The sequence below is a fragment of the Lachnospira pectinoschiza genome, from assembly GCF_020564355.1.
Classification (GTDB): Bacteria; Bacillota; Clostridia; order Lachnospirales; family Lachnospiraceae; genus Lachnospira; species Lachnospira intestinalis.
In genome coordinates, this window is sequence record NZ_JAJCRR010000001.1 from 1 (window position 1) to 57,671 (window position 57,671).

Annotated in this window: 55 protein-coding genes, 15 tRNA genes, 1 rRNA gene and 3 pseudogenes (1 of these 74 running past the window's edge); 69 read left to right on the plus strand and 5 right to left on the minus strand. The window is 42.1% G+C overall.

Features of this window, described 5'->3' with window-relative positions:
• From LI288_RS00005 to lepB, 10 genes are all read left to right on the plus strand, one after another.
• A 23S ribosomal RNA gene (locus LI288_RS00005) occupies positions 1 to 129 on the plus strand; the annotation flags it as partial.
• A 123-nt stretch (positions 130 to 252) separates the two neighbouring features.
• A tRNA-Asn gene (locus LI288_RS00010) sits at positions 253 to 324 on the plus strand.
• Positions 325 to 355: 31 nt separating this feature from the next.
• Positions 356 to 427 (plus strand) — tRNA-Glu (locus LI288_RS00015).
• Between the two features lie 29 nt (positions 428 to 456).
• Positions 457 to 528: transfer RNA gene (locus tag LI288_RS00020), tRNA-Thr, on the plus strand.
• A gap of 5 nt (positions 529 to 533) precedes the next feature.
• Positions 534 to 607, plus strand: a tRNA-Ile gene (locus LI288_RS00025).
• Positions 608 to 627: 20 nt separating this feature from the next.
• Positions 628 to 701 (plus strand) — tRNA-Asp (locus LI288_RS00030).
• 34 nt (positions 702 to 735) lie between these two features.
• Positions 736 to 808, plus strand: a tRNA-Val gene (locus tag LI288_RS00035).
• Between the two features lie 7 nt (positions 809 to 815).
• Positions 816 to 902, plus strand: a tRNA-Leu gene (locus LI288_RS00040).
• Positions 903 to 945: 43 nt separating this feature from the next.
• Positions 946 to 1,019 (plus strand) — tRNA-Arg (locus LI288_RS00045).
• Positions 1,020 to 1,214: 195 nt separating this feature from the next.
• Positions 1,215 to 1,781: a signal peptidase I gene (gene lepB / locus LI288_RS00050; protein WP_227089043.1), complete on the plus strand. Its 567-nt coding sequence runs from the start codon at positions 1,215 to 1,217 to the stop codon at positions 1,779 to 1,781.
• Positions 1,782 to 2,004: 223 nt separating this feature from the next.
• Here the strand turns inward: lepB and LI288_RS14270 are convergent, their stop codons facing one another.
• Positions 2,005 to 2,139 (minus strand): hypothetical protein, encoded by a 135-nt coding sequence (locus LI288_RS14270; RefSeq protein ID WP_264473872.1) that lies wholly within the window; start codon positions 2,137 to 2,139, stop codon positions 2,005 to 2,007.
• A gap of 309 nt (positions 2,140 to 2,448) precedes the next feature.
• Here LI288_RS14270 and LI288_RS00055 point away from each other — a divergent pair, with 309 nt between their 5' ends.
• The 13 genes from LI288_RS00055 (at position 2,449) to LI288_RS14550 (ending at position 6,958) form a co-directional block, all read left to right on the plus strand.
• Positions 2,449 to 2,862: a rhodanese-like domain-containing protein gene (locus tag LI288_RS00055; RefSeq protein WP_022431221.1), complete on the plus strand. Its 414-nt coding sequence runs from the start codon at positions 2,449 to 2,451 to the stop codon at positions 2,860 to 2,862.
• A 169-nt stretch (positions 2,863 to 3,031) separates the two neighbouring features.
• Positions 3,032 to 4,180: a THUMP domain-containing class I SAM-dependent RNA methyltransferase gene (locus LI288_RS00060; RefSeq protein WP_227089044.1), complete on the plus strand. Its 1,149-nt coding sequence runs from the start codon at positions 3,032 to 3,034 to the stop codon at positions 4,178 to 4,180.
• Positions 4,181 to 4,209: 29 nt separating this feature from the next.
• Entirely contained in the window at positions 4,210 to 4,806 is a 597-nt protein-coding gene (locus LI288_RS00065) for an XTP/dITP diphosphatase (protein WP_022431223.1), read from the plus strand.
• Positions 4,807 to 4,827: 21 nt separating this feature from the next.
• Entirely contained in the window at positions 4,828 to 5,310 is a 483-nt protein-coding gene (locus tag LI288_RS00070) for a metallophosphoesterase family protein (protein ID WP_022431224.1), read from the plus strand.
• Positions 5,311 to 5,461: 151 nt separating this feature from the next.
• Positions 5,462 to 5,536 (plus strand) — tRNA-Pro (locus tag LI288_RS00075).
• 17 nt (positions 5,537 to 5,553) lie between these two features.
• Positions 5,554 to 5,624 (plus strand) — tRNA-Gly (locus tag LI288_RS00080).
• A 4-nt stretch (positions 5,625 to 5,628) separates the two neighbouring features.
• Positions 5,629 to 5,702, plus strand: a tRNA-Arg gene (locus tag LI288_RS00085).
• A gap of 14 nt (positions 5,703 to 5,716) precedes the next feature.
• Positions 5,717 to 5,790: transfer RNA gene (locus tag LI288_RS00090), tRNA-His, on the plus strand.
• An 11-nt stretch (positions 5,791 to 5,801) separates the two neighbouring features.
• A tRNA-Gln gene (locus LI288_RS00095) sits at positions 5,802 to 5,874 on the plus strand.
• 47 nt (positions 5,875 to 5,921) lie between these two features.
• A tRNA-Lys gene (locus tag LI288_RS00100) sits at positions 5,922 to 5,994 on the plus strand.
• A 420-nt stretch (positions 5,995 to 6,414) separates the two neighbouring features.
• Complete coding sequence (locus tag LI288_RS00105; RefSeq protein ID WP_227089045.1) at positions 6,415 to 6,612, plus strand: hypothetical protein; 198 nt, start codon at positions 6,415 to 6,417, stop codon at positions 6,610 to 6,612.
• Positions 6,609 to 6,839, plus strand: coding sequence for a hypothetical protein (locus LI288_RS00110; protein WP_227089046.1), 231 nt, complete (start codon positions 6,609 to 6,611; stop codon positions 6,837 to 6,839). The genes LI288_RS00105 and LI288_RS00110 overlap by 4 nt, the downstream gene beginning before the upstream one ends.
• Positions 6,788 to 6,958: a hypothetical protein gene (locus LI288_RS14550; protein ID WP_264473874.1), complete on the plus strand. Its 171-nt coding sequence runs from the start codon at positions 6,788 to 6,790 to the stop codon at positions 6,956 to 6,958. The genes LI288_RS00110 and LI288_RS14550 overlap by 52 nt, the downstream gene beginning before the upstream one ends.
• 80 nt (positions 6,959 to 7,038) lie before the next feature.
• Here LI288_RS14550 and LI288_RS00120 read toward each other — a convergent pair whose 3' ends face one another.
• Positions 7,039 to 7,446, minus strand: a complete 408-nt coding sequence (locus LI288_RS00120; protein WP_012740519.1) for a hypothetical protein — start codon at positions 7,444 to 7,446, stop codon at positions 7,039 to 7,041.
• Positions 7,447 to 7,574: 128 nt separating this feature from the next.
• On the opposite strand from LI288_RS00120, the gene LI288_RS00125 reads away from it, so the two are divergent.
• The 10 genes and pseudogenes from LI288_RS00125 (at position 7,575) to LI288_RS00170 (ending at position 18,319) form a co-directional block, all read left to right on the plus strand.
• Entirely contained in the window at positions 7,575 to 8,330 is a 756-nt protein-coding gene (locus tag LI288_RS00125; protein WP_171029228.1) for a DUF6033 family protein, read from the plus strand.
• A 47-nt stretch (positions 8,331 to 8,377) separates the two neighbouring features.
• A complete protein-coding gene (locus LI288_RS00130; RefSeq protein ID WP_008116573.1) occupies positions 8,378 to 8,920 on the plus strand; it encodes a hypothetical protein in 543 nt (180 codons plus the stop codon).
• A 412-nt stretch (positions 8,921 to 9,332) separates the two neighbouring features.
• Positions 9,333 to 10,547 (plus strand): ATP-binding protein, encoded by a 1,215-nt coding sequence (locus tag LI288_RS00135; protein WP_008116575.1) that lies wholly within the window; start codon positions 9,333 to 9,335, stop codon positions 10,545 to 10,547.
• A 78-nt stretch (positions 10,548 to 10,625) separates the two neighbouring features.
• A pseudogene (locus LI288_RS14555) lies at positions 10,626 to 10,820 on the plus strand (LysR family transcriptional regulator); the annotation flags it as partial.
• 648 nt (positions 10,821 to 11,468) lie between these two features.
• Complete coding sequence (locus LI288_RS00145) at positions 11,469 to 12,071, plus strand: Type 1 glutamine amidotransferase-like domain-containing protein (RefSeq protein WP_227089047.1); 603 nt, start codon at positions 11,469 to 11,471, stop codon at positions 12,069 to 12,071.
• A 285-nt stretch (positions 12,072 to 12,356) separates the two neighbouring features.
• Positions 12,357 to 13,580: a hypothetical protein gene (locus tag LI288_RS00150; protein WP_227089048.1), complete on the plus strand. Its 1,224-nt coding sequence runs from the start codon at positions 12,357 to 12,359 to the stop codon at positions 13,578 to 13,580.
• A gap of 40 nt (positions 13,581 to 13,620) precedes the next feature.
• Positions 13,621 to 15,111: a sensor histidine kinase gene (locus tag LI288_RS00155; RefSeq protein ID WP_227089049.1), complete on the plus strand. Its 1,491-nt coding sequence runs from the start codon at positions 13,621 to 13,623 to the stop codon at positions 15,109 to 15,111.
• 41 nt (positions 15,112 to 15,152) lie between these two features.
• On the plus strand, positions 15,153 to 15,836 hold the full coding sequence (locus LI288_RS00160) for a response regulator transcription factor (RefSeq protein ID WP_227089050.1): 684 nt from the start codon (positions 15,153 to 15,155) through the stop codon (positions 15,834 to 15,836).
• 82 nt (positions 15,837 to 15,918) lie between these two features.
• Positions 15,919 to 17,406 (plus strand): sodium-dependent transporter, encoded by a 1,488-nt coding sequence (locus LI288_RS00165; RefSeq protein ID WP_227089051.1) that lies wholly within the window; start codon positions 15,919 to 15,921, stop codon positions 17,404 to 17,406.
• A gap of 79 nt (positions 17,407 to 17,485) precedes the next feature.
• Entirely contained in the window at positions 17,486 to 18,319 is an 834-nt protein-coding gene (locus tag LI288_RS00170; RefSeq protein ID WP_227089052.1) for an Mrp/NBP35 family ATP-binding protein, read from the plus strand.
• Between the two features lie 271 nt (positions 18,320 to 18,590).
• Here LI288_RS00170 and LI288_RS00175 read toward each other — a convergent pair.
• From LI288_RS00175 to LI288_RS00185, 3 genes and pseudogenes are all read right to left on the minus strand, one after another.
• A pseudogene (locus LI288_RS00175) lies at positions 18,591 to 18,836 on the minus strand (site-specific integrase); the annotation flags it as partial.
• A 17-nt stretch (positions 18,837 to 18,853) separates the two neighbouring features.
• The gene (locus LI288_RS00180; RefSeq protein WP_227089053.1) at positions 18,854 to 20,011 is read right to left on the minus strand and encodes a sensor histidine kinase; all 1,158 of its coding nucleotides are present in this window, start codon (positions 20,009 to 20,011) and stop codon (positions 18,854 to 18,856) included.
• Entirely contained in the window at positions 20,008 to 20,727 is a 720-nt protein-coding gene (locus tag LI288_RS00185; RefSeq protein ID WP_227089054.1) for a response regulator transcription factor, read from the minus strand. Before LI288_RS00185 ends, LI288_RS00180 begins: the two co-directional genes overlap by 4 nt.
• 54 nt (positions 20,728 to 20,781) lie before the next feature.
• Between LI288_RS00185 and LI288_RS14560 the strand changes: the two genes are divergently transcribed.
• The 36 genes and pseudogenes from LI288_RS14560 to purB all read left to right on the plus strand — a co-directional run.
• Complete coding sequence (locus tag LI288_RS14560) at positions 20,782 to 20,925, plus strand: CD1871A family CXXC motif-containing protein (protein ID WP_009263530.1); 144 nt, start codon at positions 20,782 to 20,784, stop codon at positions 20,923 to 20,925.
• A complete protein-coding gene (locus LI288_RS00195) occupies positions 20,918 to 21,805 on the plus strand; it encodes a 4Fe-4S binding protein (RefSeq protein ID WP_227089055.1) in 888 nt (295 codons plus the stop codon). The genes LI288_RS14560 and LI288_RS00195 overlap by 8 nt, the downstream gene beginning before the upstream one ends.
• Before the next feature lie 41 nt (positions 21,806 to 21,846).
• Positions 21,847 to 22,749, plus strand: a complete 903-nt coding sequence (locus LI288_RS00200; protein WP_227089056.1) for a TlpA disulfide reductase family protein — start codon at positions 21,847 to 21,849, stop codon at positions 22,747 to 22,749.
• A 63-nt stretch (positions 22,750 to 22,812) separates the two neighbouring features.
• Positions 22,813 to 22,974: pseudogene (locus tag LI288_RS00205) on the plus strand (radical SAM mobile pair protein B); the annotation flags it as partial.
• Positions 22,975 to 23,236: 262 nt separating this feature from the next.
• A complete protein-coding gene (locus LI288_RS00210; protein ID WP_227089427.1) occupies positions 23,237 to 23,554 on the plus strand; it encodes an ArsR/SmtB family transcription factor in 318 nt (105 codons plus the stop codon).
• A 26-nt stretch (positions 23,555 to 23,580) separates the two neighbouring features.
• Positions 23,581 to 23,799 carry a cation transporter gene (locus LI288_RS00215; RefSeq protein WP_022431448.1) on the plus strand — a complete coding sequence of 73 codons (219 nt, stop codon included), beginning with the start codon at positions 23,581 to 23,583 and terminating at the stop codon, positions 23,797 to 23,799.
• A gap of 9 nt (positions 23,800 to 23,808) precedes the next feature.
• Positions 23,809 to 25,692, plus strand: a complete 1,884-nt coding sequence (locus LI288_RS00220; protein ID WP_227089057.1) for a heavy metal translocating P-type ATPase — start codon at positions 23,809 to 23,811, stop codon at positions 25,690 to 25,692.
• A gap of 123 nt (positions 25,693 to 25,815) precedes the next feature.
• Positions 25,816 to 26,049 (plus strand): hypothetical protein, encoded by a 234-nt coding sequence (locus tag LI288_RS00225; protein ID WP_227089058.1) that lies wholly within the window; start codon positions 25,816 to 25,818, stop codon positions 26,047 to 26,049.
• Positions 26,050 to 26,428: 379 nt separating this feature from the next.
• Positions 26,429 to 27,211: a hypothetical protein gene (locus LI288_RS00230; protein ID WP_227089059.1), complete on the plus strand. Its 783-nt coding sequence runs from the start codon at positions 26,429 to 26,431 to the stop codon at positions 27,209 to 27,211.
• 102 nt (positions 27,212 to 27,313) lie between these two features.
• The gene (locus LI288_RS00235; RefSeq protein ID WP_227089060.1) at positions 27,314 to 27,916 is read left to right on the plus strand and encodes a hypothetical protein; all 603 of its coding nucleotides are present in this window, start codon (positions 27,314 to 27,316) and stop codon (positions 27,914 to 27,916) included.
• An 88-nt stretch (positions 27,917 to 28,004) separates the two neighbouring features.
• Positions 28,005 to 28,084 (plus strand) — tRNA-Leu (locus LI288_RS00240).
• A 225-nt stretch (positions 28,085 to 28,309) separates the two neighbouring features.
• Positions 28,310 to 29,203, plus strand: coding sequence for a DegV family protein (locus LI288_RS00245; RefSeq protein ID WP_227089061.1), 894 nt, complete (start codon positions 28,310 to 28,312; stop codon positions 29,201 to 29,203).
• A gap of 203 nt (positions 29,204 to 29,406) precedes the next feature.
• Positions 29,407 to 30,327, plus strand: a complete 921-nt coding sequence (locus tag LI288_RS00250; protein WP_022431452.1) for an AEC family transporter — start codon at positions 29,407 to 29,409, stop codon at positions 30,325 to 30,327.
• A gap of 29 nt (positions 30,328 to 30,356) precedes the next feature.
• Positions 30,357 to 31,532 (plus strand): MFS transporter, encoded by a 1,176-nt coding sequence (locus tag LI288_RS00255; protein ID WP_022431453.1) that lies wholly within the window; start codon positions 30,357 to 30,359, stop codon positions 31,530 to 31,532.
• 75 nt (positions 31,533 to 31,607) lie between these two features.
• Complete coding sequence (locus tag LI288_RS00260) at positions 31,608 to 32,474, plus strand: aldose 1-epimerase family protein (protein ID WP_227089062.1); 867 nt, start codon at positions 31,608 to 31,610, stop codon at positions 32,472 to 32,474.
• A gap of 213 nt (positions 32,475 to 32,687) precedes the next feature.
• Positions 32,688 to 33,629, plus strand: a complete 942-nt coding sequence (gene pfkB / locus LI288_RS00265) for a 1-phosphofructokinase (protein ID WP_227089063.1) — start codon at positions 32,688 to 32,690, stop codon at positions 33,627 to 33,629.
• Complete coding sequence (locus LI288_RS00270) at positions 33,626 to 35,542, plus strand: PTS fructose transporter subunit IIABC (protein ID WP_227089064.1); 1,917 nt, start codon at positions 33,626 to 33,628, stop codon at positions 35,540 to 35,542. The genes pfkB and LI288_RS00270 overlap by 4 nt, the downstream gene beginning before the upstream one ends.
• Positions 35,543 to 35,573: 31 nt before the next feature.
• Positions 35,574 to 35,831 carry an HPr family phosphocarrier protein gene (locus LI288_RS00275; protein ID WP_227089065.1) on the plus strand — a complete coding sequence of 86 codons (258 nt, stop codon included), beginning with the start codon at positions 35,574 to 35,576 and terminating at the stop codon, positions 35,829 to 35,831.
• Positions 35,832 to 35,862: 31 nt separating this feature from the next.
• A complete protein-coding gene (gene ptsP, locus LI288_RS00280; protein WP_022431458.1) occupies positions 35,863 to 37,512 on the plus strand; it encodes a phosphoenolpyruvate--protein phosphotransferase in 1,650 nt (549 codons plus the stop codon).
• A gap of 2 nt (positions 37,513 to 37,514) precedes the next feature.
• On the plus strand, positions 37,515 to 38,258 hold the full coding sequence (locus tag LI288_RS00285; protein WP_022431459.1) for a DeoR/GlpR family DNA-binding transcription regulator: 744 nt from the start codon (positions 37,515 to 37,517) through the stop codon (positions 38,256 to 38,258).
• A gap of 182 nt (positions 38,259 to 38,440) precedes the next feature.
• Positions 38,441 to 39,775, plus strand: a complete 1,335-nt coding sequence (locus LI288_RS00290; protein WP_227089066.1) for a glutamine synthetase family protein — start codon at positions 38,441 to 38,443, stop codon at positions 39,773 to 39,775.
• 45 nt (positions 39,776 to 39,820) lie between these two features.
• Positions 39,821 to 40,372: an ANTAR domain-containing response regulator gene (locus tag LI288_RS00295; protein ID WP_227089067.1), complete on the plus strand. Its 552-nt coding sequence runs from the start codon at positions 39,821 to 39,823 to the stop codon at positions 40,370 to 40,372.
• Between the two features lie 167 nt (positions 40,373 to 40,539).
• On the plus strand, positions 40,540 to 41,427 hold the full coding sequence (gene dapF / locus LI288_RS00300) for a diaminopimelate epimerase (RefSeq protein ID WP_227089068.1): 888 nt from the start codon (positions 40,540 to 40,542) through the stop codon (positions 41,425 to 41,427).
• A 1-nt stretch (position 41,428) separates the two neighbouring features.
• Complete coding sequence (locus tag LI288_RS00305) at positions 41,429 to 42,055, plus strand: cyclodeaminase/cyclohydrolase family protein (RefSeq protein ID WP_227089069.1); 627 nt, start codon at positions 41,429 to 41,431, stop codon at positions 42,053 to 42,055.
• Positions 42,056 to 42,143: 88 nt separating this feature from the next.
• On the plus strand, positions 42,144 to 42,983 hold the full coding sequence (locus tag LI288_RS00310) for a bifunctional 5,10-methylenetetrahydrofolate dehydrogenase/5,10-methenyltetrahydrofolate cyclohydrolase (protein WP_227089070.1): 840 nt from the start codon (positions 42,144 to 42,146) through the stop codon (positions 42,981 to 42,983).
• 27 nt (positions 42,984 to 43,010) lie between these two features.
• Positions 43,011 to 43,724 carry a LytR/AlgR family response regulator transcription factor gene (locus tag LI288_RS00315; protein WP_227089071.1) on the plus strand — a complete coding sequence of 238 codons (714 nt, stop codon included), beginning with the start codon at positions 43,011 to 43,013 and terminating at the stop codon, positions 43,722 to 43,724.
• A gap of 13 nt (positions 43,725 to 43,737) precedes the next feature.
• Positions 43,738 to 45,030, plus strand: coding sequence for a GHKL domain-containing protein (locus tag LI288_RS00320; protein WP_022431466.1), 1,293 nt, complete (start codon positions 43,738 to 43,740; stop codon positions 45,028 to 45,030).
• Positions 45,031 to 45,503: 473 nt separating this feature from the next.
• Positions 45,504 to 46,871 carry a methyl-accepting chemotaxis protein gene (locus LI288_RS00325; protein WP_227089072.1) on the plus strand — a complete coding sequence of 456 codons (1,368 nt, stop codon included), beginning with the start codon at positions 45,504 to 45,506 and terminating at the stop codon, positions 46,869 to 46,871.
• A 495-nt stretch (positions 46,872 to 47,366) separates the two neighbouring features.
• Entirely contained in the window at positions 47,367 to 49,112 is a 1,746-nt protein-coding gene (gene aspS, locus LI288_RS00330) for an aspartate--tRNA ligase (RefSeq protein WP_022431470.1), read from the plus strand.
• Between the two features lie 325 nt (positions 49,113 to 49,437).
• Entirely contained in the window at positions 49,438 to 49,731 is a 294-nt protein-coding gene (gene gatC / locus LI288_RS00335) for an Asp-tRNA(Asn)/Glu-tRNA(Gln) amidotransferase subunit GatC (protein WP_022431471.1), read from the plus strand.
• Positions 49,732 to 49,771: 40 nt separating this feature from the next.
• Positions 49,772 to 51,214 carry an Asp-tRNA(Asn)/Glu-tRNA(Gln) amidotransferase subunit GatA gene (gatA, locus tag LI288_RS00340; RefSeq protein ID WP_022431472.1) on the plus strand — a complete coding sequence of 481 codons (1,443 nt, stop codon included), beginning with the start codon at positions 49,772 to 49,774 and terminating at the stop codon, positions 51,212 to 51,214.
• A 4-nt stretch (positions 51,215 to 51,218) separates the two neighbouring features.
• A complete protein-coding gene (gatB, locus tag LI288_RS00345; protein WP_227089073.1) occupies positions 51,219 to 52,652 on the plus strand; it encodes an Asp-tRNA(Asn)/Glu-tRNA(Gln) amidotransferase subunit GatB in 1,434 nt (477 codons plus the stop codon).
• Positions 52,653 to 52,730: 78 nt separating this feature from the next.
• The gene (locus tag LI288_RS00350; RefSeq protein WP_227089074.1) at positions 52,731 to 54,089 is read left to right on the plus strand and encodes a glycoside hydrolase family 28 protein; all 1,359 of its coding nucleotides are present in this window, start codon (positions 52,731 to 52,733) and stop codon (positions 54,087 to 54,089) included.
• 157 nt (positions 54,090 to 54,246) lie between these two features.
• Positions 54,247 to 54,960, plus strand: coding sequence for an ATP-binding protein (locus LI288_RS00355; RefSeq protein ID WP_227089075.1), 714 nt, complete (start codon positions 54,247 to 54,249; stop codon positions 54,958 to 54,960).
• Between the two features lie 83 nt (positions 54,961 to 55,043).
• Complete coding sequence (gene purF, locus LI288_RS00360; RefSeq protein WP_227089076.1) at positions 55,044 to 56,486, plus strand: amidophosphoribosyltransferase; 1,443 nt, start codon at positions 55,044 to 55,046, stop codon at positions 56,484 to 56,486.
• A 182-nt stretch (positions 56,487 to 56,668) separates the two neighbouring features.
• Positions 56,669 to 57,671, plus strand: partial view of an adenylosuccinate lyase gene (purB, locus tag LI288_RS00365; RefSeq protein WP_022431478.1) — the 5' portion only. The gene runs 428 nt beyond the window's last position; only the first 1,003 of its 1,431 coding nucleotides appear in the window; the start codon lies at positions 56,669 to 56,671; the stop codon falls past the right edge of the window.

Below are 57,671 nucleotides of genomic sequence, written 5' to 3' on the forward strand. Positions count from 1 at the left end.
CCTCAAGATGAGATATCCCATAGAGTAATCTAGTAAGACCCCTTGAAGACGACGAGGTAGATAGGTGAAAGGTGGAAGCGTGGTGACATGTGGAGCTGATTCATACTAATAGGTCGAGGGCTTAACCGAAGAAGGTTAGGTTTGCAGAAAGAAACGGATAGAACGAGAGTTATCCAGAGGATAATCGGATGAAAAAGAATTTTAATGTGCAGTTTTGAAGGAACAATCCTTCACTAGGAATGGAATTCCTATTCCTCGATAGCTCAATGGTAGAGCACTCGGCTGTTAACCGAGTTGTTGTAGGTTCGAGCCCTACTCGGGGAGTTTATAAGAAATTTTATATTCTTATAAGTCTGGCTCCATGGTCAAGCGGTTAAGACACCGCCCTTTCACGGCGGTAACAGGGGTTCAAATCCCCTTGGAGTCATAAGTAGATTTTAGATTTAGGTACCATATGCCGACATGGCTCAATGGCAGAGCAGCTGATTTGTAATCAGCAGGTTGTTGGTTCGACTCCGACTGTCGGCTTCTTTGGACCTTTAGCTCAGTTGGTTAGAGCAACCGGCTCATAACCGGTCGGTCCTGGGTTCGAGTCCCCGAAGGTCCACTAAAATCTACTATATATATGGCCTGGTGGCTCAGCTGGTTAGAGCGCCGCCCTGTCACGGCGGAGGTCGTGGGTTCGAACCCCATCCGGGTCGTTTTATTTGTAAATAATTTGTAGATTAGAATTTTGGGATCATAGCTCAGCTGGGAGAGCATCTGCCTTACAAGCAGAGGGTCATAGGTTCGAGCCCTATTGGTCCCACTTATTTGCCGGCGTGGCGGAATTGGCAGACGCACAGGACTTAAAATCCTGCGGGACTTATACTCCCGTACCGGTTCGACCCCGGTCGCCGGCATTTATCACAACAGCAGTTGTGATTATTATGGAATATTCCATACGTACGTGTAGCTCAGCTGGATAGAGCGTCTGGCTACGGACCAGAAGGTCGCGAGTTCGAATCTTGTCACGTACATGAGTCCTATCTAAAGTAATTTAGGTAGGGCTTTTTTGTTATATATTTTGTTATATAAAAAGGGGATATTTGTCAAAAACAGAGTAAAAAAGAGGCTCTTTGTTAAGAATGGGGGTAAAAAATGGTGTTTTTTCAAGAGTGGTTCTAAAACTTACCCCCAAGTAAAGCATAGAATTGGAAATGGAGGGAAAAGCTATGGGGAAATTTTTTAAAGAATTGAAAAATCAAAGCCGCCCAAAGACAGTATTTATGGAAATGTTTTCCTATATTAAAATTTTTAGTGCTGCGATTCTCATTGCATTTGTGCTTACAAGATGTGTAATTGTCAATGCAGAAACGCCGACAAGTTCAATGGAAAATACGATTATGACCGGAGACAGATATTTTGGATTGAGAATCTCGTATCTTTTTGAAGAACCACAAAGACAGGATATTATTGTTTTTAAATTTCCGGACGATGAAAGCCACGTATTTGTAAAGCGGATTATCGGTATACCGGGAGATATTGTTGAAATAAAAAATGATACTGTATATGTAAACGGAGAGCGGTTAGAGGAACCATACTTAAAAGAGCCGATGGCTTTGGGGCAGAACATGGTATTTGAAGTGCCTGCAGATTCTTATTTTGTTATGGGGGATAACAGAAACATTTCAAATGATGCACGGTATTGGAATAATACTTATGTAAAAAAAGAACAGATAATAGGCAAGGCGATGGTAAAATATTATAGCGGAAAAGTTACATTTCAAGTGCTGAAGTGATATTGCGGTAAAAGATATTAAACGATATTTTAGTTTTAGTGTTATATCCAACAATTCTGAAAAGGTACATTTGGGTTTTAAGTGATTTTTGAAAGAATGTCAGGAATTTTTTTATGATAACACCATATTGTTGTCATTCTGTTTATGAATAATTTCAAAAAAATAAGAGATACTATGCAATGTAATCTAATATAAAAGGAGGACATTTCAGTATGTCTAAGAATTATTCTAACAGCACAAATTCATCAAATGCATCAAACAGTTCAAAGAATTCAAGTAACGCATCTAACATGAGCAATGCTTCAAATTCAAGCAACGCATCAAATGCATCAAACAGCTCAAAGAACGCATCTAACAAGAATTCTTCAAAGAATTCCTACAGCAATGCTTCTGATGAAAGCAACATGTCTGATACAACAGACTGCCACAGATAATTCGTAAAAGTAATGCAAAGGCCGGCGGAAACAAATCTGCCGGTCTTTTGTCATTTATATAATAGCAGATTTTGTATCGGAAATATAATCACCTTAATATAATCAGAAGGCAATTTTGAAAATTCAGACAGGAAAGACCAAAGTCAGCAGGCTTAAAATTCACATCAGACAGGCACGGGACACGCATCATCGAATATACTAGAGTAAGCACTTGATTAAAGGTTTAAGAAAATATGAGATGTGAAAATATCAGTACCGGGCGGCTGGATTACTATGTGGAAAATTCAGGAGCCGTTTTTATAGATTTAAGAAGCAGACAGGAATATGAAAAAATGCACATTAAAGATGCAGTCAATATTCCGTTCGAGGAAATGGAGCGGCAGCTCCAGAATAATTACAGCAACAGGAATGCAGGTTTTTATGACAACAGTAATGACCGCAGTCGTGCAGGCGGAATTGTTTTAAATAATATATTTTACGACAGAAATACGGTTTTTATCGTGTATTGTGACAGGGGTTCCAAAAGTATGATGATTTGTCCGAAGCTGGCGGCAAGAGGATTTCAGGTGAAGACAGTTGTCGGCGGGATTCATCAGTATCACGGAAAATATCTTGTCTATCATACAGATTTTTATAAGGATTTTTAAAAGGGTTGTGAAAGACTGTTATAAAGATTAAAAAAATTTCAGGAGAGGCTTTTCAAAGATTTCAGAAGAAAGGAAAGGGGTTCTGAAAGCTGTAATATTATTGTAAAGCACCGGAATATATGGTATATTGAAGAAAACAGGTAAATGATTATCGGAAATGAGGAACAGTATGAATACATATGAGTTAATTGCACCGTGCCATTTTGGACTGGAGGCAGTTTTAAAGAGAGAAATTTACGATCTGGGATATGAAATCGTTTCAGTAGAAAATGGTAAAGTGACCTTTACAGGTGATGCAGAAGCCATATGCAGAGCCAATATTAATTTAAGAACAGCAGAGAGAGTTCTTTTAAAGGTAGGGCAGTTTAAAGCGGTGACATTTACAGAACTTTTTGATCATGTTGCAGAACTGCCGTGGGAAGAATTTATACCGGAGGACGGAAAGTTTTGGGTTACGAAAGCAAATTCTGTAAACAGTAAGCTGTTTAGCAGTTCCGATATTCAGTCCATTGTCAAGAAAGCGATTGTAGAGCGGTTAAAGAAGAAATACCAGACGGGCTGGTTTAAGGAGAATGGCAGTGCCTATCCTCTGCGTGTCACGATTATGAAGGATATTGTTACGATTAGTCTGGATACGACAGGGGATTCACTGCATAAGCGCGGATACCGTCCGGCATCAGGCAAAGCACCGATTTCAGAAACGCTGGCGGCGGCGCTGATTATGCTGACACCGTGGCATAAAGACCGCATTTTTGTGGACCCGTTCTGCGGAAGCGGTACATTTCCAATAGAGGCGGCCATGATGGCGGCGAATATTGCACCGGGCATGAACCGGGAGTTTACGGCAGAGCAGTGGGAAAATCTGATACCGAAAAAAGAGTGGTATATGGCGATAGAAGAAGCAAATGACAATATCTGCATGGATATTGAAACAGATATTCAGGGTTTTGATTTAGATGAAAATGTGATTAAAATTGCAAGGCAGAATGCGGCCAATGCGGGTGTAGACAAGCTGATTCATTTTCAGGCACGAGATGTACGCCAGTTAAGCCATGCGAAAAAATACGGCTTTGTGATTACCAATCCGCCATACGGTGAGCGTCTAGAGGAAAAAGAAGCGCTTCCAGCATTATATACGGCGCTGGGACAGCAGTTTGCAAAATTAGATTCATGGTCGGCGTATGTGATTACTTCCTATACGGATATTGAAAAATATTTCGGCAGAAAAGCGGACAAAAACAGAAAGATTTATAACGGTATGTTAAAAACGTACTTTTACTCATTTTTAGGCCCGAAGCCGCCGAAAAAGAATGTATAATGCAGTGTGCCTGCGGAATGGAGATTAAAATGACAAAGATTATTCTTGCATCGAATAATAAGGGGAAAATTAAAGAAGTGAAAGAAATCTGCAAAGATATGCAGGTTGAGATTGTATCCATGAAAGAAGCCGGAATTGACATTGATATTGAAGAAAATGGTACGACATTTGAAGAAAACGCACTGATTAAAGCGGAAGCGGTCATGAAATTGACAGGGGAACTTACGATTGCAGATGATTCGGGACTGGAAGTAGATTATCTGAATAAAGAGCCGGGTGTATATTCTGCAAGATACATGGGACATGATACATCGTATGATATCAAAAATCAGGCGATTATTGACCGCCTTGCGGGGGTAGAAGACAAAGACAGAACGGCTCGTTTTGTATGTGCAATGGCGGCTGTATTTCCGGACGGAAGACATTTTACCACAAGAGGAACAATGGAAGGGATTATCGCTCATGAAATCAAAGGGGCAAACGGCTTCGGTTATGATCCGATTGTGTATCTGCCACAGTACGGAAAGACTTCGGCAGAACTGACGCCGGAGGAGAAGAACAAAATCAGCCACCGCGGAGAGGCATTGGAAAAATTGAAGGCACAGCTTGCACAATATTTAAATTAGCGTGAAATATGGAGGTCAGATATGCAGAGAATTCTGATTGTAAGTGATACGCATAAGCGCCTTGGCAATCTTTATGAGGCATTGGAAAAAGAGGGCAGCGTAGATGCAATGATTCATCTTGGGGATTTGGAAGGTGATGAAGATATTGTCAATGAGATGATACCGGGACCGGTCTATATGGTGCCCGGCAATAACGATTACTATTCGCAGGCACCGCGCGAACTGGAAATACAGATTGCCGGAAAAAATGTACTGCTCACGCACGGACATTATTATTATGTATCGCTGGATTTGCAGACCATCCGTCAGGAAGGAATTGCAAGGGGGATGGATATTGTGATGTTTGGACATACCCACCGTCCGGTGATTCAGGTGGAAGATGAGATTACATTAATTAATCCGGGAAGCATTTCTTATCCGCGCCAGCAGGATGGAAAATGTACGTATATTATAATGGAAATTTCAGATTCCGGGGAATTTACATTTGAGTTAAAAAGAGTGTAAGGCCGTATTTATGCGGCTTTGCGCACTTTGAAACTACGTGTCGAAAAAAAATGAAAAAAATTCAAAAAAAGTGTTGACATTATGCAGATCATATAATATAATAATCCATGTCGTTGCGGAACAGACAACAAACGGCAACACAAAACACCAACGGGGTGTGGCTCAGCTTGGCTAGAGCGCTTGATTTGGGATCAAGAGGTCGCAGGTTCGAATCCTGTCACCCCGACTTTCAATTGAATATCTGCGGGTGTAGTTCAATGGTAGAACACTAGCCTTCCAAGCTAGATACGTGGGTTCGATTCCCATCACCCGCTTCGTGTGTTCGTAGCTCAGCTGGATAGAGCAACGGCCTTCTAAGCCGTGGGTCGAGGGTTCGAATCCCCCCGGGCACACTTCTTTTTATATGGTGGGTATAGCGCAGCTGGTTAGCGCGTCAGATTGTGGCTCTGAAGGCCCAGGGTTCGAATCCCTGTACCCACCCTGGCTATTATTGGGCTATCGCCAAGCGGTAAGGCACAGGGTTTTGATCCCTGCATCACGCTGGTTCGAATCCAGCTAGCCCAGCTGGATTCCAAAAGTAATCCAAAGTAGACTTACAATTTATTCAATGAGGGCTCATAGCTCAGTTGGTAGAGCACTGGACTTTTAATCCAGGTGTCCCGGGTTCGAACCCCGGTGGGCTCATTAAGATGGGAATGGTTGGAAAGGCCATTCCTTTTTTTCTTTTCGTGCCTAGTGACTAGGAGGGGAACGGTCGTCTTGTGAAGAAATTCATTCTTTATTATTTCCATGCATTAATTATTGTGATTTTGAAAACCCGCATAAACACTGGGAATGTTTGTGGGCAAGTTGGGCACTTTTGTGGCACTTGGTGTCAGAGGGAGAGGGATGATTGAGAATAGGAGTTTTAACTTGGTTGAGTTTTGTGTTATAATGGGTAAAACAAATCGCGATTTGTCGTTTTATTAATTTACATATATGCCTTTTACATAAAAAAGTGTTATTTTAGTTCCGCAACCGTTCGCAACCAAAGAAATATCGTGATAGTTGGTGGTAGCAACCATGAAATTTCGCTATTATGAAGTCACGAAAGGAGGTAATTAAGTGAAATATGATTTTTTAGGAGTTATTGTTTTTGGTATTGTACTGCTAATCGGGGTGGCTGTGATAGCGGCATTTATCACTGTGGGAATTTTCCTCATAAGAGCATTGAGTAGATATGTCAAATCAGGCAATGTCAGAAAAGAAAAGTCCAGCATCAAGAAATCTCTCGGTGAGGTTTTGAAGGACTATAATTCATGAGCAGAATACTTTTGTTGGAAGATGACACAATGATTGCTTCGGGGATTCTGTATGCACTTGAGTCAGAAGGTTATGAAACAAATCATGCCACACGTATAAAAGATGCCAGAAGTTTAATTGAATTCTTAGAACTGATAGGGTATCTCCAGAAACTGCAAATCATGATGCATGCCGGATGGAACATACAATCAGCGAAGAATCTTTCCAGAAGATTCAGGAACTGGTGAAGAAGATAAAAAGAAGATTCATCAAAGGAACAAATGGAAAAACAATGGCAATGCCATTAAGTCAGTTGTTCGAAGTTTTGTTCGATAGCTCAGTTGTTGTCAAATATCCGATATTTTGAACTCAAAAAGCCAAAAACAGGTATGCCAAAAAGACAGATGCTGTCCATCTGCCAAAAAGAAGGATATTCAGTTGCAGAACTTACCGATATCCAAAATGAATTGCGCTGATTCCACGGAGAGGCCGTTGAAACTGCCGGAACCTGTCTTTCACTGCGTGGACATATTTCATCATCAGCCGGATAATATCGATGTGCCTTCCAGAATCCCTGCGCATGAAGAACTTTCTGGCTGTTTTTAATGCTGAAGAAAAGTCAAGTTCATAGAGATACTTGTTGCTGCCATCCCGTTTCTTTTTCAGGTTTTCTTCTGCCGCTTCGTTTGCGATAAAAATGCCGAAATTGCATTGGAACAATTGGTGCCTGACACAATAAACTTGCAATAGGCTGCTTTTTTCTGTTGAGCAAGAAGTATCTTTTAATTCATATTTAGGTGGTTTGTCAATAGCAATAATATTTAATGCATAATCTGATTTAAGAGTGAATTTCAAATTTTAGATTTTCAATAATCATGGGATAAAAATAACAGGGAGGATTATAGTTTTCGGAATAAAGCCGATATATAATATTAGAAACAATAAATAATAAAGAACGGATTCAGAGAAGGAGGACAAAGGATATGTCAATGAATGTGAATACAACGGGTACTGTTTATGGAAGTTATCAGAATACCTACAAGGCAGGTACAGTAGATAAGAAAAAAGAAACAGCGAAAACAACAGAAAATGATAAGGTCAAGAAAAATGTGACAGAAAGTATAGCCGAAAAAAATCTAAGTAAAGAGGCACAAAAAATGCTTAAAGATATGCGTGGCTCAAGAACAGATATGGACTTTATGGTTGCAGATTTTGAAAATGGTGATAATGCTAAAGATATTTTAGCACAAAGTGATAAAGAGTTTACGGTTATTTTCTCAAAGGAAGAAATGGAGAAGATGGCATCCGATCCCAAATATTATGCTGAAAAGATGCATAGTATTGAAGGTGCTTTGCGTATGTCGGATGAAATCAATGCTCAGTTTGGATTTGAAAGAGCATTTGGTAAGACAAACGGAATAGAAAACAGTGCAGATACTGATACAAAAATAACAAAGTTTGGTATTTCTTTTAATAGTGATGGAACTACAACATTCTTTGCTCAATTAGAAAAAACATCAGCTAGTCAGAAAGAATATCTTGAAAAAATTCAGGAAAAGAAAGCTGCGGAGAAGAAAGAGGCGAAGAAAAAGGAACAATTAAAGCAAATTGAAGTAAAAAAAGCTACTGTTCAAGCAAATTCAAAAGATGAACTTTTGGATAAAATTAAAAATATTGAATGGAATTCTATCAAACCAGAGGATAATAAAATCGGTGGAAGATTTGATTTTTCAATTTAGTATATTTAGATGGGGATGATTACATACAGTATGGAGGTAGATTCATTATGAGAAAACGTTTTTTTTCTATTATTGTATGTGTTGTCATGCTTTTTACAATGAATGTCACAGCTTTTGCGGCAGAAACTCAGGAAAATTATTCGGAGACGGAGAAAACAATGACATTTGAAATAACTCCGACAGCATTAACTTCTGGATCATCACGACATTCTGTTGGAATGTTAAATTCCTTTTTTGGAACAAATGATACAGTGGCAACTTCCGCTCTTGGTTCTTTTACAATCAGCAGCACATCTGTTCCGTCAGGCTCCACAATCAGTAAAATAGTGGTTACATCCACAAAAAGTAGTGGAAGTAGTGGAAACATCGAATTATTTGTTGCTAAAGATGAGGATAATGGAGATGGCACATTTGACAGATATACAGACAGCAAAAGTTGGAATAGTTCTCTTACTTTTGCAGATTTTGGCAATTATAATTTAAGCCCTGTTGGAAATTATTATGTTCAATTTGAATCTACAAGGTATTCAACGGGAACTGTTGCAGCAGCAACATTAAAAAATATTTATGTCACAGTATACTATCATTAAAATTTTATAATCCCCATTCTAAACAAGCAAAGATGTTGTTATTCAGTTAGCAGCATCTTTGCTTTTAATTGTATAATTGATATGACTATTGAGTTAGAATGGCATTGATAGCGATAGAAAGCTATATATTACAGAAGCAGACTTTGATAAAAAAGCATTTGAGAGATTATATAAATTGAATATTATATAATCAGAGGTATATAGAACATGCACAGAGACACTATATTTCAATATGAAACAATGGTGCCTGACACAATAAAAACGCATAGCCAAACTTCGCTCGGTATAACTGCCTGATTGTGTCGAAATTCGTATTTTATCAATTATATCTGATAAAACTGGATTTGCGGTATTGAAAATCAGTTATAGCCGTGGTACCATATAGACAGTTTCAGAAGGGAGGCTGGTCTACATGATTAAACGAGAAATTTATATGAGCCGTATCCGTCCTTTTATCGGAAATGAGCTGATAAAGGTTCTGACAGGGATTCGCCGTAGTGGAAAATCTGTCATGCTGAGCCTGATCCAAGAGGAACTTGCCCAAAACGGGGTCCAACCAGAACAGTTTATTTCCCTGAATTTTGAGAACATGAGCAATGCACACCTTTGTACGGCTGTTGCATTGCATGATGAAATCCTTCGCAGAACAAAAGAAATCAGCGGCAAGGTTTATCTGTTCTTCGACGAAATCCAAGAGGTGGCTGATTGGGAAAAATGTATCAACTCTTTCCGGGTGGAGCTGGATTGTGATATATACATTACCGGTTCCAACGCCAAGCTGCTTTCCGGTGAGCTTGCCACTTATCTTGCCGGACGGTATGTGGAGTTCGTGATTTACCCGTTTTCATTCAGAGAGTTTATGGAGCTGTATCACACCGTTTACGAAGGTGCAGACGAAAGACAATGCTTTACAAAATATCTGACGCTGGGAGGAATGCCCTATTTGAGCAACCTTCGCTACGACGATGCCGCCAGTCGTCAGTATTTGCGGGACTTGTTCAACTCCGTAGAGCTGAAAGATATTATCAAGCGAAACAATATCCGTGATGTGGATATGCTGGAGAGAATTATTGCTTATATAACTTCCAACATCGGCACTACCTTTTCTTCCACAGCCATTTCCAAGTATCTGAAAAGTGAAGGGCGCTCCGTTTCACCAGAAACGGTACTGAACTACATCAAAGCCTGCACGGACGCATTCCTGTTTTATCAGGTGAAGCGCCAAGACCTCCAGGGAAAGAAAATCCTGACCGTCAACGAGAAATACTATGTTGCAGATCATGGTGTCCGGGAAGCCGTGTACGGTGGCAACATGAAGGACATTAACCTTGTCCTTGAAAATGTTGTCTACATGGAGCTGCTGCGCCGTGGTTATTCTGTGACTGTTGGGAAAGTCTCTGACAAGGAGATTGACTTCGTATGTGAAGATCATGGGAAAAAGCTGTATGTTCAGGTTTCCTATCTACTTGCCTCGGAGGAAACCATCCAGCGTGAGTTTGGGGCGTTTGCCGGTGTTCGTGACAATTTCCCGAAATACGTTGTAACGATGGACGAACTGGATATGAGCCGAGATGGAATCAAACACCGCAATATTCGTGACTTCCTGCTGGCAGAGGAATGGAACTGAAATGTTCTTCTTTCACCAGAAGATATGCAGAAGTTCTTCCAATGCCGAGAATGAAAAAACAATGGTGCCTGACACAATAAATATTATGATATGTCTGTATTTAACCGCTGTATAGAAACCGGGAATGTTCTCTTAATACTGGAATGTTGGCAGGATGTCCACCCGGCGCTTGTCAGTATCCCAGTGAAATGGGAATACAGCTCGCCGTATGGACTTTTGTATGCTCTGAATCCGCCGGATGATGTTATGCAGTTTGAAAACAATGGTGCCTGACACAATAAATATTGTATAAATGTCAATGCTGTTGTGGTACATGTTGTATTCTGCGTAAATGGTATTCATGTTGTGTCTCCTTTAAACCAATAAAAATATAGAAGCATTTCAATCAGTTCACAATGTCACTTTTATTTTGTGTTATACTGTTTTATATAATTTTCTTGCCCTTGTTTTTGCCCTTATCAGAGTTCGTAAACACTGGTGGGACGATATAACGCAAGGGAAACAATAAGGGAAAGCTCACCTGCGATAAACTTTGTGTTTTCAAGGGATTGAGAGATATTTGATAATAAAATATAACAGTTATTAAATCCCTTGGAATATATGAAATCTCAATTCAAGTTTGTCGCACTGATAAAATCCCTTTAGGAACTAAAGGGCGCACTTCTATACTCTCCTATCGGGAGTATGTGCGTCCTGCGGAGCTTCATTCCCAGTCAGCAGAAGAAAACTGCCCGACCGAGAATGTTTCGTCACTTCGTTCCGTCAAGGGAGCTACACTCCCTTGCGCCGCTTATGCGGCTATCCCTTGTGGACTTGCCGTCTGCAAACAGCATAAAATGCTGTTCGCCGCCAGCAAGTTTGAAGGCGAATAAAATGAATTTTATGGAACAAGCAAATCGTAATTTATAAAGGAGAATATTGATGAAACTATTTTTATGTTCGCACTTTTCAAGTGTAGGAAGTCTGATAAAGGAAGAAATTGAAAATAAGAAAGTCGCATTTATTCCAACAGCTTCGTTGCGTGAAGGCTACACCGGTTATGTCGGCTCGGCTCGAAAATTATTCAAAAAGTTGGGAACAATCGTAACTGAAATTGATATTTCAACGGAGGCTTATTCAACGATACAGTCCGTTTTTGAAGATGCGGATGTGATCTATTTTACTGGTGGAAATTCTTTCTTCCTTATGGATCAGCTCCGTAAAACGGGAACGGATGAGCTATTGAAGAATGAATTGGAAAAGGGAAAACTGATGATCGGTGAATCTGCGGGTGCGATTATATGCGCTCCAACTATCCAATATATTGAACAAATGGATGAAAAGCCGGAGGACTACTCACAAGAAGATGATGCAGGGCTTGATTTGATTGATTTCTATGTTCTTCCGCATTATCTTACAGCACCATTTAAGAAAGTTACTGAGAAAATAATGACTGAATTTTCGGATTTGAATCTATGCCCAATTAACAACCGTCAGGGAATTGTAATCGATGGTGAAGGTTCAAAGGTTATTTGCAAAGACTAATTTGAAAATTCCAGTTTATAGATTACATCTTACAGAATATCCGTAAACAACCCACATACAACCATATATAATAACTTTGATACAAAGAAACAGAGCAAGTACTTGAGTAACGAAATTTAAGTGCCTGCTCTTATTTTATTTAATAGAAGCGAAACACCCCGCATCCTCTTTCGTATAAAGAAGTAAGAACAAAAATACTTCTTAAGAAATCTAAAGATTTATACTGAATAAATTTTTATATTTGGCTGTTAAGATAAAGCCACCAAAACGGAGGAGGGATGCGTCATGAAAAGGAATATAAAATTAATCATCAGCAGCATTGCGTTTATTGGATTGGGAATCGGTATCATCGGTGCCGGTGTTAATTATTTTTTTAATCATTCTGTTTTAGGAATGGAACAGGGACTTGCAGGCAGCACTCAGAACAGTAATGAAGCAAATCAAGTCTGCTATATAACACCGGAAAATCCGGATGCTGACATGACCTTAGAAGATACTACAGAAGCGGATTTGCAGGCGGAACAGTACGCACAGCCGGAAACACTGCTGGGACAGCACACAGTTTCACTGGGAACGTGCGTGTTTCAGCAAAAAAAGATTGCGTGCTGGGGCGATTCGATTACATTTGGATATGGATACAGTGATGAAGCACAGCTTACAAATGGCGGACAGATTATGGATATTTCCGGCTGGACTTATCCGGACACATTACAGTATTACACAGGAATGGACGTATACAATCTCGGGGTGTCAGGCGAAACTTCTTATGAAATAGCCACGCGCGAGGGCGGACTTACGATGTTTGTCGCAAAAAATGTTACGGTAAAAGCAGGCAAAAGCGTGGAAATCAGCATTGTAGACGTAGATGGTAACAGTGTTATGCTGGACAATTTTAACGGATATGGTGGAGATAATAATCAGACAGAAAATCTGGTGTATATTAATGACCAGTTATTCCAGCTGGAAAAAAGAAATGAAAAGCTCTATATTAAAACTTACGGAAACACACAAAAAGGCAGTGTTAAGTTAAAAAAGGGCATGCAGGTAACAACACAGGCGGCACATGATGTAAATGCCGATATACTGGTACTTCAGATGGGCAGTAACGGCGGCTGGGACAGCTATGATGAATTGATTGCACAGTACCAGGCAATGATTGAAAAGTCCGGTACACAATGTTATATTATTATTGGTGATACAGATAATCCGACAGAGGCATATGATTCCGAACAGTATGAGAGTGATATTGAAGTCGGAACAAAGGATAATGTGTGGGAAACTGCATTGAGGGAAGCATTTGGCGAACACTTTATCAATATGAGAGCCTTTATGATAGAACATGGACTTGAAACGGTCGGATTAGAGCCGACAGAACAGGATTTGGACGACCTGGCAAACGGCAGGGTGCCGGAGCAGTTAAAGGACGATTATACACATTTTAATTCATATGGATATTATGCAATGGGTGCGGCTGTATACCAGAAGGGCGTGGAATTGGGATACTGGTAAAAGGTATCCGATTACTGCCGGATAAGGAGTCAGAGGTGTCATGGGTCATAATCAGACGGGCAGAAAGATAGGAATTTATAAAGAACTGGCAGTTGGCATTTTAGTGTCGGTTGCGATTGCGATAGCGGTGGCAATGGGCGTATTTTATATCTGTAAAAGCAGGGGAATCCTTATTGAAGTGGAGGAAGACTGTTCGCAGTATAAGAAAAAATGCGATTTACAGGTTATGGAACTGGTGCGTGAGTTAGACAGTGCGTTAAATACAGCGATGGAAGAAATTGAAAGCACGGAATCGCAGGAAGAAAATATTACCGATGCGATGCGCTATCTCATGCAGAATGATAAAATGCCGTTTGTATCCGTACAAGACGGCGAAAATATGTTGATTACGATTGCGAGTAAAAAGGGCACGGTGCTGTGGAAGAATAACAGTGATGACGAAACCATGCCGGGAAAGGGCGGACACATTGAGGTTGACGAACTGGTGTCTGATTCGTATGATGAGGAATGTGGCGAATATATTTTCGTGTATACAAAGAGCGTGGAAAAGGTGCTGTACTACATTGTATTCCGGACACCGGCGTATCCCGAATACATTTATCATGATATGCAGTTACGGGCAGCCTGTCTTGCATTGGCGGCGGTGCTGTTTTTGATACTGGTACTGATATTTTCAAAGAGCAGAATCAGTTACATACGGTATTTATCCGGTGTGGTTGACGAAATTTCGAAGGGGAATCTGCATACACAGATTGATAAAAAGGGGTATGACGAGCTGACGACGATTGCGGAAAGCATTGACGATATGCAGCATAACCTTGATAAAATGATGAAAGAAGAAAGGGAGAATGAGCGGAAAAACAGAGAGCTGATTACGAATCTTTCCCATGATATTAAAACACCGATGACCATTATTACAGGATATCTCGATGTGGTTATCAGCGGAAAATATGAAGATGAATCCGAGCGGGATTTATATATAAAGAAGGCATTTGCGCAGGTAGAGAAAATTAACGGAATGATTCAGAAAATTTTTCTGCTGGCAAAAAATGAAATTAAAGTAGAACAGGACAATACGGTGCGGTGCAACTTTTCTATGATGGTTAGTCAGGATGTAGCGGAGTTTGAAGGTATTGCACAGAAACAGAATAGAAATTTTGTGACCGATATACCGGAAAAGCCGCTTTATGCCAATATTGTCATTGAAGATATGCGCGAAGTCCTGGATAATATTCTGATGAATGCTATCAAATATTCAAAGCCGGAAACCGATATTCTGGTAAGCATGGAAGAAGAAGAAAGTACGATACACATTATTGTCAGCAATGTGTCAGAAGAAGTAAAAGAAGCAGACTGTACGCGGATTTTTGATAAGTTTTACAGGGCAGACCATGCAAGAGGTTCTGATATTGCCGGCAACGGGCTGGGACTGTCGATTGTGCGTGAAACGGTGGAACGCAGCAAAGGAAAGGTCTGGGCAGAGTATGCACAGGGGTATTTCAGCCTGCATATCCGTCTGCCGAAAGCGTAAAAGATAAGGCTGTAGAACATAAATTACAGAAAGGAGTAAACATGTCAGTCATATTGGTAGTGGATGATGAGGAAGACATCCGGGAACTGGTTGGAATTTATCTGAAAAATGAAGGCATGCAGGTCTGTAAGGCGGCAAACGGCAAAGAGGCGCTGGAATGTCTGGAGAAAATGGATATTGATCTGGCAATTTTAGATATTATGATGGCAGATATGGACGGCATTACGCTCTGCATGGAAATCCGCAAGAAAAGTAATCTTCCGATTATTATGCTGTCGGCAAAGGATCAGGATATGGACAAGGTGCTGGGACTGACGGCGGGGGCAGACGATTATCTTGCAAAGCCGTTTAATCCCATTGAACTGGTGGCAAGGGTCAAAGCGCAGCTGCGCCGCAGTAAGGAATTTAACCACAGTGAGGCAAAAAATGTTCTGGAATATCTGGATTTATCCATGAATCTGGAAACACACCGTGTCTTTTTAAATGCAAAAGAAGTCTTTTTAACACCGAAAGAATTTGCCATTTTAGAACTGCTGTGGAAGAATAAGGGAAATGTATTTTCCACGGAACATATTTATAATACACTGTGGAGTGAGGAAGAAGCATATGATACGAATAATGTGGTGATGGTGCATATCCGGAATCTGCGCAGCAAAATTGAAAGTGATGTGAAAAATCCCCGGTATATTAAGACAGTATGGGGTGTCGGATACAAATTTTCTTAGGTTGCTTTTCTTGTTCAAAATCGGTATAATATAGCTATTATGCTTATATGAAAAAAGGTTTTCCAAAACAGATGGGAGGATTATGCAGGAGAGAGAAAAATTTCAGTCACGGCTTGGTTTTATACTGGTATCGGCAGGCTGTGCGATTGGATTGGGGAATGTATGGAAGTTTCCGTACATTTGCGGTGAAAATGGCGGGGCAGCATTTATTATGATATATCTGCTCTTTCTGGCAGTTTTAGGCTGGCCGATTCTGATGGCAGAATTTGCCGTGGGACGAGGCAGCAGACGAAGTATTGCGCAGTCATTTTCAATATTAGAATCAGAAAAGAGCAACTGGCATTGCTTTAAATGGTTCGGCATTGCAGGAAATTATCTGCTGATGATGTTTTATACCATGGTAACAGGCTGGATGATGTATTATGCGTGGCTTGCCGTATCAGGGCAGCTTGAGGCAAACAGTAAGGTGCAGAGTACGACAGAACAGTTTGCAGATATGCTGGCCAATCCGGGTACCATGATTTTATGGACAGTGATTGCAATTGCGATTGCGTTTGGCATTTGTGCGTTAGGATTGCAAAACGGTGTGGAAAAGGTGACGAAGGTCATGATGCTGCTGCTCATAACATTGATGATTGTACTGGCAGTCAACTCTGTTATGCGGGATACAACAGGTGAAGGTCTGCGTTTTTATCTGATACCGGATATTGAAAGAGCCGGTCAGAAGGGCTGGGGAAATGTAATTTTTGCGGCGATGACTCATGCATTTTTTACACTGAGTGTCGGCATGGGTTCGATGAGTATTTTCGGCAGTTATCTGGAAAAAGACCACAAGATTACAGGTGAAGCGTTAAATGTCGTGATTTTGGATACTTTGATTGCGATTATTGCGGGCATTATCATTATTCCATCCTGCTTTGCTTACGGAATTCAGCCGGATGCGGGACCGTCACTGTTATTTATCACACTGCCGAATGTATTTCGTCATATGCCGGGCGGCAGGGTATGGGAAACGCTGTTTTTCATATTTATGACATTTGCGGCACTGTCAACAGTTATTGCCGTATTTGAAAATATTATTGCGGTTACCATGGAAATCTGGAACATCGAAAGAAAAAGGGCAGTTAAAACCAACATGGTGATGCTGATGCTGCTTTCAATGCCTGCGGTTTTAGGATACAACCTGTTGTCGGGAATCCAGCCGATGGGCGCAGGCACAACGATTATGGATTTGGAAGATTTTTTGGTATCTTACAACATTCTGCCGCTTGGCGGACTGGTCTTTGTCCTGTTTTGTACAAAGAAAAACGGCTGGGGCTTTGAAAATTTCAGAAAAGAAGTCAATACCGGTGTGGGCTTTGCACTGCCGGGCTGGATTCGCGGATATATGAGTTATGTACTGCCGCTGATTATTATTTTAGTTTATCTGAAAGGCTATTATGATATGTTTAGCAGTCGTGAACCTGCGGTATTCTTATTCTGGATGCTGGTGGCAGTTGCATTTTTACTGCTGGTTATCAGCTTCTCGCTAAGAGCCGGAAAGCGTGCGGGACAGAAAAAACAGGCATAAATATATATTGGATATTTGTGTTATAATAAAATGCCGGGGATTAAAGTCCCCGGCTATGATACAGGAGGAATAAGGTAAAATGAGTGAAGCATGTACACATGACTGTGGAAACTGTAGTTCAGACTGTGGAGAACGTACAGCACCGCAGAGTTTAAATAATGCCAATAATAAAGGTGTAAAAAAGGTGATTGCGGTTGTCAGCGGAAAGGGCGGTGTCGGTAAATCGTTAGTGACATCGATGCTGGCAGTCAGCGCGGCAAAGAAGGGCTTAAAGACGGCGATTCTCGATGCGGATATTACAGGTCCGTCTATTCCGAAGTCTTTCGGTGTGCATGAAAAGGCAACCTGCGATGAGGCGGGAACGGTGATGTATCCGCCGGTTACAAAATCCGGCATTAAGCTGATGTCGTTAAATCTTCTGGTTGAAAATGAAACAGACCCGGTTATCTGGAGAGGACCGGTCATTGCAAGTGCCGTTAAGCAGTTCTGGGAAGAAGTTGACTGGGGCGATGTGGACTGTATGTTTGTAGACTGCCCGCCGGGAACAGGTGATGTGCCGCTGACGATTTTCCAGTCCCTGCCGGTGGACGGAATAGTTGTAGTGACATCTCCGCAGGAGCTGGTATCCATGATTGTCGATAAGGCAGTGAAAATGGCACAGATGATGGATATTCCGGTACTGGGCATTGTTGAAAATATGTCTTATTTTAAATGTCCGGACTGCGGCAATGTGCATTACATTTACGGAAAGAGCCATGTGGACGAAAAGGCTGCTGAGCATGGCATTGACACGGTTGCCAAGCTGCCGATGGACCCACATGTAGCCGCAAAGGTAGATGCAGGCTGTGCAGAGGACTTGGACGTATCCGAGCTGTCAGCCATTGCACAGAAAATTGAAGATATTCAGAAGTAATAAAAATGAAATGTGAAGTAGCGGAAGACCGCAACAAATCGGAATTTGTGGAGAGACTTCCTGAACTTTCCTTATTTTTCAAGGCTTTCAGCCTCTTAAATAGTGAAATGATATGTATTTTCCCTTATTTTTGCCCTTGTGAGATAATCGTGAGGGAAATAAGGGAAATTTCTTTTAGTCATTGCCTGCCACCTTGTCGAGAAGCCTTGCTGAATCACGCTTAGCTTTTCTGGTGGAGTGAGCATAGACATTCATAGTGGTACTTACATCTGAGTGTCCCGGTTTTTAGTTCTTCTTCTGCCCACATGTCCAAAAGTTCACCTACGGTAAGGTTATCTGCTTTTGCAACAAATTTATTATCTTCATAATCTTCCAGTGCCTTGCGGAGAAGTTTTTCCGTCTCACTTTTGCTTTCGGTTCCGGCATATTCTTTCTGAACCATTTTACCGCTTGCGTCCTCTACATAGAAGCGGTAGTAACATTTCTTTCCTTTCTTTCTAACAGATCCTTTTGACAAATGTGTAAAATGGAACGCTACATTGAATGCTGTGCAAAAGTCACCTCGAAAATCGTTCCCCCAGTCTTGCCTGATTTGATACAAATACTGCCATCATGTACTCTAACGATTTCACGGACAAAAGCAAGACCTAGCCCTACGCCACCCAGCTCCCGGCTTCTGGATTTATCCACACGGAAGAATGGCTCGAACACTCTCTCCCTAAGCTCCTTTGGTATTCCGCTTCCCGTATCTTCTACAGACAGATAAATATGCTTGTTTCTCTGATATGCGGTTACTGTAACCTGTCCGAGCGGATGATTATATTTGATGGCATTCTCAACCAGATTGTATACAAGCCTGTAAATAAGGATATCACTGCCTATCATAGAGGCATCCTCACATTTTCCAATCAGCTTTATATTCTTTTCCACGGCAAGAGGCTCAAGGTCTGCCAAAACCTCTTCAACAATAGCATCCAATATAATTTTATCATCCCTTCCCACCGTCTGAAGCTCACTCATGTCAAGAAGAGTCTTTACCATCCTGTTTAATTTATCATTTTGTTCCGTAACCATTTTTATGGTCTGCAAAGTGTCTGCATCATTTCCCGGGTGAGAGGCAGAATTATATAAATCAAGCTGTACCTGCATTAACGCTAATGGAGTACGCAGCTCATGTGCTGCATTTGCAGTAAACTGTCTCTGTATCTCAAATGCTTCCGACAGACGCTCAAGCATCTTATTATAAGAAATACCCAGCTGGTTCAGTTCCTTAACATTGTTTTCCTCTATTCTTGAATCAGACAGATTCTGAGCCTGTACCTCTTCAATTTTATCTGAAAACTCCCTGATTGGTCTGAGTGCATGCCCGCTTATAAAATAAGTGACGACACCTCCCAAAAGCGCCAGCAAAACCGTGATTATCAGACTGTTTCTTTTATAGTCGGCCTTATTATTGTACACCTGAATCGAAAATTCATCCGCAAACTCATCCCACTTATCGTCCGGTATGCTGATATATATTTCATCTGATTTGTTTCCTTTTTCATCCCCCTGTGACTCTACCGCATCCTGCAGAGAATCGATGTAATGCACACCATTTTTATAGACAAACATAGTCAGGCAGCCACATATAATAGCAATACACAATGTAGTAATGCACGTAAGTCTCCACTGTAGCGACATTCTTTTCATCTGTCAGACTCCTCCCGTATTTTATAGCCTTCACCTACCTTGTTCTGAATGGGATCATATCCCAGCTTCGCCTTAAGCTTTTTTCTAAGTGAAGACATATGTACCCTGATTGCTCCGCTAAAGCTGTCTGCCGTGGCATCCCACACATGCTCTATCAGCTCCTCCTGACTCACCGGTCGGCCTATATTGATAAGTAAATATTCCAAAATACCATTCTCTTTTCTTGTCAGTGGAACCGGCTCTTCCTTTGCATATGCCTCGCGTTTAATCGTATCAAACTTTATTTCTCCGCATTTAAGACATATATCATTCTGTACAAATTTCCTTCTTGTCAGGCTTCTGATACGTGCCTCAAGCTCCTGCAGATGGAATGGTTTTTCCATGTAATCATTTGCTCCTGCATCCAGTCCCTCTACCTTATCAGCAATCTGACCTCTTGCAGATAATATCAAAACCTTAGTTTCATCATTGTATTTTCTAAGCTCCTTAAGAAGCTCCATGCCATCCATCCCCGGCAGATTCAAATCCAAAACTATCAGATCATAATTTTCCGACAGTATACATTCAAGAGCCTCTTTCCCATCATAACAGGTATCCACCTCATAACCGGCAGCATACAGACTCTTTGCAACCATATCACATATTTGTTTCTCATCCTCAACAATTAATAATCTCAAAATGTTCTCCTGATTCTTAACAATAATTTTACAACCCATATTGTATAATACCAAAGTCAGCTGGTCAACAATACAACAAAAAGGAGCAACATTATGTTGAAATACCAAAAAACATGTCAAATCATTCTGCTTATCCTTGGTGTATCCATGATAAGCTATGGTGCAGTCAGAGGTGAGGCGGCTACAGTGCTTGGTAAAGCAATAAAACTATGTCTGGAGTGTGTCGGAATTGGATAAGGAGAAGAAATTACTATCAAGAAAACTGGCAAAAATACGTGGCTGGATACAGGCCGCAGCAACGCTGCTGACCAATATTCATATTCCAAATTTATTTAAGGGTAAAATATATCAGGGCAATGCAAAAATAGTATGCGTACCCGGATTAAACTGCTACTCCTGCCCTGCCGCGACAGGAGCCTGTCCAATAGGGGCATTTCAGGCAGTTGTCGGATCATCAAAATTTAAGTTTTCATACTACATAACCGGATTTTTTATTTTACTCGGTGTAACTCTCGGCAGATTTATATGTGGTTTTTTGTGCCCATTTGGATGGTTTCAGGATTTACTTCATAAAATCCCCGGAAAGAAATTATCCACAGCCAAACTAAAGCCTCTTAGATACCTAAAATATGTCATTCTTATTGTTTTCGTTATACTTCTTCCGATGCTTGTAACGAACTCCATAGGAATGGGAGACCCGTTCTTTTGCAAATATATCTGTCCTCAGGGTGTTTTAGAGGGTGCTATACCGTTATCTATTGGAAATGCTGCTATCCGTTCTGCGCTGGGAAAGCTTTTTTCTTTCAAGTGTATGATTTTAATTGCAGTGATTGTACTAAGTATCTTATTTTACAGGCCCTTCTGTAAATGGATTTGTCCGCTTGGAGCAATCTACTCATTATTTAATAAGGTCAGCCTGCTCAAAATCACCGTTGATAGCAGCAAATGTGTCGGATGCGGTCAATGCTCAAAGGCATGTAAGATGGATGTGGATGTGTGTAAGACACCGGATCACCCCGAGTGCATACGCTGCGGTGCCTGCATAAAGGCCTGTCCGAAGGACGCCATCTGCTACCGGTTTATGGGAAAATCATGTCAAAAAAATGACAACAGATAGCTATTAAACATTTTACTATTATTTTAAAGGAGAAATTACTCATGAAAAACAAATTATCATTTATTTCTATTTTTACACTCTGCATAGCATTATCACTTACAGCATGTGGCGTAAAGCAAGCTTCCACAACAGATTCTAAGAACACTCAGACTGAAGCCGGCTCAGAAGCATCCGGCAAATCAGATTCCAGGCTTGATGATTTATATCAGCAGGAAAATCAGCTTTTTGCAGATCACGCTGCTGTGTGGAACAAGGCATTTGGCATGATGAACAAAAGTGACGCCAATCCAAACGGAAATTATGCTGATTATCTTGCCGGTACCGTAGAATCAAACAAGAATTCATTCACAGACGATGAGCTTAAAACACTTAATGAGGATATTGAAACCATACGAAAAATCGAGGAACAGATAGCAGAGCTTGAAAACAAAAATACATCATCAGACGATAACAAGAAGGACAGCTCTAAAGCCTCATCTGTATTCAGTGATTTTTCCGGTGAGGATTTTGATGGCAATAAGGTTGATGACAGCCTGTTTTCCGGTAATGCAGTAACAGTCGTCAATTTCTGGTTTACCGGCTGCAAACCATGTGTCGCTGAATTATCCAAGCTTAACGAATTAAATGATGCTATCAAATCAATGGGCGGAGAAGTTGTTGGCATCAACACTGAGACCTTCGATGGCAATAAAACAGCTATCAAAGAGGCTGCCTCTGTTCTTGAAAGCCAGGGTGTCAAATATCGTAATCTGTCAATTGACTCCTCTAGTGCTGCCGGTAAATATGCCTCAGAAATCATGGCCTTTCCAACAACTATACTTGTTGACAGAAATGGCAATATTGTAGGCGAACCAATGCTCGGCGGAATTGATAACAAGGACAACTATGATGCCCTTATGAAGCAGATTCAGTCTGTAATTGATGCAGACAGCACAAATAAATAGAGGTCTGCATAAAAAAAGCTCCTGTGCATTGCACAGAGAGCTTTTTTTGAACATTACTATAATGTTGAAGTAAAAGCTGAGGAAATGGCTAAGAAGTATGATTGTCCCTTTGTGGATAATGAAATGCCTTATGGCAGAGGTCCGCAGGGACATCCGGTGATCGTGGATTATTTCTATCATGAGGAAATCCGAGGGTCAGAAAATACAGGAAAAAGAAATTGTTAAATAAAACCTTAAATAGAACTAAAAACAGTAGGTGTCTTTTCAAATTACAATGGAGGGGAGATATATTTTGGCATTGACGAATTATGTTAAAAATGTTATTTAGTGTTGCATTTCCACATAGACTATGATATAGTGAACATATGAACAGGTATTCATATGTTCATAAGATAATAACAGGAGGCGTTCAGACGTGAATACCGAGGAAAATAAGGCTCTGGAAGCAGAGGCAGAATGTTGTGAAAGTTTTCAAGTGCATAGTGATATGGTAGAGGCCGTGCGGTGTCATATGCCGGAAGATGAGCTGCTGGACAGTATTTCAGATACCTTTAAGGTATTTGGCGATAAGACGAGAATTAAAATACTGTATGTATTGCATACATGTGAGCTCTGTGTATGTGATATTGCACAGCTTCTGGATATGAACCAGTCGGCGATTTCCCACCAGCTGCGTGTGTTAAAGCAGGCAAAGCTGATTAAAAGCAGACGGGAAGGCAAATCTGTATTTTACTCGCTTGATGACTCTCATGTGCGAATGATTTTAAGCATGGGTATGGAACATGCAAAAGAACAAATATTATAATAAAAAGTAGAAAGGTGGAAAAAGTTATGAAAAAGAAATTTAAGTTACAGGATTTAGATTGTGCAAACTGCGCAGCAAAAATGGAGGATGCAATTAAGAAGATTGACGGTGTACAGGATGCAACTGTAAGCTTTATGACTCAGAAGATGACAATAGAAGCAGATGATGCACGCTTTGATGACATCATGAAGGAAGTTGTATCTGTATGTAAGAAAGTAGAACCGGATTGCGTTATTTTAATGTAGGAGTTGCGTATGACAGATAAGCAGAAAAAAGTTTTATACCGTATTATTGCTACAGCACTGCTGTATGCGGTGCTGCTTGTAATGGAACACATCGTAAAGCCTGCCTTTATGGAACAGTGGTATGTGACACTGGTATTATTTTTGATTCCGTATTTTGTAATCGGCTGGGACATTATGTACAAAGCCGTGAGAAATATATCACACGGACAGGTATTTGATGAAAATTTCCTGATGCTGATTGCAACAATCGGCGCGTTTGTGGTCGGAGAATATTCCGAAGGTGTTGCGGTAATGCTGTTTTATCAGGTCGGTGAACTGTTCCAGAGTTATGCAGTCAACCGTTCCAGACAGTCTATTACGCAGTTAATGGACATTTGTCCGGAATATGCCAATTTGGAAGAAGACGGCAAAGTCAGTCAGGTTGACCCGGATGATGTAGAAGTCGGCAGTATTATTGTTGTAAAGCCGGGTGAGCGTGTGCCGCTTGACGGGATTGTCATCGAGGGTGAATCCATGGTGGATACTTCATCCCTGACCGGTGAATCCGTGCCGCGCCGGGTGGCAAAAGACAGTGAGATTATCAGTGGCTGTGTGAATGGCAGTGGGCTGTTGCGTGTAAAGACGACAAAAGAGTTTGATGATTCTACCGTTACAAGAATCCTTGAACTTGTTGAAAATGCAAGCAGTAAGAAGGCAAAGGCAGAAAACTTTATTACAAAGTTTGCAAAATATTATACGCCGGTCGTTGTAATCGGTGCGCTGCTTCTGGCAGTGATTCCGCCGATAATCTTTGGTGGAAATTTCTTTGACTGGTTACAGAGAGCCTGCATTTTTCTTGTAATTTCATGCCCGTGTGCCCTGGTTATTTCAGTGCCGCTTAGTTTCTTTGGCGGAATCGGTGCGGCATCTGCGTCCGGTATTTTAGTAAAGGGCGGAAATTATCTGGAAGTGGCAGCAGATTTGGATACGATTGTATTTGATAAGACCGGTACGTTGACAAAGGGTGAATTTGAGGTCAATGAACTGCTGACGGCAGACGGCGTGTCCGAGGCGGAACTGCTTGAAGCTGCCGCATATGCGGAAAATTTTTCAGACCATCCGATTGCTGCTTCCATTAAGCGTGCATTTGCAAAGGAAGGAAATGAAATTGCCGCAGAACGTATTTCTGATGTAAAGGAAGTGGCAGGTCACGGTATCCGCATCCTGCTTGACGGTGCAGAAGTATTTGCGGGAAATGAAAAGCTGTTAAGTGACAACAGCATTGCGGCAGTACCGACTGAAAAGCCGGGAACGGTTGTTTATGTGGCAAAGAGCGGCAGCTATATGGGCTGTGTCATTATTTCAGATACGATTAAGCCGGAAGCAAGGCAGGCAATTAAGAGCTTAAAGCAGGCAGGTGTAAAGCAGACGGTTATGCTTACGGGCGACCGCAAAAAAGCGGGCGAAGCCGTTGCAAAGGAACTTGGAATCGATACGGTTTATACCCAGCTTTTACCGGCAGATAAGGTGGCAAAGGTTGAGGAACTGTTAGCACAACACACGGATGGAAAAGGCAAGGTTGCCTTTGTCGGTGACGGTATTAACGATGCGCCGGTGCTTTCCAGAGCGGATATTGGTATTGCAATGGGCAGTATGGGTTCCGATGCGGCGATTGAAGCGGCGGATATTGTGCTTATGGACGATGACACCACAAAGATTGCCAAGGTTGTAACAATCGCAAGAAAGACCCTTGTGATTGTAAGACAGAACATTGTATTTGCGCTGGCAGTTAAGGCATTTATCCTGATTCTCGGTGCATTCGGACTTGCCAATATGTGGGAAGCGGTATTTGCAGATGTCGGTGTATCTGTGATTGCGATTTTAAATGCGATGCGTATGCTGCGTGTAAAATAAAGCTTTCATTAAGCTTCAATTAAACTTTAATAAAGTTTGTGTTCTTTTCCATACATCTATTGCACAACGAAAGAAAGTGTATTATAGTGTAACCTCGAACAGGAAAAATGGAGGAAAAGAACAATGAGAAATTTTAAGAAGCTTGCACTTGTTGGTGCATTTGCAGTAGTAACAGCATTTTCCGTAACAGCATGCGGTTCATCAAACGGCACTACACAGGAAGCAACAACTGTTGACAGCCAGGCAGAACAGGACAGCAAGAGAGCAGCTTACAGAGAAGAACAGTCAAGACTTGCAGAGTCTAAGGCAGCAGCTGCTGCAGAAGCAGAAGGCACAGCAACAGAAGCTGCAAAGTAATATAAATAAAATCGGCGGACAGCCGGAACAGGGGACAGTCCTGCGCAGTGGCGTGGGGCTGTCCCTTGTTGTATTATAGAGATATATTTAGTGAAAAATATTACAGATGAAAAGAGATTTTTGAAATAATGGTGGTAATTATAATATTGTCTAAAAATATAGAATGAAAATATTAATAGTTTGACAAAAATAAGACGTAATGATATAGTTATAATAAAGAATTAATTTGTAATGATAATCTTAATCTATACAATTTTAATAATTACGTTAAATTATAGAGTTTAAGGTTATTTATTTTAGGAGGGGGGGTGAAAGAGAAAATTATGCATGAGGCACTTGCAGACTAACGAATTGATTGAAAGAACAGGGGGTACTAATTATGAAAAGATTATTAGCAGTAGTTTTAGTTTGTAGTTTAGTGTTGTCGATGTCCACAATATCGGTTAAAGCTGATGATAATGTTGAACAGAAAGCAATGCAAATTTATCAGGAAATGCTTGAGGAGAGTGGATTGATAACATCAAATCAAAGCATTGTGTTAAAGGACAGCCAAGAAGCACAATACGGTATTAATACCTACGTAGCAGATAGTGAGGAACAAGCATTTTCTAATATAGTGGCATACATTGAAGAGGACGGGATTTTAGAAGATGCTTATTCGGTTATTTATAGGAGTGTAGCAACAGGGAAAACAGCCGAATTATCAAATTCAAGCATAATGGGATTTACACTTACCGTTTATTATGATTATTATTATCCACAAGATAATGGTTACACAGACCCATATTACAGACACGGGGCGTTAGAGGTTCAAGCGAGTATGAATCCAATGATATCCAGTGTGGGTGATTTTAATTGCGTATACTTGTCACGGGGAGTAGAAACCAATTCTGAAGGAAACTGGTCAGGAGATTTTGTTTCGTGTGAATCAAGGGTGAGTGCGGATACTTTGCATAAAAAAGATTACTATTATGTTCGTTCAGGAGATTGTGGGAATCCATATCTTTGGAAATTTGGAAGTACAGTGGAAAATGGATGCGCATTTTCAGGAATAGCATACAGTTTTTCTTTTGGTGGAAGAACATATAGTGATACAATGGTAATTTTGTACGATACAACTCAGGATTTTTTTGATTTTACGGATTTTGACTGGGGGATTTAATTAAAATGAGTTACATAGGTACTGTATAAAATATGTTTTGGTATGATAAGATGTTTTATACAGTACCGTCTAAGGTGCACGTTAAGACAGGGGGTAATAAAAATGAAAAAAAAAATTGGTTTGGCAGTGATATCAATACTCATTTGCGGTTTTGCTTTTGCCGGTTGTGCAGGAAAGAATGATACAGATGTGGCAAAAACTTCGCAGACAGAAAACACACAGACAGCGTATCAATGGGATACAACATTGAAAGGAAGTCTGTTTATCAGTGATAATCAATTTGGATATAAAGGTTATTCAAAGAATGTAAAATATTCGGAAATCTTTACGGAAGCAGATGATGTAAAGAAGAATACAACAGGTGCAAATAAGTACAGTGCGACGGTTCGTGAAGCACAGAAGTTTTCCGATTTTTCAACAGGAAATGTAGCTGAAAAATATATTTTTTCTACGGAAGATGATTTGTTAAATGCAGTTGTTGTTATCTTAACACCGGACAGTGGAGAAGCGTGGAGCAATTTTAATGAAAGGGCGGCAGAAGCATTTCAGACAGTTTTTGCGGGAAAAACGATTCAAAAACAGGAATCTACAGCAAAGGAAGACGGAATTGCAATTATGGGAAACTGGCAGGTAAAAGATGACAGTGGGAACAGTATTACGATAGAATTTGGCAGTGAAATAGATATTACGGTAAAGTTTAACTAAGCCGGAAAATAAGGGGACAGTCCTGCGCAGTGGCGTGGGGCTGTCCCTTGACTTTGCCTGTAAAAATATGGTACTATATACATTGTCTGCGGGTATGGCGGAATTGGCAGACGCGCCAGATTTAGGTTCTGGTGGGAGACCGTGCAGGTTCAAGTCCTGTTACCCGCATTAAAATAATAATCAGGTGTGATAAAGGCAGCGGTATCGAAATATAAAGATGCCGCTGTTTTGTTATTTTAAAAACTTATAAAAAGTTTATAGATTTATCCGGTAAAAAGTGGATTTTTGACTTGAAATATAGTAGTATATGTAATATAGTATTTAATACTATGTAATGCGGATTAGCATTACATGATATGAAGTTAATGTGATACACGGAAATGAGGATGAATTATGGAATATAAAATTATAGCAGACGGGGCATGTGATCTTTACGGTGAAAATGCAGATAAAATCGGAGTTCAGATTGTACCGTTTTATGTTGCGTTTGAGGAAAATGTATATAAAAAAGAGGGTGCGGAAATTGAAGTCCGCCACTTCTATAAAGAAATGGTAGAAAATCCGACGGTTTTCCCAAAGACATCCATGCCGTCCGTACAGGACTATGTAGATGTTTTTACACCGATTGTTAAAGCAGGCGAGGGCGTGCTTTGTATCTGTATTACCACGAAGTTCAGCGGCTCTTATAATTCAGCGGTCAATGCCAGAAATATGCTTTTGGAAGATTATCCGGATGCAAAGATTGAAGTGATTGATTCTACATTAAATACGGTTGAGGAAGGAATTTTTGTCAGGGAAGCTGCGCGGATGAAAGCGGCAGGACTTTCGCTGGAAGAAAGTGTGCAGGCACTGGAACGGATTAAATCAACCGGCAGAATTATCTTTACGGTAGGCAGTCTGGATTATCTGATTCACGGCGGAAGAATCGGCAAGGTGCTTGGCGGTGCGGTCAATATGCTCGGCATTAAGCCGATGATTGTCATGCAGGACGGCGAGATTTTCTCAAGCGGCATGGCAAGGGGCAGAAAGAAATCCATTGACAAACTGCTCGTGCAGATTAAAGAGCATTTTACGAAAAACAACATCAATGCCAATGATTATGAAATTGTGGTGGGTTACGGTTATGACTATGATGAAGCGGTGTCCTTCAGGGACAGACTGCTGGAATCCGTGAAAGAATATTCGGATATTACATCAATCGACATTTATCAGATAGGTGCAACAGTCGGCGTGCATACAGGACCGTATCCACTGGGTGTCGGACTGTTAAAGAAATATGATGCGTAAGGTAGAAAATGCATACCGATAACCGAAAGGCATATCGGGCAGAACGAACAAAACAGGCAGTGCCGCAGGAGAATTCTAAAAAGAAAAGTCCTGCGGCACTTTTTGTATAAAAGAAGACTGGACAACCATGCTTTCGGGTGCTATACTCACATTGCAAACAAATATATAACAAACAATGAAATATATAACACAAGGAGATTATTATGGAACTGGCGTTGATTACAGTGAAACAGGTGGTTGTTTTATTTATTTTGATTTTTGCGGGATTTGTCTGCGTAAAGACCAAAGCGGTTAAAATGGAAGGGAAAAAAGCATTTTCGGATTTACTCTTATATCTGATTGTACCGGCAATGGTTATCAATTCGTATATGATGGAATTTAATATTGACATTCTCCATAATCTCTTGAAAGCGTTTGAACTTAGTATTTTACTGCTGCTTATCGGACTTTTTATTACGCTGGCATTGACGGCAAAGCACAAAAGTCCCGATTTGCCGATTATGCGGTTTGCCTGCATTTTTTCCAATGCGGCATATATGGGATTTCCACTGATTCAGGCGCTGTTTGGCTCGGAAGGACTGCTTTATGCCAGCGCATTTGTGACGGTTTATAATATTTTACTGTGGACGGCCGGATACGGCATTGTCAGTAAAAAGGTTCGTGCAAAAGAGGTTTTGCGTACAATCTTTACCAATCCGGTGCTGATTTCAGTTGTGGCAGGACTGCTTATTTATCTGTGTCAGATTCCTGTGCCGGACATTATAAAACAGCCGGTCAGTCTGGTTGGCAATATGAATACACCGCTGTCGATGTTTATTACAGGCATGATTATTGCGGGAAGTGACGTAAAAGGACTGGTTTATAATAAAAATATATGGTATATTATTCTGGTGCGTCAGCTGGTGATTCCGGCGGTGTGCTTTGGCGTATTTTCGCTGTTTCATGTGACAGGCATGGCGGCGCAGGTGGTACTTTTGCTGGAAGCCTGCCCGAGCGCGGCGATTACGTCTGTGTTTGCAGTGCAGTTTGGGTATGATGAAAATCTGGCGGCAGGAGCAGTGGTTATCACTACATTTTTTAGTATCCTGACACTGCCGGTCTGCGCAATGCTGCTGACAGCTTAAATAAAAGGAAATGGAGATAGAAACAAGAGATGAAATCAAAATGGAAACTATTTTTTCCGTGCTATTTTGCATTTTTTGTAAATGGCGCGATGGTGCTTCTGGTAGGGGCAATTCTGCCATATCTGATTGAAGAAGCGGGTATCAGCTACAGTGTGGCGGGCGGACTGCTCTCCGCATTTGCAATCGGAAATCTGCTGGCAAGCTTTGTCAATCCTCCGCTTGCGGGTAAAATAGGCAGAAAGGCAACGATTGTGAGCATGTCGGCACTGATTCCGCTGATGTGGCTTATCATTACATGGATTCCGCCGGTGCCGGTATTATATGCGGCATTTGTACTGCTTGGTATTGGCAGGGGTTCGGTCAGCATTATCAACAATGCGGTTGTCAACGATAATTCGGATGGAAAACCGGCGGCGTTAAATCTTTTGCATATGACATTTGCAGTCGGTGCATTTTTATCGCCGTTTTTAACATCACTGTATATCGGTGCAGGCATGGGCTGGCGTGCGGTTGCGTACACGGTTGTTACAGGTTCGGCGCTTGCCTGCCTGTTTTATGCATTGATGGAGCTGGATTATAACTGGCCGAAGGAATCCAAAAAGGCACAGCAGGAAAATAAGGAGCAGTCGAAAGAAACATTTTATAAAAATCCTGTATTTTATATTATGGGATTTCTACTGTTTTTGTATCTGGGACTGGAAAACTGTGTCAACGGCTGGTTTGTAACGTATTTTAAGAGTATGGGCATTATGAGCAGTGCGTATGCGACAAATCTTGTATCTGTCACATGGATTATGGTAATGCTCGGAAGGCTGCTTACGGCAAAGCTTTCCACAAAAATTGATAAAAATAAGCTGATTTTTTCATATTGTATTGCTACAGCCGCATTTTTTATCCTGTTATTAGCGACACACAATCTTGCAGTCATTACCGTAGCGATTGCGGGACTCGGATTTTTCTTTGCGGGCATTTATCCGACCAGCGTATCCAGCGCCGGTGCGGTATTGAAAGGCTCAAACACAGGAATGTCCATGTTTCTTGCGATTGCAGCACTCGGCGGTATCGTAACACCGCAGATTGTCGGCGTGCTGGCAGATTCTTTTGGCATGACGGCGGCAATTTTGGTGCTGTTGTTTAATGCGGCAGGCATGTTTGTATTGTCATTGGTGAATTTAAAGGTAAACAGTAAAAGCAGACTGTTTTGATGACAGATGAGAAATCGCCTGCGCGAATTTCTCATCGTCACTTCGCGATATAAAATCACTCAGTATGGAGGGTATATGGAATATAAAATTGAAAATGAATTTTTAGAGGCGGTGGTTTGCAGTAAGGGCTGCGAACTGGTTTCCGTAAAGACCAAAAAGGACGGCGCAGAGCATATCTGGCAGGGGGATCCCGATGCGTGGAAGCGCCATGCGCCGGTGCTGTTTCCGTTGGTCGGAAAGTATAAGGACAACAAAACAGAATATCAGGGAAAGACGTATGAAATGTCCCAGCACGGTTTTGCACGGGATATGGAATTTGTACCGGTGTCAAAGACGAAAGATTCGATTGTGATGAATTTAACAGATACCAAGGAAACACTTGAAAAGTATCCGTTTCATTTTGAATTACAGTGCAGTTTTACGTTAAAGGGCAGCAGTATTGAAGCAGGATGGAAGGTCATCAATTCCGATGCGGAAACGATGTATTTCAGCATTGGCGGACATCCGGCATTTATTTGTGACGACAGACAGTCGATGGCAGGCTGTGAGGTGGTTTTTGGGACGAAAAAGCCGGCATTATCCTATAAGCTGTTAAATGAAGACGGTTTGGTGGAAAATGAAGCGCATGAAATGAAGCTGGATGAAAGCAAAGTCACCGTCACGGAAGACTTTTTTGACAAAGACGCATATATTTTTGAAAACAGCGGCTGTCGGGAAGTTTCAATTCAGGCAGACGGTAAAGCGGCTGTCACCGTGACCTTTGATGCGCCGGTATTCGGGCTGTGGTCGCCGGTCGGTAAAAAAGTGCCGTTTATCTGCATTGAGCCGTGGTACGGCAGAGCCGATGCGGCGGATTTTGACGGAAACCTTCAAAAACGTGCATGGCAGAATGAATTAGAACCGGGAAAAATTTTTGAAAAAGCGTATACAATCGCATTTTAAGTATATAATAAATACAAGGCAAAGGCAGAATTGTAAAGAAATATTTACGGTTCTGCCTTTTTTTTGTGCAAAATACACTAAAAACGGTCAAAATTTTTGCGGTTTTGGCTGATTGATTTTGACTGAATTTGACGGTATAATCAGATTAACAAAAGGAACAGTGAATGAACAATTAAAAAGGCAGCGCAGGACGTTTGCAGAATGGAGAAGAATATGATTTATACAGTGACGTTGAACCCTTCGCTGGATTATATCGTTTCTGTAGAGCATTTTAAACTGGGGCTGACAAACAGAACCGGTTTTGAACAGATTCTGCCGGGTGGCAAAGGCATTAATGTGTCAATTGTGTTAAAGAATCTCGGAATTGCCAGTACGGCACTGGGATTTACGGCAGGCTTTACAGGGGATGAAATTATCCGTGAACTGGAAAATACCGGAATTTCACAGGAGTTTATCCGGCTGGAGGAAGGCATTTCAAGAATTAATGTAAAGTTAAGGTCCATTGACGGAACGGAAATCAATGGCAGAGGCCCTGAGATTAAAAAGGAACGGTTAAAGGAACTGACGGACCGGCTGTGCCGGTTACAGCGGGGCGATGTATTATTTTTGTCCGGCAGCATTCCCGTATCGGTGCCGGAAAATATTTACAGCACGATTATGCAACAGTTGAAAGACAAAGGTGTGATGATTGTTGTTGATGCGACAAAAGATTTACTGATGAATGTACTTCCATATCACCCATTTTTAATTAAACCCAATAATCATGAATTAGGAGAAATATTTGGCGTAGAATTAAAGACAAGGCAGGAAGTTGTGCCATACGGAAAGAAACTTCAGGAACTTGGCGCGGAAAATGTACTGATATCCATGGCAGGAGAAGGGGCTGTACTGATTACAAAGCACGGTGCGGTTTACAAAAAGGAAGCACCGGAAGGAAAACTGGTAAACGGCGTTGGTGCAGGGGATTCTATGGTGGCAGGATTTATGGCAGGATGGCTTGAAAAACAGGATTATGAATATGCATTTCATATGGGGATGGCGGCAGGAAGCGCCAGTGCATTTTCAGAAAATCTGGCGACAAAAGCAGAAATTCAGGCAGTATATGAGCAGGTAACAAGGATAAATTTACAGGAACAGACAGGAGGGATTTTATGAGAATTACGGATTTACTTGATGCAAGAAGCATTTCCTTACAGGCAGCACCGGGGAATAAGGAAGAAGCACTCAATCAGGCAGTAGAACTGATGACACAGCGGGGAAATATTTCAGATAAAGCAGCATACCGCAGACAGGTTGGGGAACGTGAAAAGGAAAGTACAACGGGAATTGGTGAAGGCATTGCGATTCCACATGGGAAATGTGCAGCGGTATCTGCTCCGGGACTGGCAGCGATGGTGATTCCGGGCGGTGTGGATTTTGATTCGTTAGACGGAGAACCGGTTACACTACTGTTTTTGATAGCAGCACCCGATACAGAAGACAATATCCATCTGGATGTACTCGGTAAGCTGTCCATGCTGTTAATGGATGAAGAATTTACACAGCGGTTACGCGGTGCGGGCAGTGTAGAAGAATTTATAAAAATTATTGACGAAGCAGATGAAGAAAAAGCGGGAATTGAAGAACGGCTTGAAACAGCAGGAGAAACCAAAAAGAGCAGTGAAGGCGGCGTAAAGATTCTGGCAGTAACATCCTGCCCGACAGGAATTGCACATACGTACATGGCAGCAGAGGGGCTTGAAAAGGCGGCAAAAGGGAAAAACTGCACGATTAAAATCGAAACGCGGGGTTCGGGCGGTGCTAAAAATGTGCTGACAGAACAGGAAATCAAGGAAGCCGATTGTATTATCGTGGCGGCAGATGCCAAAGTGCCGATGACACGTTTTAACGGCAAAAAAGTGATTGAGTGTCCGGTATCAGACGGTATCAGTAAGGCAGATACATTAATTGACCGGGCAATAAAGGGGGACGTTTCCATATACCATACGGGGGAAGAAGAGCAGGATACAAAAAATGAAGCAAAAGGCGGGATTGCACATCAGATTTATACACAGTTAATGAACGGTGTATCACATATGCTTCCATTCGTAGTCGGTGGCGGAATCTTAATTGCCATTGCATTTTTAATTGATGGTCTGTGTGTGGATGTCGGTGCATTGACCGCAGAACAGCGTTCTAATTTCGGTACGATTACACAGGCGGCAGCACTGTTTAAAGGTATCGGTGGTGTTGCCTTCGGATTTATGCTTCCGGTGCTGGCAGGGTATATCGGCATGGCAATCGGGGACAGACCGGCACTGGCAGTCGGTTTTGTCGGCGGCATGATGGCGGCAAACGGAAAATCGGGATTCCTTGGCGCACTGGTTGCAGGCTTTGCGGCAGGATACATTATTCTGGGACTGAAAAAGCTTTGTGTGAAACTGCCGGAAACAATTGAAAAACTGACACCGGTATTGATTTATCCGGTAGCGGGTATTTTAATCATTGGACTGCTTATGCAGTTTATTGTAGAACCGGTGATGGGCGGCATTAATACCGGATTAAACAGTGCGTTAACCGGCATGAGCGGCACAAGCAAGATAGCACTCGGATTTATTCTTGGCGGCATGATGGCGGTTGATATGGGCGGACCGTTTAACAAAGCGGCATATGTATTTGGTACGGCCTCCATTATTGCAGGCAACTATGATATCATGGCGGCAGTTATGATTGGCGGTATGACACCGCCGTGTGCAATCGCACTGGCAACGATGTTGTTCCCGAACAAGTTTACAAAGCAGGAGCGGGAAGCAGGACCGACCAACTTTATTATGGGACTGGCATTTATTACCGAAGGTGCAATTCCTTATGCAGCATCCGACCCACTGCATGTCATACCGGCATGTGTCATTGGTTCGGGGATTGCAGGAGCAATGTCTATGGCATTCAAATGTACACTGATGGCACCGCACGGCGGCATCTTTGTCGTACCGGTAATCGGGAATCCGTGGATGTATCTGATTGCACTGGTTGTCGGAATGGCGGTTTCAACGGTGTTACTCGGAGTATTAAAGAAAAAGGTAAGATAAATGTGCCTACAGAAAAGAAAGGTGGTATATTATGAAAGAATTTCAGTACACAATTACAGATCCGGAAGGGATTCATGCAAGACCGGCAGGAGAGCTGGTTAAGGCGGCAAAGGCATTTACAAGCAGTATTAAGATTGTAAAAGACGGAAAAGAAGGCGACTGCAAAAAGATTTTTACGGTTATGGCACTGGCAGTAAAAAAAGATAATGAAGTGACAATCCGTATTGAAGGTGAAGACGAAGATGCCGCATTTACGGCAATGGAAAAATTCATGAAAGAAATACTTTGATTTAAAGTGTGCGGATTAAGGAGGTGCGGCGATGCGTGTATATAGTGGAAAAAGTGTTTTTGGCGGCATTGCAATCGGAACGATACAGGTTTATAAAAAAGGGGAGCAGCAGGTCAAAAGAAGAAAGATTGAAGATGTTCCCGCAGAAATCAGACGGTATCGCACGGCAAAGCAGACAGCGTTAGAACAGCTTCAGAATCTGTATGACAAAGCGTTAAAAGAAGTCGGGGAAGCCAATGCGGCAATTTTTGAAATCCATCAGATGATGTTAGAAGATGACGACTACAATGAATCTGTAGAAAATATCATTGAAACGCAGAGGGTCAATGCAGAATATGCCGTCGCCGTAACCGAAGATAACTTTGCGCAGATGTTTGCTTCCATGGAAGATGAATATATGCGTGGAAGGGCGGCTGACGTGCGGGACATTTCCGAGCGGCTGGTATCGGTGTTGAGCGGAAACGCAGGCGGCGGTGTGCAGACCGAAGAACCGGTCATTATTGCGGCACAGGACCTTGCACCGTCAGAAACCGTGCAGATGGATAAGCAGAAGGTGCTTTCCTTTGTGACAATAGACGGTTCTATGAATTCCCATACGGCGATTCTTGCAAGAACCATGGGAATCCCGGCACTTGTCGGTGCATCAGTTCCGCTTGACGATACGATTGATGGCAGGCTTGGCATCGTAGACGGAGTCAGCGGCGTGCTTTATGTAGAGCCGGATGAGGAAACACTGGCGCAGATGAAAGAAAAGCAGGCACAGCAGGAAGAACAGAAGCGGCTTCTTGAATTATTAAAAGGCAGGGAAAATAAGACGTTAGACGGAAAGACCATACAGCTGTATGCCAATATCGGAAACAGCAAAGATCTGGCGGCTGTGCTTCAAAATGATGCAGGGGGTATTGGATTATTCCGCAGTGAATTTATCTATCTGGAGCGGGAAGATTTTCCGACGGAGGAAGAACAATTTCAGATTTATAAGACGGTTGTGCAGACAATGGCAGGAAAACGTGTTATTATTAGAACACTGGATATCGGCGCAGATAAACAATGTGAATATTTTCACATGGATAAAGAGGACAATCCGGCAATGGGGTGCCGCGCAATCCGCATCTGTCTGACACGTCCGGAAATTTTTAAAACACAGCTGCGGGCATTGTTTCGGGCAAGCGCCTTTGGAAAACTGGCAATTATGTATCCGATGATTACCAGTGTGAAAGAAGTGCGGGCAGTTAAACAGATTGTTTCAGAGGTAAAAGAAGAATTAGACCGGCAGGGTATTGAATACAACACACCGGAGCAGGGCATCATGATTGAAACTCCGGCGGCAGTTATGATTAGTGATGAGCTGGCAAAAGAAGTTGATTTTTTTAGTATCGGAACGAATGACCTGACACAGTATACACTGGCAATTGACCGTCAGAATACAAAACTGGAAGCATTTTACGATGCACATCATCCGGCAGTTTTAAAGATGATTGAAATGACGATTGCCAATGCACATAAGGCAGGAATCTGGGCGGGTATCTGCGGCGAACTGGGAGCAGATACACAGCTTACGAAAGAATTTCTTGCAATGGGAGTTGATGAACTCTCTGTTTCACCGGCAAAAATTCTGCCGGTGAGAAAGGTTATTCTGGAAACAGATGTAGAAGCATACCGCAGAAGAAAGCAGGAGTAGTCATGTTGACAGAACAGCGTTATGAAATGATATTAAATCTGCTGGAAGAAAACAAAAGTGTTACCGTAACACAGATTAAGGAACTGCTTCATATTTCAGAGTCTACGGCACGCCGGGACATTACGGCACTGCATCAGGCAGGAAAGCTGATAAAGGTTTTCGGTGGCGCAGTGGCGCTGGAGGGTGAAGTGATTTCAAGGGAACCAACCGTACAGCAGAAGGAAAATGTAAACAAAGAACAGAAAATACGCATTGCAAAGTATGCGGCATCGCTGATTGAGCCGGATGATTTTGTGTTTATTGATGCGGGAACAACCACGGCATATATGATTGACTATATTACACAGAGAAATGCCACGTATGTGACCAATGCAGTATTACATGCGAGAAGACTTGCCGCGGCGGGATTCCGTGTGTTTTTAACCGGCGGCGAGTTAAAGGGCAGTACGGAGGCACTGATTGGAACGGAAGCAGTCGGAGCATTACAGCGGTATCATTTTGTCAAAGGCTTTTTCGGTGTAAACGGTATCACCTTAAAATGCGGCTTTACGACACCGGATATTCATGAAGCATCGGTGAAGAAAGCAGCGGTGGCACAGTGCCGTAAATGCTACATACTGGCAGATTCGGAAAAATTCAACCGTGTCAGTCCGGTGACCTTTGCACCGTTTTACGGTGCAAAGATTATAACGGACAGCATTCCAATGGAATATGCGGAGTATAAAAACATTGTAAAATGCGGGTAAAGCCGAAGAATCTTAAATAAAAATATCTTCCGGAATCAGAATATAAAGCTGGTTCCGGAAATTTTTTTATAAATGAATTGTATGCAATTGAGAACTGTACAAAAACGTACCGGATGTTGTATGATAAAAGCAGTTTGTTACAGAAAACAACGCAGTCAAAAACGGCAGAGAGAGAGGTCATCATGAGCAGATATACAAAAAATGATATTTTCAGAATGGTAGAGGAAGAAGACGTTGAGTTTATCCGTTTACAGTTTACGGATATTTTCGGCGTGTTAAAAAATATTGCAATTACGTCCAGCCAGCTTGAACGTGCATTAAATAACCAGTGTATGTTTGACGGCTCGGCAGTGGAAGGCTTTGTGCGGATTGAAGAATCTGATATGTATTTGTATCCTGATTATGACACATTTGAAATCTTTCCGTGGCGTCCGCAGCAGGGAAAGGTCGCAAGACTGATTTGCGATGTCTATACGGTGGACGGAAAGCCGTTTCAGGGTGACCCGCGAAACGTTTTAAAGAGAGCAATTCAGGAAGCTGCTGATATGGGTTATGTCTTTGATGTCGGACCGGAATGTGAATTTTTCTTATTCCATACTGATGATAATGGACTGCCGACAACGCTGACCCATGAAAAGGGTGGTTATTTTGATTTAGGTCCGATTGATTTGGGTGAAAATGTAAGACGTGATATGATTCTGACACTTGAAGATATGGGCTTTGAAATCGAAGCTTCCCACCACGAGGTTGCGCCGGCACAGCACGAGATTGACTTCCGCTATGATGAAGCGTTAATTACGGCGGATAACATTATGACCTTTAAACTGACGGTCAAGACGATTGCTAAAAGACACGGTCTGTATGCAACCTTTATGCCAAAACCGAAATACGGCATCAACGGTTCGGGCATGCATGTCAATATGTCCCTTGCAACATTGGACGGCAGAAATATTTTTACAGATGAAAATGATGAACGCGGACTCTCGGAAGATGCGTATCATTTTATTGCGGGACTGATGGCGCATGCAAAGGGCATGACGGCAATTACCAATCCATTGGTCAATTCTTATAAAAGACTGGTACCTGGCCACGAAGCGCCGGTTTATATCGCATGGTCGTCTGTTAATAGAAGTCCGTTAATCCGTATCCCTGCAGGCAGGGGCGAAACAACCCGTGTGGAATTAAGAAGTCCGGATCCGGCAGCCAATCCGTATCTTGTACTGGCGGCATGTCTTTCGGCAGGCTTGGACGGTATTAAAAGAAAGCTTACCGTGCCGGACAGCGTAGACTGCAATATTTTTGAGATGACACAGGAGGAACGTGATAAGGCAGGCATTGAAAAGCTGCCGGAAAATCTTTACGAAGCTATACAGTGCATGCAGGAAGATAAAGTCATCTGTGATGTTTTAGGAGAACACATTGTATCCAAATACGTCGAAGCCAAGTTAAAAGAGTGGAATGATTACCGCACCCGGGTTTCCCAGTGGGAATTAGATGAATACCTGTACAAGTTCTAAGCAGGAATAAAGACAGCCAATACAGTAAAAACGGAGGAAAGGAAAATGGCAACACTGATTGTAGCATTTCCTAAGTTAGAAGAAGCAAAAGCTGTCAGAAATCTGCTGGTCAGGAGAGGTTATGAAGTCGCTTTGGCATGTACATCAGGGGCACAGGCAATCAATATGGCGGACCGCCTGTCAGACGGAATTATTATCTGTGGATATAAGCTTTCAGATAATATGTTGTATTCCGAACTGTATGAGTATAAGCCGAAAAGCTTTGAAATGCTGCTTGTGGCATCGAAAAATCTGTGGGATGACTGCCAGGACAATGACATTGTCTGTGCGGCAATGCCGATCAAAGTCAATGACCTGATAAATACAATAGAAATGATGCTGCAGGTACAGGTGCGCAGGCGGAAAAAGAAACGCATGCAGCCGAAACGCCGCAGCCCGCAGGAGCAGAAGGTAATTGACGATGCAAAAGCAATCCTGATGGAAAAGAACAATATGACAGAACCGGAGGCATTCCGCTATATTCAGAAATGTAGTATGGACAGCGGAAACACAATGGTAGAATCCGCTTCAATGGTAATAGGAATTTATTCAGAATAAATATATCAGAAATGTGGAGAAGTGTGAACAAGCCATAAATCTAAGCTTGTTCACAGGGAGATTTGTTTCTGAGCGAAAACAAATCTCCCTGATTGCAGATGAGAAACCGCCTGCGCGAATTTCTCATCGCAGCTTCGCGGCAAAGTCGCTCAGAAATGAGGAGTAGTATGAAATTTACAAAAATGCAGGGAGCAGGAAATGATTATGTCTATGTGGACTGTACCCAAAATGAATTAAAAAACGCGTCAGAAGTGGCAGTTGCGGTCAGTGACAGACATTTCGGAATCGGTTCGGACGGACTGATTCTGATAAAAAAATCCGACAAAGCAGATTTCTTTATGGAAATGTATAACGCAGACGGTTCACAGGGCAGCATGTGCGGCAACGGTATCCGCTGTGTCGGCAAATATGTATACGACAACGGACTGACAGACAAGGCGGAAATTACCGTGGAAACGTTATCCGGTATTAAGACATTACAGCTTTATCCGGGTAGTGACGGCAAAGTAAAGACGGTCAGGGTCAATATGGGTGCGCCGATGTTACAGCCGGAACAGATTCCGGCAGACATTCATGCTTTTAAAAATGCAGAAACCCTTAAAAATGTGGACAAGCTTGTTGCACAGCCAATCAGCGTAGACGGAAAAGACTACGAAGTGACCTGTGTATCCATGGGAAATCCGCATGCAATTGTTTATTTAGACAAAAATGTGGATTTAAAAGCATTTGAACTGGAAAAAATCGGTCCGATGTTTGAAAATCATCCGGCATTTCCGGACAGGGTAAATACTGAATTTATTCAGGTGTGCGACAGTGAAAACTTAAATATGCGTGTGTGGGAGCGCGGCTCCGGCGAAACGTTTGCCTGCGGCACAGGTGCGTGTGCAAGCCTTGTGGCAACCGTGTTAAACGGCTTGTGTGATGATACTGCTACACTGCATTTGTTAGGCGGCGATTTAAAAATTACATGGGATAAGAAAGAAAATACCGTATATATGGAAGGACCGGCAGAAACGGTATTTACGGGAGAATGGCAGTTAAAGGAGGAAAATTAAAATGATGGCAGAACAGAATATGCAGGAATTTATTGAAGTGCTTTCCTCTAAGGCAGCAGTACCGGGTGGCGGCGGCGCATGTGCATATGTGGCGGCAGCAGGTATGGCACTTGGCGCAATGGTTGCCAATCTGACAACCGGCAAGAAAAAGTATGCGCAGTATCAGGAAGAAATCGAAGAACTCTTATCAAAGGCGGAACAGCTTTCTAAAGAATTGATGACATATATGGATAAGGATGCCGAAAGCTTTGAACCGCTTTCAAAAGCTTATGGACTTCCAAAAGACACAAAAGAACAGCAGGAATATAAAGAAACGGTTATGGAAAAGGCATTAAAAGAAGCGAGCCTGACCCCGGTTGCCTTAATGGAAAAGATATTGGATGCATTAAAAATCCTAGAACGGTTGTCCGTTGTGGGAAGCCGTCTTGCCATCAGTGATGTCGGCGCAGGTGTACAGCTTTGCAAGGCTGCATTAAACGGCGCTTCTTTAAATGTATTTATCAATACAAAGCTGATGAAAGATACAGAAACGGCAGAAGAATTAAACACAAGAACTGATGCACTGTTAATTGAAGGCAATGAACTGGCAGACAGAATTTATGAAGAAGTCGTGGATGCGATAAGATAATTGGATTTGCAGGCGGTACAACAGAAATGTAGGGATAAAGTATTGCCTATGGATACGGAACTAAAAAAAGGTTTGGAAAAGAGGAAACATGGAATTATTAAAGGGAATAGATGTTGCAAATGCAATCAATGAAAAATTAATCAAAGAAAGTGCGGATATGGGCGGCAGAGTACCGAAGCTTGCCATCATCCGTGTCGGTGAGCGTCCGGATGATATGTCTTATGAGCGCGGTGCAACAAAGAAAATGGAAAAGGTAGGTTTTGCCTGTGAATCCTTCGTTTTCCCGGAAACCATCGAAAATGAAGCCTTTCAGAAAGAATTTGACACAATTAATGATAACCCTGAGATTGACGGTATTTTACTGCTTCGTCCGCTTCCAAAACACTTAGATGAAGAAGCGGTGGTGGGCAGAATTTCCCCGGAAAAGGATTTAGACGGCATTTCCCCGGTCAATTTAGCCAAGGTTTTTGCAGGGGATAAGACAGGCTTTGCACCGTGTACGGCAGAGGCAGTTGTTGAAATGCTGGATTTTGCGGGAATTGATGTCACAGGGAAAAGAGTCACGGTTGTCGGCAGAAGCCTTGTAATCGGGAAACCGGTATCCATGCTGTTATTAAAAAAGAATGCAACTGTGACAATCTGCCATACAAAGACAAAGGATATGAAAGAAGAATGCCGCAGGGCAGACATTTTAGTAGCGGCGGCAGGTGTCGCAAAGATGATTACCGCAGAGTATGTCGGCAAAGGTGCCGTTGTGATTGATGTGGGTATTAATGTGGATAACAACGGAAAATTATGCGGTGATGTGGATACAGACGGTATTTCTTCGCTTGCATCCGTGGCAACACCGGTTCCGGGCGGGGTAGGTTCGGTTACAACATCGGTGCTTGCAAAGCATTTGTTACAGGCAGCAAAAGAAAACAGATAAAAATTACAAAAAGTGAAAGGTTATGGCATGAAAGTTGCAATTTGCGATGATAGTGAACAGGATATTGCAGATCTGAAAGAAAAACTATTAAAAATCATTGAGGGACAGATAGAAAATTGTGAAATTCATGTATATACGGATGTTACAAAATTCTTAAAAGAGATTCATACAATTTCTTTTGATGGAATATTTTTGGATATTGATATGCCGCAGATGACAGGAATACAGGCGGCACAGCGGGTCAGGGAGGCTTTGCCGGATGTTGGCTTGGTTTTTGTGTCGTCCTGTGAAAGCATGGTTTTTGAAGCGATTAAAACCACACCGCTTCGGTTTATCAGAAAAGCGCGGCTTGAAGAAGAACTGGAAGAGGCAGTTACGGCATTATTAAACAGATATCATAGCTTGAAAAACTACTATGATTTCTGCGTCAATGGCAATACCGTGCGTTTAAAGTTGTCAGAAATTTACTATTTTGAAAGTGCCAAGCACTATGTAAAAATAAAGACACTTCAGGAAGATTATATGGTTCGTGCCAAAATGGCAGATTTAGAACAGATTTTTAATGAAAAGGGATTTGTGCGGGTTCAGTCAGGATACATCGTTAATCTGCGCCATGTAGACAGAGTCCGTTACAAAGATGTGCTGATGAATAACGGGGAGTGTATTTCCATCAGCAGGGACCGTCTGGAAGACCTGAAATTAAAACACCTGGAATTTATCCGGCGTGAAAATAATTTGTGAGGCAGATTTGTAAATGTTAAAGTTGGATATAGTAACAAATATTGTTTCAACATTGATTGAATGTACAATTTATACGGCAATTTTAAATGCATACTGGAAATATGAGAGCAAGTACCGCTATGTTGTCAGTACGCTTGCAGCAGCACTTTTTTTTGTTGTTGGATTTTTCTTTTCTGACAGTCCGGTGCTTCAGATGGCACTGGGCGTTGCCGTAATTATCGGATACAGTATGATTGTGATGCATGGCGGGCTGTGGCAGTCTGCTACAATTGCGCTGGTGCTGCTGATTAATACACTGCTTGTCAATCTGGCGACCAATCTGTGCGTGGAAATTTTATCGTGGTACCGCGGTGCGGAACAGATTATCAACACCGCTGCTTCCCAGATGGCATATGTGGCATTAAACCGGATTGTATTTATTATTACCTTTTATATCTGGGGCAGACTCCTTGCCAAAAGGCGCATGATTAAAAGAGAAGAATGGCTGATGCTGGCAGTTTATTTTATTGCGGACAGTGTTGCCGCGGTAGCACTGATTTTATGGACCTATGTGCGCCACTTTGACGGACGGGATTATATTTATGTTCTTGCAATTGAAATTGCCATCATTGTAATGACTGTTGTACCGCTTGCGATTGCCAATTCAATCAGTTATAAAAATGATTATGAAAAACGCAATGAACTGGCAAATTTAAAGCTGCAGGCACAGCGTGCGGATATTATCCGCATGGATAAAGAGTATCAGGATATCCGCAAAATCCGCCACGATATGGTGAAACATCTTAATATTTATATGCACCTGTTAAATGATGGAGATTACGAAGGATTAAGGCAGGCAATCGGTGAACATATTGAAGACTGTGGACAGAATAAGTATGTTTATGTGGCGGGAAACAATCTGGTCAATTCCGTGTTAAATGAAAAAAAAGTATTATGCGAACATGAAAATATTAAAATGCAGGTAGAAGTGACGGCTTCCGTGGACGGAGAGCGGGAACTGGATATTGCGGTGATGCTTTCAAATCTGCTGGATAATGCGGTAGAAGCACAGAAAAAAATCACACAGGATAAGCCGCGCAGCATTTTTCTTAAAATTTTCTCATATGAGAATAAATATTCAATTCTTATAAAGAACACCGTTGCAAAATCAGTGTTGCAGAATAACCCGCGTTTTATTACTGATAAAACCAATCGCTATCTGCACGGAATCGGCATGAAAAGCATTGAACATACAGTAGATAAAAATGGCGGATATATCCAGCGGTATGAGGAAGACGGGATGTTCTGTGTACATATTTTGCTGTAAAACAACGCAGATTATGCCAAAATAACGTGAATTATGCCACCTGACTTGAATAAAAATGCACAGTAAATTATAGTATAAGTGACAGGAACACATATGAAGGACTTTTCTTTTCCGTTAATATTCACTGGGGAGAGTAAGAATATGAACAGCAGCCGGAATGCGGGTTTAGGCTGCTGGGATAAGTATCGTGAGAGAGTTTTAACTTTATACGAATTGAGTTTGTGCGGTTGTTATAAAGCTAGGTGTTTGCAAGAACATACAAAGAGGGATTGTAATAAGAATACAAACGATAAGAGAAAGAATTGGTAAGTGTCTTCAGTCATAAATGTATGGGATATTGGTGGTTGTGAAAATAGGAACGTGTATAATTTAGTGTGTTAACAAAAAAGGATTAGCAGGACAGGGCTAATCCTTTTTTGACTAAAAGAAAGAAAAATATACCACCGAATCGGAAACCGGGAGGAATTGTAGTTATGAAAAAGCACATTGCATTTAAAATCATGTTACCGTTAATTGTTATTTTTATTCTGACTGTGACGGTCAATGTCAGTACGACAAGCCAGTTCCAGTCATTCCGTGAGGTCTGCGAGGGAATGTCTAATACCACAACAGAAGTGCCACAGGAAATCCGGGATACGGCGGGCAGCATGGCAGAAGGAATTACGGCGGGATTATCAAGAAATGGCGTGATTTCATCTTTACAGCTGGCAATGGTTATTGTAACGATTATCGTAACGTATGTTTCGGTTGTAAAGCCGCTGCAGAAGACACAAAAACAGCTCAACGATATGATTGAAAAGCTGGAAAAGAATGAAGGCAATCTTGAAGAACGGATTGAAACGAAAAAAGAAGATGAAATCGGACGTCTGATTTTCGGTATCAATATGTTTTTGGATAAATTACAGGTGATTATGAAGCGGATTGAAGACCATTCAATTTCACTTGATGGGGCATCCGGCAATATTATAAAGAAGGTAGAATCCTCAGCAGAAAGCGCAGGGGAGTTATCGGAAGAAACAGCAAAGCTTTGCAATGAAATTGATGCAATTTCAGACGCAGTTGAAATGATAACAGGGGATATGAAGCAGCTGGAAGCAGGCAGCAGTGAAATCGAAAAAGCGAGTGCTGACGGTAAAGAATATACAGTCCACATGAAAGAAAGAGCCAATGAAATCCAGGCACTGGCAGGAAACAGCAAGAATGCTTCCAAAGAAATTACATCTTCTTTAGAGAAAGATTTAAGAACATCTGTTGAAAGCAGTAAGAGTGTCAATGTCATTAAGACACTGACAGAGGATATTTTATCCATTGCAAGCCAGACCAACCTCTTAGCACTGAATGCTTCCATTGAAGCAGCAAGAGCCGGAGAAGCAGGAAAAGGTTTTGCGGTCGTAGCAGATGAAATCAGACAGCTTGCGGATAACAGCCGTAACACGGCAAACAGTATTCAGGAAATCAGCGAAGAAGTGGTATCTTCCGTAGAACAGCTTGCAGTTTCATCCGATAAACTCTTAGAGTATGTCACATCGAATGTACAGGCAGATTATGATAAGTTTGTAACAGCTTCTGCACAGTATTTAGAGGATGCAGATACACTCGAAAATATGATGGCTGATTTTGAAAATAAGACCAGTAACCTATTAGAATCATCGGCGCATGTCGGAAGCAAGATTGTGGAGATTTCCGATACGATTGAGGAAGAAAAGAACCGTGTAGAGGCATTTTCCGGTTCAGTGGACAAGGTCCTTTCCAACATGGATGAAATACAGGAATGTACCAATGTCAATGAGGCAGTATCAAAGGATTTAAAGAAAGAGATTGCAAAATTCAGTGTAATCTGATTTAATTCTTGCATTTTGCCTGACCCTATGGTATTATCAAAATTATCAAAGATAGGAAAAGGCAAAGAAGGAGACTCTTTTTCATGGAACCTGACAGGAAGGCGGTGTCATCGACTGAGAACCCGCTAAGGGAATTGTTAAAGGGAACGCTCCGGAGCTGGATTGTTGAAAGCGGTTAAAGCCGTCGTAGGCAGTTCCGTATGCGCGCGTTAAGCGGTTGAAGGAGTGCTTATTTTAGTACTTGAAGCGGGTGGTACCGCGGATAAGATGAATTATCTGCCCCGGAATATTTCTTGAAAGAGAAGTATTCCGGGGATTTTTTGGTTTGAAGAAACTGTTATGCAGTATTCGTAAGAAAGCCCGAATGTTCCGGTACACAGACTGATGATACGGCATAAATATTGTGCGCGTTTTACTTTTTCACACAAAGCGGATAGCTTGTGAAATAAATGACAAAAATATCTATAAATTTAAAGAAAAGGAGTCAAAAAAAGAATGGGAAACATTTACAGAGATACCACATTGAACAATGTGAGTGAACAGGACATCGGAAAGGAGTTAAAGGTTGCAGGCTGGGTTGAAAATATCCGTGACCACGGCGGAGTATCTTTCATTGATTTAAGAGATATGTATGCCGTATTACAGGTTGTTATCCGTGACCCTGAACTTTTAAAGGGCATTAAGAAGGAAGAGTGTATTTCTATCGAAGGCGTGGTAGAAAAAAGAGATGAAGAAACATACAATCCGAAGATTCCGTCAGGAACAATCGAACTCGAAGCAAAGAAGATTACAATGCTCGGACAGGTTTACTCAACCATTCCTTTTGAAGTTATGACTTCTAAAGAGGTTCGTGAAGATGTCCGCTTAAAATACCGTTATCTGGATTTAAGAAATGAAAAAGTAAAGAACAACATGATTTTCCGTTCACAGGTTATCGCATTTTTACGTCAGAAGATGACAGAAATGGGATTCCTTGAAATTCAGACACCGATTCTTTGTGCTTCTTCACCGGAAGGTGCAAGAGATTATATCGTACCGTCCAGAAAATACAAGGGCAAGTTCTACGCTCTGCCACAGGCACCACAGCAGTATAAGCAGCTGTTAATGGTATCCGGTTTTGATAAGTATTTCCAGGTTGCACCGTGCTTCCGTGATGAAGATGCAAGAGCAGACCGTTCACCGGGAGAATTCTATCAGTTAGACTTTGAAATGAGCTTTGCAACACAGGAAGATGTCTTCCGTGTGGGTGAAGAAGTGCTGACAGCCGCATTTGAAAAGTTTGCACCGGAAGGTTATGAAGTAACAAAGGCACCGTATCCGATTATCAGCTACAAGCAGGCAATGTTAGAGTTCGGTACAGATAAGCCGGATTTAAGAAATCCGCTTCGTATTATTGATGTAACAGATTTCTTCCAGAGATGTACATTTAAGCCGTTTATCGGAAAGACAGTCCGTGCCGTAAAGGTTCATGCAAATATGTCTAAGGGCTTCCATGAAAAGCTGTTGAAGTTTGCAACAGGCATTGGCATGGGCGGACTGGGTTATCTGGAAGTTCTTGAAGATTTATCTTACAAGGGACCGATTGATAAGTTTATCCCGGACGATATGAAGAAGGAATTCTTAGAACTTGCAGGACTTGAAGCCGGAGATACAATTTTCTTCATGGCAGATAAGGAAGAAAGAGCTGCATACTTTGCAGGACAGATTCGTACAGAACTTGGTACAAAGCTTGACTTACTGGAAAAGAACGCATACCGTTTCTGCTACATTAATGACTTCCCAATGTTTGAAAAAGACCCTGAAACAAAGAAGATTGGATTTACACACAACCCATTCTCTATGCCACAGGGCGGTCTTGAAGCATTAAATACAATGGACCCGTTAGATATCTTAGCTTACCAGTATGATATTGTCTGCAACGGTGTAGAATTATCATCCGGTGCCGTAAGAAACCACGATATGCAGATTATGGTAAAGGCATTTGAAATTGCAGGCTATGATGAAGAAGTATTAAAAGAGAAGTTTGGCGCACTCTACAATGCGTTCCAGTTCGGTGCACCGCCACACGCCGGTATGGCACCTGGTATCGACCGTATGATTATGTTACTGCGCAACGAAGAAAATATCCGTGAAATTATTCCGTTCCCAATGAGCGGTACAGCACAGGATTTAATGTGCGGCGCACCAAACGAAGTAACAGAACAGCAGTTAAGAGAAGTGCATATCAAAGTGCGTGATTAAATATTGACCTGCGGCGCATAACGCCTGCGGATTGGAGAGAAGTGTGAAAAAGCCATAAATTAGAGCTTTTTCACACTGCTATTTGCTTCTGCGAAGGCAAATAGCTTTGATGGCAGAAGTGAAATCGCCTGCGCGAATTTCACTTCGCCGCTTCGCGACAAAGTCGCTCAGATTGGAGAGGAGTGTGAAAAAGCCATAAATTAGAGCTTTTTCACACAGATATTTTGTGGAGCAGGCACCACAAAATATCTTTTATCGCAGGACGGATATGAAAATCCGTCCGCGTATCCTCCGGCGGATAACGCCTGCGGAATGGAGAGGAAATATGGCAAATGTAATTAGTGACGAAACCATTGAATATGTCGGCATTTTGGCAAAGTTAGAGCTTTCTGACGAGGAAAAGGAAGCAGCTAAAAAAGATATGGCAAGCATGTTAGACCATATTGATAAGTTAAATGAACTGGATACAACGGGCGTTGAACCGATGTCCCATGTATTCCCGGTTGAAAATGTGATGCGTGAAGATGTCGTAACCAACGGGGACGGCAGTGAAGCCACACTTGCAAATGCACCGGAACGGAAAGAAGATGCATTTGTTGTGCCAAAGACAGTCGATTAAGTAAAACGGTAGCGTGAAACGCTTCGGAATGGAGATAAATATGAGTTTGTTGGAATTGACAGCCGTGGAACTGGCAAAAGAAATCAAAGCCGGTAAAACCACAGCAGTAGAGGCAATGAAAGCAGTGTTGGAACAGATTGAAAAAACAGAAGAAACGTATCACTGCTATATCACGATAGATAAAGAAAAAGCAATGCAGGCAGCCAAAGAAGCACAGGAAAAGATTGAAGCCGGAACACTGACCGGACCTTTAGCCGGTGTGCCGGTTGCCATTAAGGACAACCTTTGTACAAAGGGCGTTGTGACAACGTGTGCATCAAAGATTCTGGAAAATTTTGTTCCGCAGTATGATGCAGAAGCCGTTGTGAAATTACAGGAAGCCGGTGCGGTTATGATTGGTAAGACCAACATGGATGAATTTGCCATGGGTTCTACCACAGAAACCTCTGCATATGGCGTTACAAAAAATCCACGCAACCCGGAACACGTACCGGGTGGTTCTTCAGGCGGTTCGGCAGCAGCGGTTGCGGCAGACGAGTGCTTTTTTGCATTGGGTTCTGATACAGGTGGTTCTATCAGACAGCCTGCATCTTACTGCGGTGTTGTCGGCATGAAACCGACATACGGAACAGTATCCCGTTACGGACTGGTCGCTTACGGTTCATCCTTAGACCAGATTGGACCGCTCTGCAAGGACGTAACCGATTGTGCAACGATTATGGAAGTCATCGCTTCCCATGATTTAAAGGATTCTACATCGGTAGAGCGCAAAGATACCGATTTTACAAGTGCGCTGGTTGATGATGTAAAAGGCATGAGAATCGGCATTCCAAAGGATTACTTCGGGGAAGGCTTAGACCCTGATGTCAAGGCATCGGTGCTGAATGCAGTTGAAGTCTTAAAGGCAAAGGGAGCAATTGTTGAAGAATTTGATTTAAGCCTTGTAGAATATGCAATTCCTACGTATTATACGATTGCGGCAGCAGAAGCCAGTTCCAATCTGGAACGTTTTGACGGTGTAAAATACGGATACCGTGCAAAGGATTACGAAGGTCTGCACAATATGTACAAAAAGACCCGTTCCGAGGGCTTCGGACCGGAAGTTAAGAGAAGAATTATGCTGGGTTCTTTCGTATTAAGCTCAGGCTATTACGATGCGTACTACTTAAAGGCACTGCGTGTTAAAGCGCTGATTAAAAAAGCATTTGACGAAGCATTTGCAAAATATGATGTCATTATCGGACCGGCTGCACCGACAACCGCACCGAAGCTTGGCAGCTCTTTAAGTGACCCGATTAAAATGTATTTAAGTGATATTTACACCATTTCCGTAAACCTTGCAGGTCTGCCGGGCATGACCGTGCCTTGCGGAACGGATAAGAACGGTCTGCCGGTCGGTATGCAGCTTATCGGCAACTGCTTTGAAGAAAAGAAACTCATTCAGACAGCTTATACGTATGAACAGAGCAGAAAGGAGAACTAAAACTATGGCAAAAGAATATGAAACCGTCATTGGTCTGGAAGTCCATGTAGAACTTGCAACCAAAACAAAGATTTTCTGCGGCTGTTCTACAGCCTTCGGAGGTTCTCCAAACAGCCATACATGCCCTGTCTGCACCGGTATGCCGGGTTCGCTTCCGGTATTAAACAAGCAGGTTGTGGAATATGCGGCGGCAGTCGGTCTTGCAACCAACTGTACGATTACACAGAATTGTAAATTTGACCGTAAGAATTATTTTTACCCGGATAATCCGCAGAATTATCAGATTTCACAGTTATATCTGCCAATCTGCCGCAACGGTCATGTTGATATCGAGTTAGAAGACGGAACGACAAAGCAGATCCGGATTCATGAAATCCATATGGAAGAAGATGCCGGAAAACTGGTTCACGATGAATGGGACGATGTATCTTATGTGGATTACAACCGTTCCGGTGTGCCGTTAATCGAAATCGTATCCGAACCGGATATGAGAAGTGCAGAGGAAGTTATCGCTTACTTGGATAAGTTAAGACTGATTATCCAGTATCTGGGTGCTTCTGACTGTAAGCTTCAGGAGGGTTCTATGAGAGCCGATGTCAACCTGTCTGTCAGAGAAGCCGGCAGTGAAGCCTTCGGTACAAGAACCGAAACAAAGAACTTAAATTCCTTCAGTGCCATTGCAAGAGCCATTGAAGCGGAAAAGAACCGTCAGATTGACCTGATTGAATCCGGCGAGGCCGTTGTACAGGAAACAAGAAGATGGGACGACAATAAGGAATATTCATATGCCATGCGTTCAAAGGAAGATGCGCAGGATTACCGCTATTTCCCGGATCCGGACCTTGTACCGGTGCATATCAGTGATGCGTGGTTAGAGGAAATCCGTTCCCGCCAGCCGGAATTTAAGACGGAAAAGATGGCAAGATACAAAGAAGAATTTGGAATCCCGGACTATGATATCGGTATTCTTACGGATTCCAAAAAGCTTGCGGATTTATTTGAAGCCACCACGGCAATCTGCAGCCAGCCAAAGAAGGTTTCCAACTGGTTAATGGGCGAAACGATGCGCATTTTAAAGGAAAAGGAAATGGAACCGGAAGACATTACATTTTCACCGGAAAACCTTGCAAAGCTGATTGGTCTTGTTGAAGCAGGAACAATTAACGGTTCAGTTGCAAAGGAAATCTTTGAAAAGATTTTCGATGAGGATATTAATCCGGAACAGTACGTGGAAGAACACGGCTTAAAGCAGGTCAATGACGAGGGCGCACTCCGTGCGACAATTGAAGAAGTCATTGCGGCAAATCCACAGTCCGTTGAAGATTACAGAAACGGTAAGGAAAAGGCAATCGGATTTTTAGTCGGTCAGACAATGAAAGCCATGAAGGGCAAAGCAAACCCGGGCATGGTCAATCAGATTTTAAAAGAATTATTGTAAAATGTATGCGCGGTAAATTTAGTTTTGCCGCGCATATCACAAAATAGCGGCTGTATGCAGGCAGAATGGAGTACATAAATGACAGGAGCAGATTTTTTAATTACCCTGCCGGAATTTCCGGATAAAAAGGTGAGCATTAAAGATTTCGGTGCAGTGGAAAATCAGACAGACATTGCAGGAAGCAAAAGAAATGCGGCGGCAATCAACAGTGCCATGAGTGTTATTTCAAACGAGGGCGGCGGAACGGTTGTGATTCCGAAAGGAATCTGGATTACCGGACCGATCCGTCTGCAAAGCAATGTGTGTCTGTATTTAGAGCACGGCGCGGTTGTAAAGTTTTCAAAAAATATAGAGGAGTACCCGCTGATTCTGACCAATTACGAGGGACAGGAGTGTATCCGTACTGTTTCACCGGTTACGGCAGACCATGCAGAAAATATTGCAATCTGCGGTGATGGTGTGATTGACGGAAGCGGCGACTTATGGCGGCCGGTCAAACAGTTTAAGATGACGGAGCGCCAGTGGGCAGAGCTGATGAAGAAAAACAGCAATGTCCTCGATACCAAAGAGGGAGGAATCTGGTTTCCGACAGAATCAGCCTTTCTGGGCAATGAAAAGAATATCCAGAAGGACGAAAAAGATGCTTTAAAGAAAGCGGAACAGCATTACGACTTTTACCGTCCGGTTATGGTAAGCCTTGAATACTGCGACAGGGTGCTGCTAGAGGGTGTGACCTTTATGAATTCACCGGCATGGAATATTCACCCGTTTTTCTGTACGAATCTGACGGTAAAGGACGCAGTGATCCGCAATCCGTACTATGCGCAGAACGGGGATGGCATCGATGTGGAATCCTGTAACGGTGTTGAAATCTATAATTGTACGTTTGAAACGGGTGATGATGCAATCTGCATCAAATCCGGTAAAAATGCAGAGGCGCGTACCTTTGAAGGTCCTTGTGAAAATGTGTATATCCATGACTGCCTTGTCAATGAGGGACACGGCGGCTTCGTTGTGGGCAGTGAAATGTCCCGCGGCGTAAAGCACGTTTTGGTGGAAAACTGTACATTTTTAGGTACGGATGTCGGTGTGCGCTTTAAGAGTGCCATGGGACGCGGCGGCGTGGTAGAGGATATTGAGGTAAGCCATATCCAGATGACCGGTATCAAGCATGAGGCAGTGATTCTTACAATGTCTTATGTGCTTAATCTTTTAAACCGCGAACAGGGTGCAGAAGGATTTTCAGAAGACGATATTCCATATTTTAAGAATATCACCATGCACAATATCAACTGCATGGGCGCAGAAACAGCCGTAAAAATTGAGCCGATGCAGGGAAAACCGGAAACAATCAGTGATATTACGATCCGGGATTCATGGTTTGAAGCAGAAAAAGAAAATGTCATTGACGGTGTGAATATCCACATCGAAGCATAATAAATATACGACAAATAGCTGTGTAAAAATGTCTTTTAAAAAGCGTTTTTACACGGCATTTTTAAAATAAGAGCAGGAAAAAGCATGGAATATTAGATTTTAATTGTGGATGATGATAAGGATTTATCGTGGATAATTGCAGAAATGTTACAGGATTATGGGTATAAAGTATTGTGTGCCGCAGACAGTGCATATGGATACGACACCCGAAAAGCGCATGAAATTTGCTGAAGTTATTATCAGAAAATGCGATGAAGTATCGGCGCTGACCAATGACTTATTTTTACATGCGCTTTCCGATATGGACAGTGTACGGCTTTACCTGCCGGATTCGGAATGGGTGATTTCGGCTGATGAAAAAAGGCTCATGCAGCTTACGGAAAACATTTTAAATAATGCGGCAAAATATGGGGAAATGCCGGTGGATATTACGATACGGCAGAAAGATAACGATACGGTGCAGATAAATTTTAAAGATTATGGAAATGGAATGAAAGACGAAGACATACCGTTTGCACTGATTGTGGTTATCATGTTCTGTCACAGAATGTTTTTGCAGGAAAAAACGGATATCGGCATTTTAAAGGCAATGGGACTGACATCCATACAGCTTCGGTTGTCGTTTGGACTGCGCTTTTTAATGCTTGCGGTATCGGGAGCAGTGCCGGGAGTGATTTGCTCTGTTCTTTTGTCGGGAAAGCTTCTGACTGCAATATTAAAGCCAATGGGGATTACACATTTAATCATTTCACTGCGCCCGGCTTCGGTGCTGTTTCCGATAGGACTTATCTGTGTCAGCTTCTTTTTATTTGCGTTTTTGGTATCCCGCGGGATAAAAAAGCTTTCCGCTACTGTACTAATTGCGGAGTAGAAATGAGATTTTCTATATTGATTTTGCCAAAAGTGTGTTATATAATTTTATAGTTAATACAGCAAAATTTTATGGAGGAGTCAATGAAGAACTATCTTAATCAGACCGACAAAACGGTTGAAGATGAATTACATGATGAATGTGGTGTTTTCGGCGCATATGATTTCGACGGAAATGATGTAGCATCAACGATTTATTATGGTTTATTTGCATTACAGCACCGAGGACAGGAAAGCTGCGGTATTGCAGTCAGTGACACAGAAGGCCCGAAGGGAAAAGTCCTTGCACACAAGGATATGGGACTTGTCAATGAAGTGTTTAATGCAAAAAATCTTGAGAATTTAAAAGGAAATATCGGTGTTGGACATGTCAGATATTCCACAGCTGGAAGCAGTGTCAGAGAGAATGCCCAGCCACTGGTTTTAAATTATGTAAAAGGAACACTGGGACTTGCTCACAACGGTAATCTTTTAAATGCACTGGAATTAAGAGAAGAACTTTCTTACACAGGAGCAATTTTCCAGACTACCATTGATTCTGAAGTAATTGCATATTTAATTGCCAGACAGAGATTAAAGGTTGGAACCGTTGAAGAGGCGGTAAAGGGTGCAATGCAGAAGTTAAAAGGTGCATATTCCCTTATTGTCATGAGTCCCAGAAAGTTAATCGGCGCAAGAGACCCGTTTGGCTTTAAGCCGCTTTGTATCGGCAAGCGTGACAATGCGTATTTTCTGTCATCAGAAACCTGCGCACTTGATACGGTCGGTGCAGAATTTGTTCGTGACGTGCTTCCGGGTGAAATTGTAACGATTACAAAGGACGGTATTGCATCGGATACCAGTCTTTGTCAGGAAAAGAAAGCAAGATGTATTTTTGAATATATCTATTTTGCCCGTCCGGACAGCGATATCGACGGCATGGGCGTTTACGAATCCCGTATCAATGCAGGAAAGATTCTTGCAAAGACACATCCGGTAGAAGCAGACCTTGTTGTCGGTGTGCCTGAATCCGGAAATGCGGCGGCACTTGGCTATTCTATGCAGTCCGGTATTCCATACGGCAATGCTTTTATTAAGAACAACTATGTAGGACGAACCTTTATTAAGCCGAAGCAGGAGCAGCGCGAGTCCAGCGTAAAGGTAAAGTTAAATGTTTTAAAAGAAGCGGTGGCAGGCAAAAGGGTTGTCATGATTGATGATTCCATTGTGCGCGGTACAACGAGTGCAAGAATTGTCAGCCTGTTAAAGAATGCAGGCGCAGCAGAGGTGCATGTAAGAATCAGTTCTCCTCCGTTTAAGCACCCATGCTACTTTGGAACGGATATTCCGTCAGAAGACCAGCTGATTGCTTCAGGACACACCGTAGACGAAATCTGCAAGCTGATTGGTGCAGATTCCCTCGGCTATCTGGAAGTAGACCGTTTAAGTGAAATGATTAACGGACAGAAGGATTACTGTGATGCCTGCTTTACCGGAAATTACCCGATAGAGCCGCCGACACAGGATATCCGTGGCGAAATGGGCTAAACAGACAGAGAAGTAAAGCTTTCTTCGGTCGGTTTGATGAAACGGCACGAATGGAGAATGAGAAATATACAGCTTGTATATAATATACGGCATATAAATACACTCAGTATATAAAGTATGAAAGATGTATAGAATGTGTGCAATATATAGAGTGATGTAAAAAAAGAAAGGCGGATTAAATCATGAACGACAGATACCAGACACCGCTTGCAGAACGTTATGCAAGCAAGGAAATGCAGTACATTTTTTCACCGGATATGAAATTTAAGACATGGAGAAGACTTTGGATTGCACTTGCCGAAACAGAAAAGGAATTAGGACTTGATATTACAGACGAGCAGATTGCTGAATTAAAGGCACATAAAGACGATATCAACTACGAAGATGCCAAGAAGCGTGAAAAGGAAGTACGCCACGATGTAATGTCACACGTTTACGCATATGGTTTACAGTGTCCGAAAGCAAAGGGCATTATCCATTTAGGCGCAACTTCATGTTACGTAGGCGATAACACCGACATTATTATTATGACAGAGGGCTTAAAGCTGGTTCGTAAAAAGTTAGTCAACGTTATCAACGAACTTTCAAAGTTTGCGGACAAGTATAAGGCACAGCCGACACTGGCATTTACACATTTCCAGCCTGCACAGCCGACCACTGTCGGTAAGAGAGCAACACTGTGGCTCAATGAACTGGTTATGGACTTAGAAGACCTCGACTACGTGCTTTCAACTATGAAGCTGCTCGGATGTAAGGGTACAACCGGAACACAGGCTTCTTTCTTAGAACTGTTTAACGGCGACCATGAAAAGATTAAGCAGATTGATAAAAAGATTGCACAGAAAATGGGCTTTGAATCATGTCATCCGGTATCAGGACAGACTTATTCAAGAAAAGTAGATACAAGAGTATTAAATATTCTTGCAGGCATTGCGGCAAGCGCACATAAGTTCTCTAACGATATCCGCTTATTACAGCATTTAAAGGAAATTGAAGAACCGTTTGAAAAATCACAGATTGGTTCATCAGCCATGGCTTATAAGAGAAATCCGATGAGAAGTGAAAGAATGGCATCTTTAGCAGATTATGTCATCTGTGATGCGTTAAATCCGGCAATCGTATCTTCTACACAGTGGTTTGAAAGAACACTGGACGATTCAGCCAACAAGAGATTATCCGTTCCGG

What these genes read in the sequence shown, in the direction of transcription:
- lepB (WP_227089043.1), top strand. Translation starts at nt 1,215, where the DNA reads ATGGGGAAATTTTTTAAAGAATTGAAAAATCAAAGCCGCCCAAAGACA.
- LI288_RS00055 (WP_022431221.1), top strand. Translation starts at nt 2,449, where the DNA reads ATGAGATGTGAAAATATCAGTACCGGGCGGCTGGATTACTATGTGGAA.
- LI288_RS00060 (WP_227089044.1), top strand. Translation starts at nt 3,032, where the DNA reads ATGAATACATATGAGTTAATTGCACCGTGCCATTTTGGACTGGAGGCA.
- LI288_RS00065 (WP_022431223.1), top strand. Translation starts at nt 4,210, where the DNA reads ATGACAAAGATTATTCTTGCATCGAATAATAAGGGGAAAATTAAAGAA.
- LI288_RS00070 (WP_022431224.1), top strand. Translation starts at nt 4,828, where the DNA reads ATGCAGAGAATTCTGATTGTAAGTGATACGCATAAGCGCCTTGGCAAT.
- LI288_RS00110 (WP_227089046.1), top strand. Translation starts at nt 6,609, where the DNA reads ATGAGCAGAATACTTTTGTTGGAAGATGACACAATGATTGCTTCGGGG.
- LI288_RS14550 (WP_264473874.1), top strand. Translation starts at nt 6,788, where the DNA reads ATGGAACATACAATCAGCGAAGAATCTTTCCAGAAGATTCAGGAACTG.
- LI288_RS00125 (WP_171029228.1), top strand. Translation starts at nt 7,575, where the DNA reads ATGTCAATGAATGTGAATACAACGGGTACTGTTTATGGAAGTTATCAG.
- LI288_RS00130 (WP_008116573.1), top strand. Translation starts at nt 8,378, where the DNA reads ATGAGAAAACGTTTTTTTTCTATTATTGTATGTGTTGTCATGCTTTTT.
- LI288_RS00135 (WP_008116575.1), top strand. Translation starts at nt 9,333, where the DNA reads ATGATTAAACGAGAAATTTATATGAGCCGTATCCGTCCTTTTATCGGA.
- LI288_RS00145 (WP_227089047.1), top strand. Translation starts at nt 11,469, where the DNA reads ATGAAACTATTTTTATGTTCGCACTTTTCAAGTGTAGGAAGTCTGATA.
- LI288_RS00150 (WP_227089048.1), top strand. Translation starts at nt 12,357, where the DNA reads ATGAAAAGGAATATAAAATTAATCATCAGCAGCATTGCGTTTATTGGA.
- LI288_RS00155 (WP_227089049.1), top strand. Translation starts at nt 13,621, where the DNA reads ATGGGTCATAATCAGACGGGCAGAAAGATAGGAATTTATAAAGAACTG.
- LI288_RS00160 (WP_227089050.1), top strand. Translation starts at nt 15,153, where the DNA reads ATGTCAGTCATATTGGTAGTGGATGATGAGGAAGACATCCGGGAACTG.
- LI288_RS00165 (WP_227089051.1), top strand. Translation starts at nt 15,919, where the DNA reads ATGCAGGAGAGAGAAAAATTTCAGTCACGGCTTGGTTTTATACTGGTA.
- LI288_RS00170 (WP_227089052.1), top strand. Translation starts at nt 17,486, where the DNA reads ATGAGTGAAGCATGTACACATGACTGTGGAAACTGTAGTTCAGACTGT.
- LI288_RS00180 (WP_227089053.1), bottom strand. Translation starts at nt 20,011, where the DNA reads ATGAAAAGAATGTCGCTACAGTGGAGACTTACGTGCATTACTACATTG.
- LI288_RS00185 (WP_227089054.1), bottom strand. Translation starts at nt 20,727, where the DNA reads ATGGGTTGTAAAATTATTGTTAAGAATCAGGAGAACATTTTGAGATTA.
- LI288_RS14560 (WP_009263530.1), top strand. Translation starts at nt 20,782, where the DNA reads ATGTTGAAATACCAAAAAACATGTCAAATCATTCTGCTTATCCTTGGT.
- LI288_RS00200 (WP_227089056.1), top strand. Translation starts at nt 21,847, where the DNA reads ATGAAAAACAAATTATCATTTATTTCTATTTTTACACTCTGCATAGCA.
- LI288_RS00210 (WP_227089427.1), top strand. Translation starts at nt 23,237, where the DNA reads ATGGTAGAGGCCGTGCGGTGTCATATGCCGGAAGATGAGCTGCTGGAC.
- LI288_RS00215 (WP_022431448.1), top strand. Translation starts at nt 23,581, where the DNA reads ATGAAAAAGAAATTTAAGTTACAGGATTTAGATTGTGCAAACTGCGCA.
- LI288_RS00220 (WP_227089057.1), top strand. Translation starts at nt 23,809, where the DNA reads ATGACAGATAAGCAGAAAAAAGTTTTATACCGTATTATTGCTACAGCA.
- LI288_RS00225 (WP_227089058.1), top strand. Translation starts at nt 25,816, where the DNA reads ATGAGAAATTTTAAGAAGCTTGCACTTGTTGGTGCATTTGCAGTAGTA.
- LI288_RS00230 (WP_227089059.1), top strand. Translation starts at nt 26,429, where the DNA reads ATGAAAAGATTATTAGCAGTAGTTTTAGTTTGTAGTTTAGTGTTGTCG.
- LI288_RS00235 (WP_227089060.1), top strand. Translation starts at nt 27,314, where the DNA reads ATGAAAAAAAAAATTGGTTTGGCAGTGATATCAATACTCATTTGCGGT.
- LI288_RS00245 (WP_227089061.1), top strand. Translation starts at nt 28,310, where the DNA reads ATGGAATATAAAATTATAGCAGACGGGGCATGTGATCTTTACGGTGAA.
- LI288_RS00250 (WP_022431452.1), top strand. Translation starts at nt 29,407, where the DNA reads ATGGAACTGGCGTTGATTACAGTGAAACAGGTGGTTGTTTTATTTATT.
- LI288_RS00255 (WP_022431453.1), top strand. Translation starts at nt 30,357, where the DNA reads ATGAAATCAAAATGGAAACTATTTTTTCCGTGCTATTTTGCATTTTTT.
- LI288_RS00260 (WP_227089062.1), top strand. Translation starts at nt 31,608, where the DNA reads ATGGAATATAAAATTGAAAATGAATTTTTAGAGGCGGTGGTTTGCAGT.
- pfkB (WP_227089063.1), top strand. Translation starts at nt 32,688, where the DNA reads ATGATTTATACAGTGACGTTGAACCCTTCGCTGGATTATATCGTTTCT.
- LI288_RS00270 (WP_227089064.1), top strand. Translation starts at nt 33,626, where the DNA reads ATGAGAATTACGGATTTACTTGATGCAAGAAGCATTTCCTTACAGGCA.
- LI288_RS00275 (WP_227089065.1), top strand. Translation starts at nt 35,574, where the DNA reads ATGAAAGAATTTCAGTACACAATTACAGATCCGGAAGGGATTCATGCA.
- ptsP (WP_022431458.1), top strand. Translation starts at nt 35,863, where the DNA reads ATGCGTGTATATAGTGGAAAAAGTGTTTTTGGCGGCATTGCAATCGGA.
- LI288_RS00285 (WP_022431459.1), top strand. Translation starts at nt 37,515, where the DNA reads ATGTTGACAGAACAGCGTTATGAAATGATATTAAATCTGCTGGAAGAA.
- LI288_RS00290 (WP_227089066.1), top strand. Translation starts at nt 38,441, where the DNA reads ATGAGCAGATATACAAAAAATGATATTTTCAGAATGGTAGAGGAAGAA.
- LI288_RS00295 (WP_227089067.1), top strand. Translation starts at nt 39,821, where the DNA reads ATGGCAACACTGATTGTAGCATTTCCTAAGTTAGAAGAAGCAAAAGCT.
- dapF (WP_227089068.1), top strand. Translation starts at nt 40,540, where the DNA reads ATGAAATTTACAAAAATGCAGGGAGCAGGAAATGATTATGTCTATGTG.
- LI288_RS00305 (WP_227089069.1), top strand. Translation starts at nt 41,429, where the DNA reads ATGATGGCAGAACAGAATATGCAGGAATTTATTGAAGTGCTTTCCTCT.
- LI288_RS00310 (WP_227089070.1), top strand. Translation starts at nt 42,144, where the DNA reads ATGGAATTATTAAAGGGAATAGATGTTGCAAATGCAATCAATGAAAAA.
- LI288_RS00315 (WP_227089071.1), top strand. Translation starts at nt 43,011, where the DNA reads ATGAAAGTTGCAATTTGCGATGATAGTGAACAGGATATTGCAGATCTG.
- LI288_RS00320 (WP_022431466.1), top strand. Translation starts at nt 43,738, where the DNA reads ATGTTAAAGTTGGATATAGTAACAAATATTGTTTCAACATTGATTGAA.
- LI288_RS00325 (WP_227089072.1), top strand. Translation starts at nt 45,504, where the DNA reads ATGAAAAAGCACATTGCATTTAAAATCATGTTACCGTTAATTGTTATT.
- aspS (WP_022431470.1), top strand. Translation starts at nt 47,367, where the DNA reads ATGGGAAACATTTACAGAGATACCACATTGAACAATGTGAGTGAACAG.
- gatC (WP_022431471.1), top strand. Translation starts at nt 49,438, where the DNA reads ATGGCAAATGTAATTAGTGACGAAACCATTGAATATGTCGGCATTTTG.
- gatA (WP_022431472.1), top strand. Translation starts at nt 49,772, where the DNA reads ATGAGTTTGTTGGAATTGACAGCCGTGGAACTGGCAAAAGAAATCAAA.
- gatB (WP_227089073.1), top strand. Translation starts at nt 51,219, where the DNA reads ATGGCAAAAGAATATGAAACCGTCATTGGTCTGGAAGTCCATGTAGAA.
- LI288_RS00350 (WP_227089074.1), top strand. Translation starts at nt 52,731, where the DNA reads ATGACAGGAGCAGATTTTTTAATTACCCTGCCGGAATTTCCGGATAAA.
- LI288_RS00355 (WP_227089075.1), top strand. Translation starts at nt 54,247, where the DNA reads ATGGGTATAAAGTATTGTGTGCCGCAGACAGTGCATATGGATACGACA.
- purF (WP_227089076.1), top strand. Translation starts at nt 55,044, where the DNA reads ATGAAGAACTATCTTAATCAGACCGACAAAACGGTTGAAGATGAATTA.